The sequence below is a fragment of the Streptomyces sp. UNOB3_S3 genome (assembly GCF_020740895.1).
In the GTDB taxonomy this organism is placed as follows: Bacteria; Actinomycetota; Actinomycetes; order Streptomycetales; family Streptomycetaceae; genus Streptomyces.
This window is the reverse complement of the sequence record NZ_JAILXP010000006.1, coordinates 1-51,744: the sequence shown is the minus strand read 5'-3', so window position 1 is coordinate 51,744 and position 51,744 is coordinate 1. Positions and strand designations below refer to the sequence as shown.

The following is a 51,744-nucleotide window of genomic DNA, read 5'->3' as shown; positions in this document are numbered from 1 at the left end:
CCCTCGTGCACCCCTGTCCCCGTCCTGTGCTGCGGGAAAGCGGCGGCCGGCACCCCTGGGGGCATGTACCCTACGTGTCGCACCGACGGGGTGTGGCGCAGCTTGGTAGCGCGTCCGCTTTGGGAGCGGAAGGTCGTCGGTTCGAATCCGGCCACCCCGACCAGCAAGATCACATTGTGGGGCCCCTCGTGCGTGCGGTTACTATGCAAGCTGCGCGTCTGTGTGTCTCTGTACCGGGCGCGGTCCGCTGATCAGCAACATCCGCCGGTCAGCAGAATCCCAGAAGTCAGCCCCAAGGAGACCGAACCGTGAAGAGCGCCGTGGAGACCCTGAACCCGACTCGGGTTCGGCTCACTGTCGAGGTGCCCTTCGAGGAGCTCAAGGCCAGCCTCGACGCGGCGTACAAGAAGATCAACCAGCAGGTCACGGTGAAGGGCTTCCGCAAGGGCAAGATCCCGGCCCGTGTCATCGACCAGCGTTTCGGCCGTGGCGCCGTGCTGGAGGAGGCCGTCAACGACGCGCTGCCGAAGTTCTACACGGAGGCCGTCAACGAGGCCGAGCTGAACCCGCTGGGCCAGCCCGAGGTCGACATCACCGAGCTGAAGGACGGCGAGCTGCTCTCCTTCACCGCTGAGGTGGACATCCGCCCGGCGCTGGAGATCCCGGACTACTCCGGTATCGAGGTCACCGTCGACGCCGTCGAGGTCACCGACGAGGACATCGAGAAGTCCGTCGAGCAGCTGCGTGAGCGCTTCGCCACCACCTCCCCGGTCGAGCGCGCCGCCGCCGAGGGCGACATCGTCACCGTCGACCTGGAGGCCAAGGTCGACGGCGAGGTGCTGGAGGACGGCGTCGCGTCCGACGTCGACTACACCATCGGCTCCGGCCAGCTCCTCGACGGCATCGACGACGCCGTGAAGGGCCTGGAGGCCGGTGGCTCCGCCACCTTCACCTCCGAGCTGAAGGGCGGCTCCGCCGAGGGCAAGGAGGCCGAGATCTCGGTCACCGTCAAGTCCGTCAAGGCCCGTGAACTGCCCGAGCTGGACGACGAGTTCGCCCAGATGGCGAGCGAGTTCGACACCCTGGACGAGCTCAAGGCCGACAGCCGCAAGCGCCTCGAGCGCATGAAGAAGTTCGACCAGGCCACCCAGGCCCAGGAGAAGGTCCTGGAGGAGCTGCTGAAGCTCGTCGAGGTCCCGATGCCCGAGAAGCTGCTCGCGGACGAGGTCAACACCCGCAAGCACAACCTCGAGCACCACCAGCTCGGCCAGATCGGCATGAACCTCGAGAAGTACCTCGAGATGCAGGGCAAGACGGCCGAGGAGTTCGAGGCCGAGCTCAAGGAGCAGTCCGAGAAGGGCATCAAGACCCAGTTCGTGCTCGACGAGATCGTCAACAAGGAGAAGGTCTCCGTCGGCCAGGACGAGCTCACCGAGCACCTGGTGCGCCGCGCCCAGTCCTCCGGCATGGCCCCCGACCAGTTCGCGCAGGCCGTCGTCGAGCAGGGCCAGGTCCCGATGCTCGTCGGTGAGGTCGCCCGCGGCAAGGCCCTCGCGACGGTCGTCGAGGCCGCCACGGTCAAGGACTCCAAGGGCGAGGTCGTGAACCTCGAGGACGACGAGGACGAGGTCGAGGCCGCCGTCGAGACGGTCGAGGCCGCCGAGGGCACCGAGGCCTGAGCCTCACCCCTTCCCGGCCGGGGTTCCCCGGCCTTCCCTCCGACGGACCCGTACGACCCCCGTATGGAGTCGCCGGGGGGAGCTCGCAGGAGCGCTTGACGACGGGCCCGGACGTGCCGGTCCCCGCCATTCGGCGGGGCCGCGCGACGGGCCCGTCGCGCACCCCCGGGCGGCCCCTGCGCGGCCCGCGCGCGGCCTGTGCGCGCGGGGGAACCTGCGCTCAGAGCGAACAGTTCCTGATGCGGGATGGCGCCTGCCGACCAGCGCGTTAGGGTCCGTAGATACGAGGGCAGGGGAGACATGGCAGCGCGCCGACGCGTACCGGCCACGCCACCCCGGTCCCCAGAGAAGACGCGGAGACGGCCCGTTGCCGTCAGAGACGAGCAGGTGGATACGTGACGAATCTGATGCCTTCCGCCGCCGGTGAGATCGCCATCGGTGGTGGCCTCGGCGACCAGGTCTACAACCGGCTGCTCGGGGAGCGGATCATCTTCCTGGGCCAGCAGGTCGACGACGACATCGCCAACAAGATCACCGCGCAGATGCTCCTCCTGGCCGCGGACCCGAGCAAGGACATCTACCTCTACATCAACAGCCCCGGTGGCTCGGTGACGGCGGGCATGGCGGTCTACGACACCATGCAGTACATCCCGAACGACGTGGTCACCATCGGTATGGGCCTCGCGGCCTCCATGGGCCAGTTCCTGCTGACCGGCGGCACCCCGGGCAAGCGCTTCGCGCTGCCCAACACCGACATCCTGATGCACCAGGGCTCCGCGGGCCTCGGCGGCACCGCCTCGGACATCAAGATCCAGGCCGAGCAGCTGCTGCGCACCAAGAAGCGCATGGCCGAGATCACCGCCCAGCACACGGGCCAGACGGTCGAGACGATCATCCGTGACGGCGACCGCGACCGCTGGTTCACCGCGGCCGAGGCCAAGGAGTACGGGATCATCGACGAGATCATCACGCACGCCTCCGGCGTTCCGGGCGGCGGCGGCACCGGGGCCTGACCGCTCCGGCAGGACCGTCCGCCAGCCGTACCCCAGCCCACAGACCGCCACCAGGAGTGACACCCGCATGAACATCTCGTCCGCCAGCGGCCTCTACACCGGCCCCCAGGCCGAGGCCCGTTACGTCGTTCCGCGCTTCGTCGAGCGCACCTCGCAGGGCGTGCGCGAGTACGACCCGTACGCGAAGCTCTTCGAAGAGCGTGTGATCTTCCTCGGCGTCCAGATCGACGATGCCTCCGCCAACGACGTCATGGCGCAGCTGCTGTGCCTGGAGTCGATGGACCCCGACCGCGACATCTCGATCTACATCAACAGCCCGGGTGGCTCGTTCACGGCCCTCACGGCCATCTACGACACGATGCAGTTCGTGAAGCCGGACATCCAGACGGTCTGCATGGGCCAGGCCGCGTCCGCCGCCGCGATCCTCCTCGCCGCCGGCACCCCCGGCAAGCGCATGGCGCTGCCCAACGCCCGTGTGCTGATCCACCAGCCGTCCAGCCAGACGGGCCGCGAGCAGCTCTCCGACCTGGAGATCGCCGCCAAGGAGATCATGCGCATGCGCACCCAGCTGGAGGAGATGCTGGCCAAGCACTCCACCCAGCCGATCGAGAAGATCCGCGACGACATCGAGCGCGACAAGATCCTCACCGCTGAGGAGGCGCTCGCGTACGGTCTGGTCGACCAGATCGTCTCGACGCGCAAGTCGTCCGTGACCGTCTGACCGCATCACTCGGTCCGACCGGTCCCAGCCACCACCGCGCCGCCGACGACGGGCTCTCCCTTGGCCGAGTAGGGCCAAGGGGGGCCCGCGCGGGGGGCCCGGCAAGGTACCGTCGATAGGCAAGCACTCGGGTTCGCAGAGCAAGGCGGATCCCAGGCGAAGGGGAAGCACCTCGTGGCACGCATCGGTGACGGCGGCGATCTGCTCAAGTGCTCGTTCTGCGGCAAGAGCCAGAAGCAGGTGAAGAAGCTCATCGCGGGTCCTGGTGTGTACATCTGCGACGAGTGCATCGACCTCTGCAACGAGATCATCGAGGAAGAGCTCGCGGAGACGAGCGAGGTGCGCTGGGAGGAGCTTCCCAAGCCCCGCGAGATCTACGAGTTCCTCGAGGGCTACGTCGTCGGCCAGGAAGCCGCCAAGAAGGCCCTCTCCGTCGCCGTCTACAACCACTACAAGCGGGTGCAGGCCGGCGAGACCGGCGCGCACAACCGCGACGACGGCATCGAACTGGCCAAGTCCAACATCCTGCTGCTCGGCCCGACGGGCTCCGGCAAGACGCTGCTCGCCCAGACCCTGGCCCGCATGCTCAACGTCCCCTTCGCCATCGCCGACGCGACGGCCCTGACGGAGGCCGGCTATGTCGGTGAGGACGTCGAGAACATCCTGCTGAAGCTGATCCAGGCCGCCGACTACGACGTCAAGAAGGCCGAGACCGGCATCATCTACATCGACGAGATCGACAAGGTCGCCCGAAAGAGCGAAAATCCGTCGATCACACGGGATGTGTCGGGTGAGGGCGTCCAGCAGGCGCTGCTGAAGATCCTCGAGGGCACGACGGCCTCCGTCCCGCCCCAGGGTGGCCGCAAGCACCCGCACCAGGAATTCATCCAGATCGACACGACGAACGTCCTGTTCATCGTGGGCGGCGCCTTCTCCGGCCTGGAGAAGATCATCGAGTCCCGCGCGGGCGCGAAGGGCATCGGCTTCGGCGCCACGATCCGCTCCAAGCGCGAGATCGAGGCCAGCGACCAGTTCCAGGAGGTCATGCCCGAGGACCTGGTGAAGTTCGGGATGATCCCGGAGTTCATCGGCCGTCTCCCGGTCATCACCTCCGTCCACAACCTCGACCGCGAGGCCCTCCTCAAGATCCTCGTCGAGCCGCGCAACGCGCTGGTGAAGCAGTACCAGCGCCTCTTCGAACTCGATGGCGTCGAGCTCGACTTCGACCGCCCGGCCCTGGAGGCCATCGCGGACCAGGCCATCCTCCGGGGGACCGGCGCGCGGGGTCTGCGCGCCATCATGGAAGAGGTCCTGATGTCGGTGATGTACGAGGTCCCGTCGCGCAAGGACGTCGCCCGGGTCGTCATCACGGCGGACGTGGTCCAGTCGAACGTCAACCCGACGCTGGTGCCGCGCACGCGCGGCAACGAGCCGGGGGAACGGCACGAGAAGAGCGCGTAGGTTTTTACGCACGGAGGGGGCGCCCGGCCGGTTGGCGGGGCGCCCCCTCAGGCGCAGACCGGGGCTCAGTAGCCGTTGGTGAAGATTTCCTCGGCTGTGGAGACGGTGACGGCGCGGTCCAGCCACTGTCCCAGCGTGTCCAGGTAGGTGCACGTCAGGATGCGCTCACGAACCTCGGGGGACACGGGGATCTTCCGGTGCTCCAGTACGCGGACCACCGACTCGGCGCGTTCCTTCAACCGGCCCTGGGCCTCGCCTTCCAGCCACGTCTGCTCGATGAGGGTGCCACGGCCGGGGAAGTAGGTACGCGGCATGAGGTTCCTCCAGATGTCTCGCGCCGGGGAGTTTCCCAGGCCGATTTCTAGCGGTTCCGACTAGTAGGCGATGGACTCCGGGTCGGCGGTGTTCAGAGCACGCGCCAGTGCTTCCAGTATGGCCGGGGCTTCCTGGTCGCTGCCATGTGTGATGGCGGAGAACGTCGCCAGCGCCAAGTTCCGGGCGGCCCGGTCCGGGGCAGTGATCACTGGGACGTTCGCGGGGCTCAGAACGAGTGGGTGCACCGACAGGGCGGTCCAGCCCTCAGGCCCCAGACGGAAGGGGCCGGCCGCCCAATCGGCAGTCGCCTTGTCCTGACAGACCACGATGAGCAGTGCCGGGCACTTGTACTTCGCCTTCAGATACGACAGGTAGTACGCCCAGCTGACCGCCTTGTCCGGATCGCGGCGCCCCTGGGCCTCGATGGCGAGGATGAAGCCCCCGCTGCTGTCCGGTGGCTCGATGCGCAGCACGCTGTCCACGCGCCGTTCCAGCGGCCGGATTTCGGTGACGTCCGCTGTGAGGACTTCGACGGATGACTTCTCCGGCAGCGGAACGCCCAGGATCCGGAACACGGGGTCGAGGAGCTCAGGACGGTCCTGGAATATCCGGTGAGCCGCCTCGTGGTGTGAAGTAACCATGGCCCGAAGCTAGGAGCGGGAACGCCTGTGCTTCCGACTATTGGCGAACGATCACTCGTTCGGGCGGTCTTATGTGGTGATTTCCGCTGGCGCAACGCAACGGCCGCCGCGATGCCGGTGGGCATGCGCGGCCGTCACATGCAAGGAGGCGCCCCGCCGGACGCCCCTTTTCGGCCTCCCGGAAGCTGGGGGATCACCCGATAGCGCGGGAGGCGTATGGCGAATCGATTCGCTTCACGCGGGACCACCCGATCGTGGCTATCGTGGCTGCGGGGGCGGTTGCCGCCCGGGATGCTGGGCCTGGAAGGAGGCGCCGCGATGACCCTGACGGACCACGACGTTGCCGAGGTTGTCTTGCGAGGCAAACCCGATCACGACCTGCTGCGCTTTCTGGACAGGATCCCCGAGCTCGACGTATTCAAGATCGAGCTCATCGACGGAAAGATCGTTATGCAGGCATCGGCAGCACCGCTGCACAACAGCATTGTGATCAAGCTGGCCACCCAGTTCGTCGCGAACGGCTGGGAGGCTCTCGGTGAGCAGGCCCTCATCTCGGAGGTCCAGGGTTTCGAGCCCAAGCCGGATCTCGCCATCACGACTGTTGAGGATGTGGCGGACAACCGCAACCCGTTCCCTACGGATCGGGTTCGTATGACTGTCGAGGTGGTGTCCTCGGACAGGAACAGCGACTATGCCAAGAAGAGTCTCTGGTACGCCATGAGCAAGATTCCGCTGTATCTCCTCGTCGACCCCTACGACGGCATCTGCAAGCTGCACTCGCGACCGCAGGGCCCGGCGTACCGGACCGTCGACACGTACGAGTTCGGCGAGTCGATCAAGCTCGGTGAGCCGTTCTCGTTTGCTCTGGACACGTCTGCGTTCAAGCCGTACCCGCCGAAGTTGCCGTGAGGCATGGGAAGCGGGTGCCGTGTGTCGCGCACGATGGTGAAGCCATGGCCTTGCCCAGGCAACGTGGCGGCTGCCGAACGTTGACCCCAGCCTCATTCGGGCTGGGGCAGCTTTTTAGGCGTGCTCGATGTCAGCGCGTGTTGCAGGAAAATCCGAAGTGCTTTTCCTTGACGCCGAGCTTTTGAAGCTTATCCATGCATACAAGCCGGGCCGGGATCGTGGCGCCAATCCCGCCAGCCCCGCCAACATTTCCGTCGTACGCGTAGCTGCACGCATCCTCCACGCCCGACCCTATTCGGTATCCGTAGGTGCTCAAGTACGTTCTACACTGGGCGGGGCTGGCCTCGGCCGGAGTTGTCGTAGCAAGCTGAAGTGTGCCAGCCGCCATGATGACGCCAGCGGCTGCTGCCGCTCGACGGATCGCCTTGCGCATCAAGCTGCCCATTCCTGTGTTGCCGCCCAGTGGTTACCCATCGGGCGTTCGCTTCTTGATCAACGTCGATACGCTACTAACCATTGGCTAGCGCTTGACAGGTTTGATCAAGGCAAAAATGGCTCGTACTGGCGGTGCGGCGAGCGATGGCGGCTGAATCCATACTGGAGCGAGGTGCCTTTAGGCCGAGGCCCTTAATAAGAGGAAGGCCACCGCGACGCCAGGAGGTGGCGTTCGTGGTGGCCGTTTAGGGGTGAGTCCGCTTGAGTTACTTCTCCTTGCGGACCTGGTTGCGGATCTTCGCGGTCGCGTCGGAGAGTTCCTGGGCGGACATCACGTTGCCGGTGGACGCGGTGGCGCTGCCATAGGGGTTGTTGCTCTTCGAGATCTGGTGCTGGACGATGCCTACGGCGCTTTTGTCGCCCCAGACGCAGGCGGAGGTCTCGGACTCGGAGGAGAAGTTCCCGTAGGAGCTGGTGGTCTTCTGCGTCCGGCACTTGAGCACCGCGCCGTCGAAGCCACTCGGCGAGAAGTCCGTCCAGGGCGCGGTCGTCTCGATCTTGGCGCCGACCTTCGACGCGAGCTGCGACTGCTGTTCGTCCGACTGGGCGATCAGCGCGTCAACGGTCTTCTTGGGATCGGCGATCGTGCCGTAGGTGCCGCCGACCGACAACGCCTGCTTCTCGGCGTTGGTGTAGCCCTTGCTCACCGACTCGCCGTTCTCGATGCCCGCCGCCTTCGCCTTCGCATTGTCGGCGAGGCTCTGCGGCTGGTTCTGCTTCCCCGCGGCGGTCGGTGCCTCGACGAACTTCCCGTCCAGCACCGAGACCGGCAGGTCGATCGTGTACGGCTTCACATCACCGTCACCACCGCCGCCGTTCATGAACAGCACGCCGCCCACGATCGCGCCCACCACGACCAGTACGCCCACCGTGATGCCGATCGCCTTGCCCGCCCCGCCGCCGCTCGGCTGGGCCGGGGGCGGGTAGCCGCCCGGCATGCCCGGCTGCTGGCCATAGGGGTCGGGCTGGCCATAGGGGCCGGGCTGGCCGTAGGGCCCCGGCTGGCTGTACGGGTGAGCCTGCGGGTGCGGGTAGCCGTAGGCGCCGGCGCCGTACGGGCCGGCGGCCGGTGCCTGCGCGGGCTGCTGCGGGTAGCCGTAGCCGGGCTGGCCGTAGGGGCTGGGCTGCGGCGGCTGGCCGTACGGTCCCGGCTGGTGATGGCTCATCGTCGCTCTCTCGCGTACTGGTCGTGCCTGGGTCAGGTGCACGTCATCTTTGTCGATCGCTTATTCGAGCCATGCGGCGGGGCGGAAACGGGTTCGTGAGCTGTCGGCCCCTCCCCGTAGAATTCGGTCCGTGACCGAGAACACTCAGCAGAGCCCCGACCGCGGGCCGAACGACAGCAACCCCGAACTGCCGACCCAGTACGCGCCGGCCGAGGTAGAGGGGCCGCTGTACGAGCGCTGGGTAGAGCGGGGCTACTTCGAGGCCGACGCCAAGAGCGACAAAGAGCCGTACACCATCGTCATCCCCCCGCCGAACGTCACGGGCTCCCTCCACCTGGGCCACGCCTTCGAGCACACGCTGATCGACGCCCTCACCCGCCGCAAGCGCATGCAGGGCTACGAGGTCCTGTGGCAGCCCGGCATGGACCACGCCGGTATCGCCACGCAGAACGTGGTCGAGCGCGAGCTGGCCAAGGAGGGCAAGTCCCGTCACGACCTCGGCCGTGAGGCGTTCGTCGAGCGTGTCTGGCAGTGGAAGGATGAGTCCGGCGGCCAGATCTCCGGGCAGATGCGTCGTCTGGGTGACGGCGTGGCGTGGTCGCGCGAGCGCTTCACCATGGACGAAGGCCTGTCCAAGGCCGTCCAGACGATCTTCAAGAAGCTCTACGACGACGAGCTGATCTACCGCGCCGAGCGCATCATCAACTGGTGCCCGCGCTGCCTGACCGCCATCTCCGACATTGAGGTGGAGTACCAGGACGACGACGGCGAGCTCGTCTCCATCCGCTACGGCGAGGGTGACTCCTCCATCGTCGTCGCCACGACCCGCGCCGAGACGATGCTCGGCGACACCGCCGTGGCCGTTCACCCCGAGGACGAGCGCTACAAGCACCTCGTCGGCACCGAGATCGAGCTGCCGCTGACCGGCCGCCGTATCCCGGTCGTCGCCGACGAGCACGTCGACCCCGAGTTCGGCACGGGTGCCGTCAAGGTCACCCCCGCCCACGACCCGAACGACTTCGAGATCGGGCGACGGCACGACCTGCCGTCGATCACCGTCCTCGACGAGCACGGCGTGATCACCGCCCACGGGCCCTTCCTCGGCCTGGACCGCTTCGAGGCCCGCTCCGCGATCGTCGGCGCCCTGCGCGCCGAGGGCCGGATCGTCGCCGAGAAGCGCCCGTACACCCACTCCGTGGGCCACTGCTCGCGCTGCAAGACAACGCTGGAGCCGCGTCAGTCCATGCAGTGGTGGGTGAAGACCGCCCCGCTGGCCAAGGCCGCCGCCGACGCCGTCCGCGACGGCCAGGTCAAGATCCACCCGCAGGAGATGGAGAAGCGGTACTTCGACTGGGTCGACAACCTCCACGACTGGTGCATCTCGCGTCAGCTGTGGTGGGGCCACCGCATCCCGGTCTGGTACGGCCCGGACGGCGAGATGGTCTGCGTCGGCCCGGACGAGCAGCCGCCCGCCGGCGAGGGCTGGCACCAGGAGACCGACGTCCTCGACACCTGGTTCTCCTCCGGCCTGTGGCCGTTCTCCACGCTCGGCTGGCCCGAGAAGACCGAGAGCGTCGAGAAGTTCTATCCGAACTCCGTCCTCGTCACCGGCTACGACATCCTCTTCTTCTGGGTCGTCCGGATGATGATGTTCGGCCTGTACGCGATGGACGGCACCCCGCCGTTCCACACCATCGCCCTCCACGGCATGGTCCGCGACCAGTTCGGCAAGAAGATGTCGAAGTCCTTCGGCAACGCGGTCAACCCGCTGGACTGGATGGACAAGTACGGCTCCGACGCCGTCCGCTTCACGCTCGCGCGTGGTGCCAACCCCGGCGTCGACGTGCCGATCGGCGAGGACTGGGTCCAGGGCTCGCGCAACTTCGCCAACAAGATCTGGAACGCCACGCGCTTCGCGATGATGAACGGCGCGACGGTCGAGGGCGAGCTGCCGCCGGTCGAGCAGATGTCGGCCACCGACCGCTGGATCATGTCGCGCCTCAACGCGACGGTCGCCGAGGTCGACGCCTTCTACGACGACTACCAGTTCGCGAAGTTGTCCGACTCCCTCTTCCACTTCGCGTGGGACGAGGTCTTCGACTGGTACGTCGAGCTGTCGAAGACGACCTTCATGGCGGGCGGCGAGCAGGCCGAGGTCTCCGCGCGCGTCCTCGGCGAGGTCCTGGACGTCACCCTCAAGCTCCTCCACCCGGTCGTGCCCTTCGTCACCGAGACGCTGTGGACCACGCTCACGGGCAAGGAGTCGGTCGTCGTCGCCGACTGGCCGAAGGACTCGGGCTTCCGTGACGCCGCCGCCGAGGCCGAGATCGAGAACCTCCAGCAGGTGATCACCGAGGTCCGCCGCTTCCGCGCCGACCAGGGCCTCCAGCCCGGCCAGCGCGTCCCGGCGAAGCTCGACCTGTCGGGCACGACGCTCGCCGCCCACGAGGGCGCGATCCGTCAGCTGCTGCGCCTCCAGCCCGCCGAGGACGGCTTCCACGCCACCGCGACCCTCCCGGTCGCCGGTGCCACGGTCGCCCTCGACCTGTCCGGCACGATCGACGTCGAGGCCGAGCGCAAGCGCCTGGCCAAGGCGCTGGCCGCGGCCGAGAAGGAGAAGGCGCAGGCCACGGCCAAGCTGGGCAACGAGGCCTTCCTGGCCAAGGCCGCCGAGGTCGCCGTGGAGAAGATCCGTACGCGGCTGGCGACGGCCGAGGCCGACATCGAGCGGATCAGCGCTCAGCTCGCGTCGCTCCCGGGCGCCTGACGCCCGACGCCCGAGGCCTGAAACAGCGCGGCCGGGTCATCCCCACACCGGTGGGGGTGACCCGGCCGCGGCCGTATGCCATAAGGAACGGGATCAGCGCTCGGTGATCGGCCGTGCCTCCCACGGCCTCGTCCGTCCCGGGTCCCACATGGGCCCCCACGGTCCCTCCAGGGGCTCCTCCTCCACCCGGTCGAGGAGTCTGTGCTGATTGCGGTCCCGCCGGTCCCGTACGGGGGCGAGGAGCACATACGCCGTGGACACCACCACGAAGCCCAGCCGGATCAGGCCCTTGGCCGACTCGTCGGGCACCACGAACACGCTGCCGTAGAGCACCAACAGCGCGATCCAGCTCCACCACGGCACCAGCCGCCGCTGGCCGCAGACGTCCCACAGCAGGGTGCCGAGCAGCACGGAGGCCGTGTAGTAGGTGTAGACGCTGGGGTCGAGGACGATCCGGGCGTTGGCGCCCAGCAGGATGACGGCCGCCCAGCGGCCGCGCCAGACGGCGATCGCCCCCAGGGCGAGACCGAGCGCGGCCTGGGCGGGGCGGGCCCAGTTCGGGGTCTCGGGTGTGTTGCCGCCCAGCCAGCGCAGCGCGGAGGCCGGGCTGTTGGGGATGGTGAACTTCGCGGCGGCGAAGGAGTGCGGGTCGACGAGGAAGAACGGCAGCCAGGCGACGGCCACCAGACCCACGCACCACAGTCCCGCGCGCAGCCACCGCTCCTTGGGCAGCGCCAGCAGCAGCGGCAGGAAGGCCAGCGCGGTCGGCTTGGAGTCCAGGGCCAGGGCCATGCAGATGCCGGTCGCGGCCGCGTTGCAGTGCGTCAGGTAGTACACCGCGAGCGCGGTGAAGAAGAGCGCGAGGACGTCGTCCAGATGCGCGAAACGGACCGAGACCTCGATCCACATGGGGATGAAGGCCAGGCCCGCGATGAGGACCCGCTGCCGCAGCCGCTGGTGGTTGGTGCCGGTGCCCAGGAGGTGCCGGGCGGCGCTGCGGCCCGCCAGGACCAGGATCACCAGGCCCAGCAGGGACATCAGGGCCTCGGCCAGCACCTGGCCGACCATGGCCGGGAAGGGGTTGAAGAGGCCGGCCACCAGGAAGCTGACGGGGCCCATCTGGAGCTCGGGGTGGCGCGCGTAGAGGTTGAGGCCGCCGTCGCCGGACGTGCCCCCGTCGTAGATCAGTTCACCGCCGGTGCGCAGATAGTGCCAGGAAAAGCCGCCGCTGGGCTCCACGACGATGAACCAGAGCACTGCCCACCCCGTGAGCAGCAGCAAATGCGTTCTGTTGCTGAGTTGTGGTGTGCGCACAACGCTCCGTTCCGCCACCCGGAACCGTTCCGGGCATAAATATCACCGGCGGTCAGATGGCGGAACGGAGCGGAAGGTTGCCTCATCGGTCGGTTCTGTGACCGAACTCATGGTTTCGCGCGGAGTGGTGTCGCGCGAGGGCGGCTCAGGCCTCGATGGCCACCGGGCCGGAGGTGGTGCTCTCCGCGTTGCGGCGGGTCTTGGCCCAGCCGTTGCGGCCGCGCAGCATCCGGACGAAGCCACGGGCGGACGCCGGGAAGAGATGGTAGGCGTACAGCCACAGCGCCAGGCCCCACAGCAGGGTGGTCAGCAGCGAGCGGTCGGCGGCGCGGTCGCGGCGGTAGACCGGGCCCCACAGGACGAACGGGGTCACGGAGACCACGGCCAGGGCGATCACCAGCGGCCACAGGGCCAGCATGCCGCCGAACGCCTCGCCCACGCCGTCCTCGGCGGCGGTGATGCCCAGCAGGGTGAACATGACCGCGCACAGCGCGAGGGTGACCAGGTGGGCGACGGGCTGGAGGAAGGTGTAGAGCGTCTCCAGGACGCCCTTGCCGCCGTAGTGGCGGGAGGAGACGATGCGCGGCGCGTAGCGGACGCACTGGAGGTTGCCCTGGGCCCAGCGGGTGCGCTGGGTGAGGAACCGGCGGCCGTGGGGGAGGCCCTCCTGGGAGACCCAGGTGTCGGCTATGTGGGATATCCGGTCACCGTTGAGGATCATGTGCAGGCCCAGCTCGTAGTCCTCCAGCAGCGCGCCGCGCTGCCAGGGGCGGCGCTCGGCGGCGGCGATGCGGTCCAGGGAGGCGAGGCGGGTGAACTGGCCGTTGCCGCCCAGGCCGACGGAGCCGGTGCGGCCGCGCAGCAGCTGCATGCCGGCGTTGGAGACGGAGAACTCCATGTCCTGCATGCGCACCAGCAGACGGGCGAAGGCGTTGGCGATCCGGCCGCGGTCGGGCAGCGGGCGCGGGTCCTCGGTGTTGCGCATCCGGACGCTGACCTGGACGCCGCCGGTCTCGGGGTCGCCGAAGCCCTGGGGGCCGCTGACGCGGGCGAGGGCGTGCGGGTCGAGCTGGCCGTCGGCGTCGATGACGCACACGACGACGCGCTCGCGGTCGGCGTCCTCGGACAGGAACTGGTTCAGCTCGTCGTACGCGGCGTTGAGCGCGGCGCCCTTGCCCTGGCGGGCGTTGGGGCGTCGCCGGCTGACGAGGTGGACGCGGCGGTCCTCGTCGGCGAGGGCGGCGACGATGGCGCCGGTGCGGTCCTCGCTGTCGTCGTCGATGACCCAGACGTGCGCGCCCGGGTGGTCGGCGCGCAGCCGTGCGACGGTGGTGCCGACGACGGCCTCCTCGTCACGGCAGGGGACGAAGAAGTGCCAGTCGAAGGCGTCGGGGCTGCCGTTCTCGACGGCGGGGCGCCGGGTGTACGCGTGGCGGGCGCCGGCCCAGTAGAGCAGGAAGCAGACGAGGAGGAAGAAGGGGAAGGCGAGGAGGAAGGGGCTGGAGAACATGCGGGGGTACGGCTCCGGGCGTGGGTGGGTGCGGGCTTGCTGCGGGGGCGTCGCGTGCCGGGGCGTCGCGTGCGGGGTGCGTCGCGCGCGGCGGTGCCGCTACGCGGCGGCGGCCAGTTCCGCGGGGGCCGCCACGGCGGCCAGCAGTGCCACGATGCGGTCCGACGCCAGCCCGTCCCCGAACGGGCTCGGCAGGGCGGCCAGGCGGGCGAGGCCCTCCGGGCCCTCCGCGAGGCGGCGGCGCGCCGCCTCGCCGATGGCGCGGCCCGGCTCGACCAGGTCCGCGAAGTCCGTCATGGCCTCCGGGCGCTCGGTGGAGCGGCGGACGACGACCAGCGGGCGGCCGAGGACCGTGCACTCCTCCTGGATGCCGCCGGAGTCCGAGACCAGCAGGGCGGAGTGCCGGGCGAGGGCCAGGAACTCGGAGTAGCCGAGCGGTGCCGTCACCGTCAGCGGGGCCAGCAGGTCCAGCAGGCCGGCGGCCTCGATACGGGCGCGGGTGCGCGGGTGGAGCGGCAGGACGACCGGGCGGCCGGGGGCCGCGAGGGCGGCCAGCTCGGTCAGGATCGCCCGCAGGGCCTCGGCCGAGTCGGTGTTCTCCGGCCGGTGGACGGTCGCCAGGACGTAGCCGTCGGCGGTCAGCCCGTGCCGGTCCAGCAGCGCCGCGCGCTCGTTCGCGCCGGGGAGCTGGTTGTGGACGGCCTCGACGACGGTGTTGCCGGTGAGGGCGATCCGGGAGTCGGCGACGCCCTCGGCGAGGAGGTTGGCGCGGTTGTCCTCGGTGGCGGCGCAGAGCACGTCGGCGATGCTGTCGATGAGCACCCGGTTGTGCTCCTCGGGCATGTTGCGGTCGTGGCTGCGCAGACCGGCCTCGACGTGCAGCAGCGGGATGTCGCGGGCGTTGGCGGCCAGCGCGCCGGCGAGGGCGGCGTTGGTGTCGCCCTGGACGACGACGGCCAGCGGCGGCTCGGCGGTGAACAGCTCGTCGAGCTGGGCGAGGGCGGCGGATATCTGCACGGCGCGCGGCTGCCCGCCGACACCGGTGAGGAAGGTCGGCTCGGGCAGGCCCAGCTCGGTCAGGAAGCGGCCGGACAGCTCCTCGTCGTAGTGCTGACCGGTGTGCACCAGGTGAGCGGCAGGTCCCAGGAGGCGCACAAGGTCGGTGAGCTTGACCAGCTCGGGGCGCGTACCGAGAACGATCGCGATGCTGCGGGGCGGCAGGGACATGCGGGGCTCCTGGGGCTGTCGGGGGCGGTGACAGTTCCAGAGAGTGGGTTGTCTTGGTTGCCGGGTTGGATGGGGTTTGGTTGCGGGACGGTAGCGAACGGATTTCGGGACTTTGGTCCCGGAGCGGGCTGGAATCGGCCCTTCACGCCCGGTAGCGGTAGCCCAGCCCCCGGACCGCCTCCAGGGGGTCCGCCGCCTCGTCGCCCGCCGCCTGCCGGAGCTTGCGCCGCAGCCGCAGCACCGCGAACTTCACCCGCTCCCGGCCGGTGCCCTCCGGGTCGTCCCAGACGCGGTCGAGGAGCTGATCGGTGGTGATCACCCGGCCCCGGTTGCGGACGAGGACCTGGAGCAGGCGGTACTCGATGTCGCTGAGCCGGGTCTCGTGGCCCTGCCACACCGCCGAGCGGCGCTCGGGCACCAGGCGCAGCCCGTCGTCGCCGAAGGAGTCGCCGGCCCAGCGGGTGGGCGCGCTGCGGCGCAGCAGCGCCTCGACGCGGGCGAGGAGCTCCTCGTTGCCGAAGGGCTTGGGGAGGTAGTCGTCCGCGCCGGCGCGCAGGCCGCGCACGCGGTCGCTCTCGGCGCCCCGCGCGGTGAGCAGGAGCACGGGCAGGTCGCTCATGTCCCGGGTGCGCTCCAGCACCTCCCAGCCGTCGAGGCCGGGCAGGCCGATGTCGAGGATCATCAGCGCGGGGCGTTCGGCGAACAGCAGCCGCAGCGCCTCCCTGCCGTCGTCGGCGGCCACGACCTCGTAGCCGCTGCGGGTGAGCAGGACGCGCAGGGCGAGGGCGAGGTCGGGGTCGTCCTCGACGACCAGGACGGGGGTGGTCATGGCATGACGCCCGCGTCGTCCGGAGCGTCCGGCGGCGGGCCCGCGATCGGCAGCCGGATGCGGAAGACCGCGCCCTCGCCCTCGCGGCCGCCGACGGCGATCGTGCCGCCGTGCCGTTCGACGACCGTGCGGCCGATGGCGAGGCCGAGGCCGGTGCCGGGGTAGCCGCCGGAGCGGGCGTTGGGGGCGCGGACGAAGCCGGTGAAGATCTCGTGGCGGTACTTCTCGGGGATGCCGATCCCGGTGTCGGCGACCTCGATGTCCCAGTGGACGCCCCGGGGCGCGGCCGTGATGCCGACCCGGCCGCCGGCCGGGGTGAACTTCGCGGCGTTCTCCAGCAGATTGCCGATCACGTGCCGGAGCCGGTGGCGGTCGCCGCGCAGGGCGGGTCCGCCCTCGCAGTCCAGGACGGCGAAGACGCCCGCCGCCTCCAGCTCCCCCATGTGGTCCAGCAGGGCCTCGGCCAGCATGTCGGGCACGTCCACGGGGGCGAACTCCAGCTCGGGCCCGACCGCCCGCATCCGGGTGGTCAGCAGCAGGTCGGAGATCACCCGCTGCATCCGTCCGGCGTTGCGCCGGATGGCGTCGAGGAACGAGGCCTGCTCGTCGGTGAGGGTGCCGAAGGCGGGGTCGGCCAGGAGTTCGCCGAAGCTGCTGATGGAGGTGAGCGGGGTGCGCAGCTCGTGGGAGGCGGCGGCGGTGAAGGCGTTGCGCTGGCGGGCCAGCTCGGTCAGCGCGGCGTTGTCGCGCTTCAGATCGCGTTCGCGCCGTTTGACGTCGCTGATGTCCGTGAACGTCCACAGGGCGCCCAGGTAGGTGCTGTTCCTGCGCAGCGGCTCGATCCGGCGGCGGATGGTCCGTCCGTCGGCCAGCGGGATCTCGGCGACGCGGTGGACGTGGCGGCGGGCCAGGATCTCGTCCGGGGTGTGGGGCAGGGAGACATCGGTGGTGTAGAACGCCCGGACGAGCGGGACGACCGGCCGCATGGGGGCGCCGGGGGAGAGATCGGCCTTTCCGTCGAGGTCGAACATGGCGACGAACCGGCGGTTGACGGCGAGCACCTCGTCGGCCGGGCTCTGGAGGAGCGCGCCGGACGGCAGGGCCTCCAGGACGGCCTGGAGGCGGTCCCGGTCCACCGAGGACATCATGGCTCTCACCTCCATAACCTCGCTTAACGGATCTTCAGGAAGAACCGTATGACAAAGCGGATGCGCCCGCTCCCATCGTGGGCCGGGCGCCGGTGGCGACGCCCCGGCCCTTCGCGCGCCCCCGGTCCGTAGACTGGGCCGCGTGAGCGAGCGCCCCCTGAATGACGAGAACGGCGATCTCGAACCCGGCGAGACCGGTGCATCCGGTGCTGCCGACGAGTTCGAGGAGATCGTCGAAGCCGAGACCGACAGAGACCCCGACCTCGCCGTGATCGAGGCGGGCAGCCGCACCCTGCGCACCCAGTCGGGCCCGCCGCAGGGCGACGACGTGCCCGCGCGCCCCGAGGACCCGGAGGTGGACCGGGCCCTGCGCGAGGTGGAGGCGGAGCTCGCGGGCCGCTGGGGCGAGACCAAGCTGGACCCGTCGCTGGTCCGCGTGGAGGCCCTGATGGACATCCTGGGGCAGCCGCAGCGCGCCTACCCCGCGATCCACATCACCGGCACCAACGGCAAGACCAGCACCGCCCGCATGATCGAGGCCCTGCTGGCCGCCTTCGACCTGCGCACCGGCCGCTACACCAGCCCGCACGTCCAGTCCGTCACCGAGCGGATCAGCCTGGACGGCGCCCCCATCGCCGCCGAGCGCTTCATCGAGACGTACCGGGACATCAAGCCGTACGTCGAGATGGTCGACGAGCGCGAGGAACACCGGATGTCCTTCTTCGAGGTCATCACGGGCATGGCCTTCGCCGCCTTCGCCGACGCCCCGGTCGACGTGGCCGTGGTCGAGGTCGGCATGGGCGGCACCTGGGACGCCACCAACGTCGTCGACGGCACCGTCGCCGTGGTCACCCCGATCGCGCTCGACCACACCGACCGGCTCGGCTCCACGCCCGGCGACATCGCCACCGAGAAGGCCGGGATCATCAAGTCCGGCGCCACCGTCGTCCTGGCCCAGCAGCCGGTGGACGCGGCGCAGGTGCTGCTCAAGCACTCCGTCGAGGTCGACGCCACGGTCGCCCGCGAGGGCATGGAGTTCGGCGTGGTCGGCCGGGAGGTCGCCGTCGGCGGCCAGCTGCTGACCCTGCGCGGCCTGGGCGGCGAGTACGAGGACGTCTTCCTCCCGCTGTACGGCGCCCACCAGGCGCACAACGCCGCCGTCGCCCTGGCCGCCGTCGAGGCGTTCTTCGGGATCGGCTCGCAGCACGCCCGTCCGCTCGACATCGACGTGGTCCGCCGCGCCTTCGCGTCGGTCACCTCGCCGGGCCGGCTGGAGGTCGTGCGCAGCAGCCCCACGGTGGTGCTGGACGCCGCGCACAACCCCGCGGGCGCCCGTGTCACCGCCGACGGCATCACCGAGGCGTTCGGTTTCAGCCGCCTCATCGGTGTCGTCGGCACCAGTGGCGACAAGGACGTCCGCGGGCTGCTGGAGGCCTTCGAGCCGATCTTCGCCGAGATCGTCGTCACCCGGAACTCCACCCCGCGCGCGATGGACGTCGACGAGCTCGCCGGCCTGGCCGTCGAGGTCTTCGGTGCCGAGCGGGTGCAGGTCGAGCCGCGCCTGGACGACGCCCTGGAGGCCGCGATCACCCTCGCCGAGGAGGAGGGCGAGTACTCCGGCGCGGGTGTCCTGGTGACCGGTTCGGTGATCACCGTGGGTGAGGCCCGGCTGCTGCTGGGGAGGCGCTGACATGCGGACGCTGTGCGCCAGCACCCTGATCGGCGAGTTCTTCGTCATCGGTTTCGCCGGCCTGGTCGCCATGCAGACCTCCGACCTGTCCACGGGCACGATCTGGGCCGTCAGCGGCACCGCCATGGTGCTGAGCGTGCTGCTGTGCGGCATGCTCACCCGGCCCGGCGGCGTCCAGCTGGGCTGGGCGCTCCAGCTGGGCCTGATCGCCAGCGGCCTGGTGGTCCCGGTGATGTTCATCCTGGGCGCGGTCTTCGCCGGTCTGTGGTGGGCCTCGGTCCACTACGGCCGCAAGGTCGACGAGGCGAAGGCCCGCTTCGCCCGGCTGACGGCGGAGGCGGAGGCGGCGGAGGGCGCCGCCTGAGCCCCGGGCCGTGCCAGGGCCCGCCCCCGCGGCCCCTCCGGGCCGAGTACCGGCGGGCCCTGGCGGGCCTGTAGCCTTCGCCCCACGCATCCGATCGCCTGCCCGCTAGGAGCCCGCAGTATGAGCCAGCGCACCCTCGTCCTCCTCAAGCCCGACGCGGTCCGCCGCGGTCTGGTCGGTGAGATCATCGGCCGTATCGAGCGCAAGGCCGGCTGGACGATCGGCGCGCTGGAGCTGCGCACCCTGGAGCGCGCCACCCTGGAGCAGCACTACGCCGAGCACGTGGGCCGCGACTTCTACGAGCCGCTGATGGGCTTCATGTCCTCCGGCCCGGTCGTGGCGCTGGTCGTCGAGGGCGAGCGCGTCATCGAGGGCGTCCGCGCGCTGGCCGGCCCGACCGACCCGATCTCGGCCGCTCCCGGCTCCATCCGTGGTGACTTCGGCACCATCACGCGCGAGAACCTCATCCATGCCTCGGACTCGGAGGAGTCCGCGGAGCGGGAAATCAAGATTTTCTTTCCCGGTCTCGCCTGATACCGGACCTGATACCGGATCAACCGGATCAGCCGAACAGGCATTCTGATCAGGGCGGTCGATTAATCCCTTCGGCCGCCCTTGGCATATGCGCGCCGATCGGGGGAACCTCTCACTCCGACACGACGTCACCATTACTGGGGCCAGCTCGTGTTCCGCCGACAATGGCGGAGGAACCCTCGCGCCACGTTCGAGTGGGCGAGACTACGATGAAGCTTCCGCGCCCGCAGTGCGCACCACCTGCCGACCTCGAGTAAGCATTCGCCCAAACTGGGAAGGCCAGACGTATCCTCATGGGGAACAACATGTCGTTCATCGGCCGTGACATGGCTGTCGACCTCGGGACCGCCAACACGCTGGTGTACGTCAGAGGCCGCGGGATCGTCCTCAACGAGCCGTCAGTCGTCGCGATCAATACCAACACCGGTGGCATCCTCGCGGTCGGCGCCGAAGCCAAGAAGATGATCGGCCGAACTCCGGGGAACATCGTCGCGGTGCGTCCTCTCAAGGACGGCGTCATCGCCGACTTCGAGATCACGGAGCGGATGCTCCGCTACTTCATCCTCAAAATCCACAAGCGCCGCTGGATGGCCCGCCCGCGTGTCGTGGTCTGCGTGCCCTCCGGAATCACCGGCGTCGAGCGCCGCGCCGTCATCGAGGCCTCCACCCAGGCCGGCGCCCGTCAGGTGCACATCATCGAGGAGCCCATGGCCGCCGCCATCGGCTCCGGCCTGCCCGTCCACGAGGCCACCGGCAACATGGTCGTCGACATCGGCGGCGGCACCACCGAGGTCGCCGTGATCTCGCTGGGCGGCATCGTCACCGCGCAGTCCATCCGCGTCGCCGGCGACGAGCTGGACAACGCGATCATCCAGCACATCAAGAAGGAGTACAGCCTCCTCCTCGGTGAGCGCACCGCCGAGCAGATCAAGATCACCATCGGTTCGGCCTACGACCTGGAGCAGGACGAGCACACCGAGATCCGCGGCCGCGACCTGGTCAGCGGGCTGCCCAAGACCGTGGTCATCTCGGCCGCCGAGGTCCGCAAGGCCATCGAGGAGCCCGTCAACTCCATCGTCGACGCCGTCAAGACCACCCTCGACAAGTGCCCGCCCGAGCTGTCGGGTGACGTCATGGACCGCGGCATCGTTCTCACCGGCGGAGGGGCGCTGCTGCGGGGCCTGGACGAGCGGCTGCGCCGCGAGACCGGGATGCCCATCCACATCGCCGAGGACCCGCTGGACTCCGTGGCCCTGGGCTCCGGCAAGTGCGTCGAGGAGTTCGAGGCGCTCCAGCAGGTCCTGGACGCCCAGCCCCGCCGGTGAACAGGCCATGACCGTCCGGGCCCGCAGCCGGACGGTCCGACGAGAAGGGCACGCCGCCGCACGTGAGGGACACACGAGAGAGCCGGCTGCTGCTGGTCCTGCTGATCGCGATCGCCTTCGCGCTGATCACGGTCGACATCCGTGGCGGTGAGCAGTCCCCGCTCGACGGAGTGCGCCACGCGGCGGCCTCGGCCTTCGGACCGGTGGAGAAGGGCGTCGCCGCCGCGGTCGACCCGGTCGGCGAGGCCGTCGCCGCCGTGCGCGACTCGGGCGACCGCAGCAGCCGCATCGCCGAGCTGGAGCGCGAGAACACCGCCCTCAAGCAGCGCCTGGGCAGCGACGACCGCAACCGCGGCCGGCTCCGCGAGCTGGACGCCATGCTCAAGACCGCCGGCCGCGGCCAGTACGGCATCAAGGGCGCGCAGGTCATCGCCATAGGAGCCGCGCAGGGCTTCTCCTGGACGGTCACCATCGACATCGGCGCCAACGACGGCGTCCGCCGCGACATGACCGTGCTCAACGGCGACGGGCTCGTCGGCCGCGTCACCACCGTCGGCCCCGGCACCTCCACCGTCCTGCTCGCCAGCGACCCCAAGTTCACCGTCGGTACCCGCATGGAGAAGACCGGCGAGATCGGCTTCGCCAACGGCCAGGGCGACAGCTCCCTGCGCGTCGAACTCCTCAACGGCAAGGCCACCGTCCGCAAGGGCGACCGGCTGGTCACCTTCGGCTCCAGCCGGGACAAGCCCTTCGTGGCCGGCGTCCCCGTCGGCGAGGTCACCCATGTCGAGCCGGCGGGCGGCGGCCTCACCCGCACCCTCCTGGTCCGCCCCTTCGTCGGCTTCAGCAAGCTCGACCTGGTCGGCGTCGTCGTCCAGGCGCCCCACGAGGACCCGCGCGACACCGTGCTGCCGCCCAAGCCCGAGGCCCCCAAGCCCGCCCCCACCGTGACCGTCACCGTCACCCCCAGCCCGAGTGCCAAGCCCCAGGACTGAGACCGATGCGCCTGAACCGGATCCTGCTCTCGACCGCGCTCGTGGTGGTGGCCCTCGTCGTCCAGGTGAGCGTCCTGGCCCGGCTCCACCTCCCCGGTGCCGTGCCCGACCTGATGCTCCTCGTCGTCGTCGGCCTCGCCCTGGTCTACGGCCACACCACCGGCTGCCTCGTCGGCTTCGGCGCGGGCCTCCTCGCGGACCTCGCGCCCCCCGCCGACCACGCCACCGGGCGCTACGCCCTCGTCCTCTGTCTCATCGGCTATCTGGTCGGCCTCGCCCGGCCGGAGAGCGGCCGGGTCCGCTCGGCCACCGTCCCCATGGTCGCCGTCGTCGGCGCGGCCGTCCTCTCCACGCTGCTCTACGCGGGCGTGGGCTCCCTCGTCGGTGACACCGCCGCCCGCCACGTGGGCCTGAGCGGCCTGGTGGCCACCGCCGCCTGCTACGACCTGCTGCTGGCGCCCTTCGTCGTCCCGCTCGTCATGGCCATGGCCCGCCGCACCGTCTCCGACCCGCTCGCCGGCGACGGCACGGCCGTCACGGGCGGCGGCGACGGGGCGTACGGGCGGACGACCAAGGGCAGCTTCCGCATCGGCCGGATGAGCCGCAGGAACCGGCTGGGCGGCCGGGGCCGGGGCGGCCGCCTGGGGGTCCAGCACGGCGGCCTGCTGCCGAGGGCCGGGCGCCGGCAGCCGAAGCTCAAGGGAGTGAAGCGCCTGTGACCACTCTTCCCGAAGGGGGACGGACCTCCCGGGTGACGATCCGGCTGATCGTCATTCAGATCCTGGTCTTCTCGCTGCTGCTCACCCTCGCCGGCCGCCTGTGGTACCTCCAGATCCGCAACGGCGACCAGTACACCGCCGAGGCCGCCAGCAACCACATCCAGCAGGTCGTCGCCCCCGCCACCCGGGGCTCGATCCTCGACGCCCGGGGCGTGCCGCTCGCCGACAACGAGACCCGGCTCGTCGTCTCCGCGAACCGCACCGACCTGATGAAGATGAAGGACAAGGGGAAGACCGTCCTCACCCGCCTCGCGGGCGTCCTCAACCTCAAGCCCGAGGAAGTCTCCGCCAAGGTCCGGCTGTGCGACGCCAAGACCCCCAAGCCCTGCTGGGCCGGCTCGCCCTACCAGCCCATCCCCATCACCGACGAGGCCACCACCCAGCAGGCGCTCCAGATCCGCGAGCGCCAGGAGGACTTCCCCGGCATCACCGCCGAGCCCACGGCCGTGCGCCGCTACGCGGGCCCCGGCGGCTCCAACACCGCCCAGGTCCTCGGCTATCTCTCGCCCGTCACCGACGCCGAGATCACCAAGGCCAAGGACTCCCGCACCCCGCTGCTCCGCTCCGACCAGGTCGGCCGCTCCGGGCTGGAGCGGCAGTACGACTCCGAGCTGCGCGGCAGGGCGGGCGTCACCCGTTACGAGGTCGACAACCTCGGCCGCGTCATCGGCAAGGCCAAGAGCGACAAGGCCGTCCCCGGCGCCAACATCGTCACCAGCATCGACGCCCGTGTGCAGGCCATAGCGGAACGGGAGCTGGACCAGGCGATGAAGGACGCCCGCAAGGAGCTCGACCGCAACACCGGCGTCAACTACAAGGCCGACGCGGGCGCCGTCGTCGTACTGGAGTCGAGGACCGGCCGGGTGGTGGCCATGGCCTCCAACCCCACCTACGACCCCAACGCCTGGGTCGGCGGCATCTCCGGCAAGGACTACAAGGCCCTCACCGGCGAGGACTCCAACTACCCGCTGCTCAACCGGGCCATCCAGGGCCAGGCGGCACCCGGCTCCATCTTCAAGGTCATCAGCACCACCGCCGCCGTCAAGGCCGGCTACGGCTTCACCGACCACTACAACTGCTCCAGCGCCTACAGCATCGGCAACCAGGTCTTCAAGAACTACGAGTCCAAGGGCTACGGCGCCATCGACCTCGGCCAGGCGCTGGAGGTCTCCTGCGACACCGTCTTCTACGACCTGTCCTACCGGCAGTGGCAGAAGGACGGCGGCAACAAGCCCCAGCACCCGGCGGACTGGTTCTACAAGACCGCCCACCAGTTCGGGCTCGGCAAGGAGACCGGCATCGACCTGCCCAACGAGGTCCGCGGCCGGGTCCCCGACCGGGAGTGGAAGAAGCGCTACTGGGACGCCAACAAGGACGTCTGGTGCAAGCAGGGCGACAAGGACGACAGCTACGCCGGGAAGATCGCCAAGGAGAACTGCGAGTCCGGCATGCGGATGCGCGCCGGTGACTCCGTCAACTACTCCATCGGCCAGGGCGACACCCTCGTCACCCCCATCCAGATGGCCACCATCTACGCGGCCATAAGCAATGGCGGCACCCTCTGGAACCCCACCGTCGGCAAGGCGGTCATCAGCCCCGACGGCAAGCGCGTCCAGGAGATCAAGCCGAGCTCCCACGGCCGGCTGCCCGTCGACCGCACCCTGCGCGACCAGATCGACGGCGCCCTCGCCGGCGTCGCCACCAAGGGCACCGCCGCCTGGCGCTTCCAGGGCTGGCCGCAGAACCAGATCCCCATGCACGCCAAGACCGGCACCGCCGAGGTCTACGGCAAGCAGACCACATCCTGGTTCGCCACTTACACCTCCGACTACACGGTCGTCATGACGATCGCCCAGGGCGGCACCGGCTCCGGCGCCTCCGGCCCGGCCGTGCGCAACATCTACAACGCGCTCTACGGCGTCGACGAGAAGGGCAAGGTCGACGACTCGAAGGCGCTGCTACCGCACCCGGAGAGCGGACTTCCCAGGATCGAGAAGGACGGCACCATCGAGGCGCAGCCCATCCCCACGGCCCCGCCGTCGCCCTCGTCGTCCAGCTCCGACGGCGCCTCGCCCCTGCCCTCGGCGTCCCCCGCGGACACCGGGCTCCCGTCCCCTCCGCCGGAGACCCCGACCGAGCCCGCGACCCGGCGGGAGGAGCAGAACCGATGAGCACCGCCCAGGGCTACCGGGTCCGCCGCTTCACCCCCGAACGCGGCGCCTGGTCCCGCCTCACCGCCCGTGACTCCGTGCTGCGCCGCCTCGACTGGGTGATGCTGCTCGCGGCCCTCGCGCTGTCCGGCATCGGCACGCTGCTCGTCTACTCGGCGACCCGCAACCGCACCGAGCTCAACCAGGGCGACCCGTACTACTTCCTGCTGCGCAACCTGCTCAACACCGGCATCGGCCTCGCCTTCGCCATCGGCGCGGTCTGGGTCGGCAGCCGGGCGCTGCGCGGCGCCGTCCCGATCCTCTACGGCATCTCCTGCCTCTTCACCCTGGCCGTGCTCACCCCGCTGGGCGCGACCATCAACGGCGCGCGCTCCTGGATCCAGCTCGGCGGCGGCTTCTCCATCCAGCCCTCCGAGTTCACGAAGATCACCATCACGCTGGGGATGGCGATGCTGCTGGCCGGCAAGGTCGACGCGGGCGACCGCCGCCATCCCGACCACCGCACCGTGATGCAGGCCCTGGGCCTGGCCGCGCTGCCGATCGTGATCATCCTGCTGATGCCCGACCTCGGCTCGGTCATGGTGCTCGTGGTGATCGTGCTCGCGGTGCTCCTCTCCTCCGGGGCGTCCAACCGCTGGATCGCGGGGCTGGTGGGCACCGGCGTCCTCGGCTGCGTCCTCATCTGGCAGCTCGGGGTCCTCGACGAGTACCAGATCAACCGCTTCGCGGCCTTCGCCAACCCCGCCCTCGACCCCTCCGGCGTCGGCTACAACACCAACCAGGCCCGGATCGCCATCGGCTCGGGCGGGCTGTCCGGTTCCGGCCTCTTCCACGGCTCGCAGACCACCGGCCAGTTCGTCCCCGAACAGCAGACCGACTTCATCTTCACCGTGGCCGGCGAGGAGCTCGGCTTCATGGGCGCCGGGACGATCATCTTCCTGCTCGGTGTGGTGCTCTGGCGGGCCTGCCGGATCGCCCGCGAGTCCACCGAGCTCTACGGCACCATCGTGGCCGCCGGGATCATCGCCTGGTTCGCGTTCCAGAGCTTCGAGAACATCGGCATGACCCTGGGGATCATGCCCGTCACCGGACTGCCGCTGCCGTTCGTCTCCTACGGGGGGTCGTCGATGTTCGCCGCCTGGATAGCGGTGGGACTCCTCCAGTCGATCAGGGCGCAGCGGCCGGTTTCCGCATAAACGGTTTTCGCACAAGCGGTTTCCGCGCAAGCGGGCCGGTTTCCGGACGGCCGGGCGGCGGGGGACTGCCGCCCGCGCCGTTCGCGCACTAGATTCGGCGTCATGGCGGACACCGTGAGAGAGATCGAGCGGAAGTACGAAGCCGGGAAGGATACGGGCGCGGCCCGCCTCCCCGACCTGAGCGGGGCCGCGGCCGTCGCGACCGTCACCGACGAGGGCGTGCGCGAGCTCGACGCCGTCTACTACGACACCGCCGATCTGCGCCTCGCCGCGGCCGGCATCACCCTGCGCCGGCGCACGGGCGGCCCGGACGAGGGCTGGCACCTCAAACTCCCGGTCGCCGCACCGGCCGTCCCCGGGGCGCGCGACGAGATCCGCGCGCCCCTGACCGTCTCCGCGATACCGCGCTCGCTCATGGCGCTGGTCCGCTCCCGGACCCGGGACGTCCCGCTGGTCCCCCTGATGCGGATCGCCTCGCGCCGGGAGGTCCGCCAACTGCTCGCCGCGGACGGCACCCCGCTGGCCGAGGCGAGCACCGACACGGTCACCGCCACCCGCCTCACGGGCGACGAGCCGGACGGGAAGGCCACCGCCCACTGGACCGAGATCGAGATCGAGCTCGCCGAGGGCGCCGACCCCGCCCTGCTGGACGCCCTCGACCCCCTGCTGCGCGCGGCCGGCCTGAGACCGTCGAAGGCGCCCAGCAAGCTGGCCCGGGCGCTGCGCGAGACCGGCCTGGGCAAGCCCCCGCGCCGCCCCGCCGCCGGCCTGCCCGCCAAGGCCCGCGCGGGCGACCACGTCCTGGCCTTCCTGCGCGGGCAGGTCGAGGCCGTCGTCGCCCTCGACCCCGGCGCCCGGCTCGGCACCGAGGACGCCGTCCACCAGATGCGAGTCGCCACCCGCCGGCTGCGCGGCTCCTTCCGCAGCCACGCCAAGGTCCTCGACCGCCGGGTGACCGACCCCCTCGCCGAGGAGCTGAAGTGGCTCGCCGCCGAACTGGGCGTCGACCGCGACCGCGAGGTCCTCGCCGAACGGCTGCGCGAACGCCTCGACGAGCTCCCGCGCGCCCTCGTCCGCGGCCCCGTCCGCGCCCGGCTGCGCGGCTGGTCCGCCGCCGGCCGCCGGGGCTCCCGGAAACGGCTGTCCGGCGTGCTCGACAGCGCCCGCTATCTGACCCTCCTCGACCGCCTCGACGCCCTCCTCGCCGACCCGCCCCTGCGCGACGCCGCCGCCGGGCCACCGCGAGCGGTGCTGGCCAAGGCGATGCTCCGCGACTACGGCCGGCTGGCCGGCCGTGTCGAGCACGCCCTCGCCACCGCCCCCGGCCACGACCGCGACACCGCCCTCCACGACGCCCGCAAGGCCGCCAAGCGCGCCCGCTACGCCGCCGAGGCCGCCACCCCGGCGCTGGGCAAGGGGGCGAAGCGCTTCGCCCTGCAGATGAAGTCCGTCCAGAGCCTGCTCGGCGACCACCAGGACAGCGTCATGGCCCGGGGCGCCCTGCGCGCGATCGCCGCCGAGGCGGAGGGCGCGGGGGAGCCCACCTTCACCTTCGGGGTGCTCTACGGGCGCGAGGAGCGCCGCGCCGAGCAGGACGAACGGGAGCTGCCGGGCCTGTGGGAGCGGGTGACGGACCGGGTTTCGGCCCTCCCACCGCGCTGACCTGCGAAGATCATGGCGGACGGGGCTCCTCGCGCGGCACGTTACGCTAGAGAGTCGCACTGTGCCCGCTCACGAAGGTTCGCCCAGATGACTGCCGAATCGGTCTTCCCACAGCTCGAGGCCCTGCTCCCGCATGTGCAGAAGCCCATCCAGTACGTGGGTGGCGAGCTGAACTCCACCGTCAAGCCGTGGGAGGAGTGCGACGTCCGCTGGTGCCTGATGTACCCGGACGCCTACGAGGTCGGGCTCCCCAACCAGGGCGTCATGATCCTCTACGAGGTCCTCAACGAGCGTGAGGGCGTCCTCGCCGAGCGCACCTACAGCGTGTGGCCGGACCTCGAGGCCCTGATGCGCGAGCACAAGGTGCCGCAGTTCACCGTGGACAGCCACCGGCCGGTCAAGGCGTTCGACGTCCTCGGCCTCAGCTTCTCCACCGAGCTCGGCTACACCAACATGCTCACCGCCCTGGACCTCGCCGGGATCCCGCTGGAGTCCAAGGACCGCACGATCGACGACCCGATCGTCCTCGCCGGCGGCCACGCGGCCTTCAACCCCGAGCCCATCGCGGACTTCATCGACTGCGCCGTGATCGGCGACGGCGAGCAGGCCGTGCTGGAGATGACCGAGATCATCCGCGCCTGGAAGGCCGAGGGCCGTCCCGGCGGCCGCGACGAGGTGCTGCTGCGCCTCGCGAAGACCGGCGGCGTGTACGTCCCGCGCTTCTACGACGTCGAGTACCTGCCCGACGGCCGTATCGCCCGTGTCGTGCCCAACCAGTCGGGCGTGCCGTGGCGGGTGTCCAAGCACACCGTCATGGACCTCGATGAGTGGCCCTACCCCAAGCAGCCGCTGGTGCCGCTGGCCGAGACCGTGCACGAGCGGATGTCCGTGGAGATCTTCCGCGGCTGCACCCGCGGCTGCCGCTTCTGCCAGGCCGGCATGATCACGCGCCCCGTGCGCGAGCGCAGCATCACCGGCATCGGCGAGATGGTCGAGAAGGGCCTCAAGGCGACCGGCTTCGAGGAGGTCGGCCTGCTGTCGCTGTCCTCCGCCGACCACACCGAGATCGGTGAGGTCGCCAAGGGCCTGGCGGACCGGTACGAAGAGGACAAGATCGGTCTGTCCCTGCCCTCGACCCGCGTCGACGCGTTCAACGTCGACCTGGCGAACGAGCTGACCCGCAACGGCCGCCGTTCCGGTCTGACGTTCGCCCCCGAGGGCGGCTCCGAGCGCATGCGCAAGGTCATCAACAAGATGGTCTCGGAGGAGGACCTCATCCGGACCGTCGCCACCGCCTACGGCAACGGCTGGCGCCAGGTGAAGCTGTACTTCATGTGCGGCCTCCCCACCGAGACCGACGAGGACGTGCTCCAGATCGCCGACATGGCGACGAGCGTGATCGCCAAGGGCCGCGAGGTGTCGAAGTCCAACGACATCCGCTGCACCGTCTCCATCGGCGGTTTCGTGCCCAAGCCGCACACCCCCTTCCAGTGGGCGCCGCAGCTCTCCGCCGAGGAGACCGACGCCCGCCTGCAGAAGCTGCGCGACAAGATCCGCGGCGACAAGAAGTACGGCCGTTCCATCGGCTTCCGCTACCACGACGGCAAGCCCGGCATCGTCGAGGGCCTGCTCTCCCGCGGTGACCGCCGTCTCGGCGCCGTCATCCGCGCCGTCTACGAGGACGGCGGCCGCTTCGACGGCTGGCGCGAGCACTTCAGCTACGACCGCTGGATGAAGTGCGCCGAGGCGACGCTGCCGGAGCGCGGCGTCGACGTCGACTGGTACACCACGCGCGAGCGCACCTACGAGGAGGTCCTGCCCTGGGACCACCTGGACTCCGGTCTCGACAAGGACTGGCTCTGGGAGGACTGGCAGGACGCGCTCGACGAGACCGAGGTCGAGGACTGCCGCTGGACCCCGTGCTTCGACTGCGGCGTCTGCCCGCAGATGGACACCCACATCCAGATCGGCCCGACGGGCAAGAAGCTGCTGCCGCTGTCCGTGGTCAAGTGAGCCCCACCCGGTGAGGGGGCGCGGGGCGAGGGCCCCGCACGCCCCCTTACGGCCGGGCCGGCGCGCGTACGCTGGGCAGCAGCACGACCGCACTCAATGAAGGACTGAAGAACACTGGGCAAGCGACAGCCCGAAGGACCGCCGCCCGCACCCGCAGTGCAGCGCATCCGACTGCGCTACACCAAGCGCGGCCGCCTTCGGTTCACCAGCCACCGCGATTTCCAGCGCGCCTTCGAGCGGGCGCTGCGGCGCGCCGAGGTGCCCATGGCGTACTCGGCGGGCTTCACCCCGCACCCCAAGGTCTCCTACGCCAACGCCGCCCCCACCGGCACGGGCAGCGAGGCCGAGTACCTGGAGATCCAGCTCGCCGAGGTCCGCGAGCCCGCGCACCTGCGGGCGCTCCTCGACGAGTCGCTGCCGGCCGGGCTCGACATCGTCGACGCGGTGGAGGCCCACACGTCCTCGTTCGCCGACCGCCTTCAGGCTTCCGTGTGGGAGCTGAGGCTCGACGGCGTCGAGGCCGCGGACGCCCGGCGCGCGGTGGAGGCGTTCCTGGCCGCGGAGACCGTCGAGGTCCAGCGCCTCACCAAAAACGGGTTGCGCACCTTCGACGCACGTGGCGCGGTGTCCCGACTCGAGGCCCTCGACGCCCCGGCCGATAGGCCGGGCGACGGTGCCTGTGCGATACTGCGGCTGGTTGTTCGGCACGTGACACCTGCCGTACGACCCGACGACGTCCTGTCCGGTCTCCGCGCTGTGGCCGACCTGGCGCCGCCGGTCCCCGTAGCGGTGACCAGGCTGGCGCAGGGGCTGCTCGATGAGGAGTCCGGCAGGGTGACCGACCCGCTCGCGCCCGACCGCGACGCCGCCCCGGCCGCCCCACCAACGGCCGCCGGGCCCAGCGCCGCGCAGCAGGTGCCGGAAGGTCCCCGTTAGGGACGGCCGTCGCCGCGCCGCCGCGCCACCAGGGAGCCACCCGGTCCGGCAGGTGCACTGACCAGGAGACTTTCGCCGGGGCCGTGACACTCGGAACCGGCGAGCGAGACGACAGCTCCCGTGCGGCGATCGCGCCCCGGGCCGCGGTACCGCGCTCATCACGCGGTGCCGTGGCCGGAAACCGGCGCGACGCCCGGGAGCGTGACGGGAGAACCGCCCGCATGCTCGAATCCATTGAGCCCACGGAGCCGGGGGCCGCGCAGAGCGTTCCCGGCAACAACACTGACAATTCGCCCAGCGACACGCTGCCGCCGCGCCGCCGTCGCCGAGTGGCGTCCCGCCCCGCGGGTTCGCCCGTGGCCTCCGGCGCGTCCGGGGCCACGGACGGGACCGCCGCCCCGGCCGCCGAGGCCGCCGCCCCGGAGACGCCGGCGCGCCCGCGCCGCCGCGTCACCCGCAAGACCGCCGCGTCGGCCGCCACCGAGCCCACGACGGCCGAGGCCGTCCCGGCCGAGGAGGCACCCACCCGCCGCCGCGCCACGCGCAAGGCGACGGCTCCGGCCGGCGCGCCGCAGGCCGCCGAGGCCGCTGCCGCCGAGCCGGTCGCCGAGGAGGCGCCCGCCGCCGAGGCCGCCGCCGAGGCGCGTCCGGCCCGTACGCGTCGTCGTGCCACCCGTAAGGTGTCCGCCCCGGCGGGTGCCCCGCAGGCCGCCGAGGTCGAGGCCGAGGCCGTCGTGCCCGCCGCCGAGGCCGAGGTCGAGGCTGAGGTCGAGGAGGCTCCGGCCGCCGCTCCCGCCCGTACGCGTCGTCGTGCCACGCGCCGCGCGTCCGCCCCGGCCGGTGCGCCGAAGGCTGCCGAGGTCGTCGAGGCCGAGACCGTCGTGCCCGCCGTCGAGGCCGTGACCGAGGTCGAGGTCGAGGAGGCCCCGGCCGCCGCCCCCGCCCGTACCCGTCGTCGCGCCACGCGCCGCGCGTCCGCCCCGGCCGGTGCGCCGCAGGTCGCCGAGGTCGTCGAGGCCGAGACCGTCGTGCCCGCCGTCGAGGCCGTGACCGAGGCCGAGGAGCCCGAGGCCGCCGCCGAGGCGCGTCCGGCCCGTACGCGTCGTCGTGCCACCCGTAAGGTGTCCGCCCCGGCGGGTGCGCCGCAGGCCGCCGAGGTCGCCGCCCCGGCCGAGGAGGAGCCGGAGGAGGCCCTGGAGGCCGCCGCCGAGCCCGTCGTCGAGGAGGCCCCGGCCCGTCCCGCCCGTACGCGTCGCCGCGCCGTGCGCGCGGCCGGCAGCGCCGGTGCCGCGGAGCGGGCCGCCGAGGAGGCCCCCGCCGCCGAGCAGGCCCCCGCCGAGGGCGGCCGTCCGCGCCGTCGTGTCGCCCCCGCCGAGGAGGCCCCGGTCGAGGAGCGCGGCCGTCGCCGCCGTGCCGTCCGTCCGCCGACGGCCGTCTTCCAAGCGCCGGTCTTCGCCGAGCCGATGTTCCAGACGCCGGAGACCGCTGCCGCCGCCGCTGCGGCCGAGGCCGCCGTCGAGCGCACGGAGGAGGTCGTCGAGGAGGCCCCCGCCGAGGAGCGCGGCCGTCGTCGCCGTCGCCGTCGTGGCGAGCCCGCCGAGGCCGTCGCCCCGGTCGCCCCGGCGGTCGAGGAGGAGCCCGAGGCCCTGGAGGAGGAGGCCGAGGAGGCCGTCGCCGAGGACGAGGAGCAGGGCGAGCGCCCGTCGCGCCGCCGTCGTCGCGGTGGCCGCCGTCGCCGCCGTGGCGAGGCCGCCGAGGCCGAGGGCGCCCTGGAGGAGGCTCCGGCCGAGGAGGCCGCCGAGCCCGTCGAGGAGGAGCCCGAGGACGAGGAGGAGGCCGAGGAGGCGTTCTCGTCCGCCGGCAGCCGTCGCCGCCGCCGTCGCCGTCGTCGCAGCGGTGAGACCCTGGAGGCCGAGCCGGGCGCCGACGAGCCGGAGCGCACGGTCGTCAAGGTCCGCGAGCCGCGCGAGCGCGCCTCCCGTACCGAGGGCGGCACGGGCTTCGACGAGGTCCAGTCCATCAAGGGCTCGACCCGTATGGAGGCGAAGAAGCAGCGCCGCCGCGAGGGCCGCGAGCAGGGCCGCCGCCGGGTGCCGATCATCACCGAGGCCGAGTTCCTGGCCCGCCGCGAGGCCGTCGAGCGGGTGATGGTCGTGCGTCAGCACGGCGACCGCACGCAGATCGGTGTGCTCGAGGACAACATCCTCGTCGAGCACTTCGTCAACAAGGAGCAGGCCACCAGCTACGTCGGCAACGTCTACCTGGGCAAGGTCCAGAACGTGCTGCCGTCGATGGAGGCCGCCTTCGTCGACATCGGCAAGGGCCGCAACGCCGTCCTGTACGCGGGCGAGGTCAACTTCGAGGCGCTCGGCATGGGCAACGGCCCGCGCCGCATCGAGACCGCGCTGAAGTCCGGCCAGTCCGTGCTCGTCCAGGTCACCAAGGACCCGATCGGCCACAAGGGCGCCCGGCTGACCAGCCAGGTCTCCCTGCCCGGCCGCTACCTGGTCTATGTGCCCGAGGGCTCGATGACCGGCATCAGCCGCAAGCTGCCCGACACCGAGCGCGCGCGTCTGAAGCAGATCCTCAAGAAGATCGTCCCCGAGGACGCGGGCGTCATCGTGCGCACCGCCGCCGAGGGCGCGAGCGAGGACGAGCTGCGCCGTGACGTGGAGCGTCTCCAGGCGCAGTGGGAGGACATCAAGAAGAAGTCCAAGCAGATCTCGACGAGCGCGCCGAGCCTGCTGTACGGCGAGCCGGACATGACCGTCCGTGTCGTCCGCGACATCTTCAACGAGGACTTCTCCAAGGTCATCGTGAGCGGTGACGAGGCGTGGGGGACCATCCACGGCTATGTCTCGCACGTCGCCCCCGACCTCGCGGACCGGCTCCAGAAGTGGACGTCCGACGTCGACGTCTTCGCCACGTACCGGATCGACGAGCAGCTCGCGAAGGCGCTGGACCGCAAGGTCTGGCTGCCCAGCGGTGGCTCGCTGGTGATCGACCGGACCGAGGCGATGGTCGTCATCGACGTCAACACCGGCAAGTTCACCGGTCAGGGCGGCAACCTCGAGGAGACGGTCACCAGGAACAACCTGGAGGCGGCCGAGGAGATCGTGCGCCAGCTGCGGCTGCGCGACCTCGGCGGCATCATCGTGATCGACTTCATCGACATGGTGCTGGAGTCCAACCGGGACCTGGTGCTGCGGCGCCTGCTGGAGTGCCTGGGCCGGGACCGTACGAAGCACCAGGTCGCCGAGGTGACGTCGCTGGGCCTGGTCCAGATGACCCGCAAGCGGGTGGGCCAGGGCCTGCTGGAGTCCTTCTCCGAGTCCTGCGTCCACTGCAACGGTCGCGGTGTGATCGTCCACATGGAGCAGCCCACCTCCGTGGGCGGTGGCGGCGGTGCCGTCGGCGGCAAGCGCGGCAAGAAGAAGGGCAAGGCCGCGGCCGAGCCGGTCGTCGAGGCCGCTCCGGTGGAGGCCGCCCCGGCCGCCGCCGAGGCGCCCGAGCTGGAGCCGGTGCCGGTGGCCGAGGCGGAGCTGGTGCCCTCGGTCGGCGGTGACGAGGAGTGGTTCGGCAGCCCGGCCGAGGCCGAGGCGGCCGCCCGCCGCGGTGGCCGTACGCGCCGCCGGGCGACCCGCAAGGCGTCCGCGCCGAAGCCGGAGGCCCCGGCCGAGGCGGAGGTCGTGGTGGTGAAGGCCGCCCCGGCCGAGCCCGCCCCGGAGCCCGAGGCGGCGCCCGCGCCGGTCGTCGAGCCCGAGCCCGAGGCCGTCGTCGTGCCCGAGGCCGCCGCGCCGGTGGCCGAGGAGGCCGCCCCGGCCCGTCCGCGCCGCCGTGCCACCCGTAAGGCGTCCGCTCCGGCGGGTTCGCCCGCCGGGGCCGAGGACACCGCGGTGGTCGTCGTCGCGCCCGCCGAGCCCGTCGCACCGGAGCCCGAGGCGCTGCCCGCCGAGGAGCCCGTGGTGATGGCCGAGGCCGACGTCGAGGTCATGGCCGACGCGGAGCCCGAGGCCGCCCCCGCCAAGAAGACGGCCCGTAAGACGGCCGCCAAGAAGGCGCCGGCGAAGAAGGCGGCCACGGCCAAGAAGGCGGCGGCGAAGAAGACCACCACCGCCAAGAAGGCGACGGCGAAGAAGACGGCCACCAAGACGGCCGCCAAGAAGGCGCCCGCCAAGCGGACGACGAAGAAGGCCGTGGCGGCCGAGCCCGCCGCGGAGGACTGAGTCACCCCCGCCGGGGCGGGCCCTTGACGGCCCGCCCCGGCGAGGGGGTCGGTTTGACCCCCTGGTCAAGGCCCCGTAACCTTGACCGTCGGTGTCTGTGCAAACCTGTGCGATGCCGAAACCCCTGAGCAAACACCCCCTGGCCACGCCGGGGGAGGCCGCTCGTCCTTTCAGGACCGTCATGGGCCCCGCCCGTGCGAGCGGCTGGCATCAGAGGTCCGTTCCTAGCGAGAGAGAGTTCCGCGTGTACGCGATCGTGCGCACCGGCGGTCGTCAGCAGAAGGTTGCTGTTGGCGACGTCATCGAGGTTGACCGTATTTCCACCAGCAAGGTCGGCGACACCGTCGAGCTCTCCACGCTGCTGGTCGTCGACGGTGACGCTGTCACCAGCGACCCGTGGGTCCTGGCCGGCGTGAAGGTCCAGGCCGAGGTCGTCGACCACCACAAGGGCGACAAGATCCGGATCCAGAAGTACAAGAACAAGACCGGTTACAAGAAGCGCATTGGTCACCGCCAGCTGCACACCGCGCTGAAGATCACCGGCATCGACGCCCCGGCGAAGTAAGGGACTGAGAACACATGGCACACAAGAAGGGCGCATCGTCCACCCGGAACGGTCGCGACTCCAACGCTCAGCGGCTCGGCGTGAAGCGCTTCGGCGGTCAGGTCGTGAGCGCCGGTGAGATCCTGGTCCGCCAGCGTGGCACCCACTTCCACCCGGGCGCCGGTGTCGGTCGCGGTGGCGACGACACCCTGTTCGCGCTGAACGCCGGTGCGGTGCAGTTCGGCACCCACCGCGGCCGCAAGGTCGTCAACATCGTCCCGGTCGCCTGATCATCTGATCAGTACGCCGTAGAGCGATGAGCGAGGGCGGACCTCGCTTCCCTGCGGGGAAGCGGGTCCGCCCTTGTCGCGTTACAACAGAGACATTCCCGCACTTATCTGCGTATCTGGAGGCACCCCGCTATGACCACCTTCGTGGACCGCGTCGAGCTGCACGTCGCCGCGGGTAACGGAGGCCACGGCTGCGCCTCCGTGCATCGCGAGAAGTTCAAGCCCCTCGGTGGCCCCGACGGCGGCAACGGCGGCCGTGGCGGTGATGTGACGCTGGTCGTCGACCAGTCCGTCACGACGCTTCTGGACTACCACCACAGCCCGCACCGCAAGGCCACCAACGGCAAGCCCGGCGAGGGCGGCAACCGCTCCGGCAAGGACGGCACGGACCTGGTCCTGCCGGTGCCGGACGGCACGGTCGTCCTCGACAAGCGCGGCAACGTCCTCGCGGACCTCGTCGGCCAGGGCACCACCTACATCGCCGCCCAGGGCGGCCGCGGCGGCCTCGGCAACGCCGCGCTGGCCTCGGCCCGCCGCAAGGCCCCGGGCTTCGCGCTGCTGGGCGAGCCGGGCGACGACCAGGACATCGTCCTGGAGCTCAAGACCGTCGCCGACGTCGCCCTGGTGGGCTACCCGAGCGCGGGCAAGTCCTCGCTGATCTCGGTGCTCTCCGCGGCCAAGCCGAAGATCGCGGACTACCCCTTCACCACCCTCGTGCCCAACCTGGGCGTGGTCACCGCCGGCGCGACGGTCTACACCATCGCCGACGTCCCCGGCCTGATCCCCGGCGCCAGCCAGGGCAAGGGCCTGGGCCTGGAGTTCCTGCGCCACGTCGAGCGCTGCTCGGTGCTGGTGCACGTCCTCGACACCGCGACGCTGGAGTCCGAGCGCGACCCGCTGAGCGACCTCGACGTCATCGAGGCCGAGCTCAAGGAGTACGGCGGTCTCGAGAACCGGCCGCGTCTCGTCGTCCTCAACAAGGTCGACATCCCCGACGGCCTGGACCTGGCCGAGATGGTCCGCCCCGACCTGGAGGCCCGCGGCTACCGCGTCTTCGAGGTCTCGGCCGTCTCCCGCCTGGGCCTGAAGGAGCTCTCCTACGCGCTGGCCGACATCGTCGGGCAGGCGCGCGCGGCGAAGCCGAAGGAGGAGGCGACCCGCGTCGTCATCCGCCCGAAGGCCGTCGACGACGCGGGCTTCACGGTCGTCCTGGAGGAGGACGGTCTGTACCGGGTGCGCGGCGAGAAGCCGGAGCGCTGGGTGCGCCAGACCGACTTCAACAACGACGAGGCCGTGGGCTACCTGGCCGACCGCCTCAACCGCCTCGGTGTCGAGGAGGAGCTGATGAAGGCCGGTGCCCGGGCGGGCGACGGCGTGGCCATCGGCCCCGAGGAGAACGCGGTCGTCTTCGACTGGGAGCCGACGATGGCCGCCGGCGCCGAGATGCTGGGCCGCCGCGGTGAGGACCACCGCTTCGAGGCCCCGCGCCCGGCCGCGCAGCGCCGCCGCGACAAGCAGGCGGAGCGCGACGAGTCGGACCAGGAGTACGAGGGCTTCGACCCGTTTGCTTAAACCTTGCTTTCAAACTCCCCCAGCTACCGCTGGGAGGTGCCCCCAGGGGGCTGGATCTATCCAGCCCCTCCGGCGTTTGAGGAGCGGGGTCCGGGGCGGAGCCCCGGGAAGGAACCTCAGCCGCCCCGGCGGGCGTCCGCCTCCTCCGCGGCGGCGATGCGCGGGGCCGGGATCTCCGAGGCGCGGGCCTCCATCCGGGCCCGGCGCTCGTCCGACTTCGTGGCCAGCGCCAGCGCCGCCTCGTTGAAGCGGACGAGCGAGGGCGGGTCGGCCGGGCCGAGCAGCCGGACCTTCAGCTCCGCGCGTGCCGCCGTCAGCCGGTCGAGGGCGGGGTCGCGGACGGCCGCGAGGAGCGCGGGGACGCCCTCGGCGCCGGGGGTGAGGATCGTGGCCGCCCCGACGGTGGGGAAGACCGTCCGGAACTCCTCCTCCGTCAGCCCGCTCGTATTCGCGACCGCATAGGGCTTCTCGCTGATCAGATAGTCGGACACGACGCTGGAGACATCGCTGATCAGCAGATCGGAGCGGTTGAAGCAGCTGAAGAGCGAGGGACGGGTGTCGGTGACGACCTGGTGCTCCCACTCCGGCAGCGACGCCCAGTACGCCGCCTCCCAGGCGGCCGTGGCGGCCTCGACGGCCTCGGCGCGGCCCTTCTCCGGCGTGGCCTGGAGCAGCATCCGCTCGACCTCGTCCGCGCTGTCGTGGAAGTCGCAGGTGGTGAGCCGGTCCAGCTCGGCCGTGCGGCGGGCGAGCCGGGCGGCCGCCTCCGGGCCCGGGCGGGCGCCGGACCGTTCGGCGGCGGCCCGGTGGATCAGCGCCTGGATCCGCTGGTCGGCGCGGCCCGCGCGCGGGTCGACGGAGCCGGTCATGGGGTGCGGTTTGTACAGCAGGCGCACACCGGGGTCGGCGAGCAGGGCGCGCACGATGTCCTCCCCGGCGAGCACGACCGACGTATTGCCGGGGTTGCCGTCCCAGCCCTCCCACGTGGGGGCGTAGAGCACGGTCAGGTACGGCCCGGCGGGCGCGCGGCCGGCGGCCGGCGCGATCGGCGCCAGCTGCGGGCGGCCCACCTCGACGACGTCCTTGTCCTCCACGCCGATGTCGGCGAGCTGGTAGCGCTCCCGGGCGGCGGGGCCCGCGACCCAGACCTCGTCGTAGGCCTTCGCGTAGGGGTTGCAGCTGGAGAGCTTGTCGCTCTCGCCGTGGTTGACGAAGGCGTGCTTGATGGACGGCATGCGCAGGACCTGTGAGGTCTTACCGGAGTTGGCCGGGTGGAACATCATCTTCAGCGAGGACTTCTCCAGGGCCATCAGATGGACGACCTTGGGGATGCAGAGCACGGGCACGTCGGTGGCCTCGATCTTCTGCATCATGAACCGCTCGCGCAGCACGATCAGCGGATTGCCGTCCAGCGCGCCCAGCGTGGAGAGCCACATGTTCGCCTGGTACGCCGAGGTCGTCCCGCCGGAGAAGTACATCCCGACGGTGGGGCGGTAGTCGGCCAGCCACCGGTCCAGCCACTCCAGCGCCCGTGCCTCGTCGACCGGCCGGTTCCCCGGGCGCAGCCAGCCCGCCAGGTACGCCGTGCCGCCGAGCGCGCAGGCGAGCGAGGCGCTGACGCCGGCGGCGGCCCAGAACTCCTCCCCGGTGGCGGCGGCCGTCAGCATCCCGGCCGTGGCGGGGACGGCGAAGCGCAGCAGCCGGCGGCCGTGCTGACGGGCCAGCAGCCGCGGCGGCGCGGAGGTCAGCCGCAGCCCGGTGGTGTCGATGTTCCGGGTGAGGAAGGGCAGGGTGCGGTGGCGGCGGACGAGGATCGCGGTGACCTGGCAGGCGAGGTGGGCGCCGTAGAAGAGGACCAGCCCCGCGACGACGGGGGCGTAGTCGCGGGGCGCGTCGTCGCCGCCCAGGCGCAGCAGGCCGAGGAGGATCAGCATGTCGCGTTGCAGCTGCCGGACCATGACATCGAAGCGGATCTTGCCGAGCACGGCGACCAGCCCCGGGTCGCGGTGCTGGAGGAGGAGATCGAGCCCGAGGGCGGCCGCCGAGGAGGAGATCAGCAGCGGGACGTCCGGCAGGAGGGCGCCGACGAGCTGGGCGACGAAGAGGGCCAGCATCGAGAGCAGCGCCGCGAGCTGCGCCGCCCGGCGGGAGGCTGTTCCGGCAGAGGGCACGGGAAGGCTCCTGGCACGAGTGCGTGGGGGGGAGGGACCGTTGTGGATCTCTGGTGAGCACTGTGGGGTGAACGGTCGGTGACAGACCGTATGACGGTGGCAGGCCGGTGGGCAATCTTCCATCCGGCCGATCAGCCCAAAACGGCGGCGAACGGACGCAATCGTCAGACGGTAGATTTGCGGGTCCGGAACAGTCCGCCGACCGGCGGAGCATCGGTGATCACAGGGGTGTACGTACGTTGACTGGGGCAGAGCAGCCGGAGGAGGTCCGGCGGGAGGTCGTCGCGGCCCGCAGGATCGTGGTCAAGGTGGGGTCCTCCTCACTCACCACCGCGGGCGGGGGACTGGACGCGGACCGGGTTGACGCGCTCGTCGATGCTCTGGCCAAGACCCTGGCCGCGCGGGGCGCGGGCGAGAAGGAGATAGTCCTCGTCTCCTCCGGTGCCATCGCCGCCGGCCTGGCCCCGCTGGGCCTCGACCGGCGCCCCCGCGACCTGGCCCGCCAGCAGGCCGCGGCCAGCGTCGGCCAGGGGCTGCTGGTCGCCCGCTACACGGCCTCCTTCGCCCGCTACGGGCGCCGGGTCGGCCAGGTGCTGCTGACCACGGACGACACCAGCCGCCGGGCGCACTACCGCAACGCCCGCCGGACGCTGGACCAGCTGCTGGCCATGGGCGCGGTGCCCGTCGTCAACGAGAACGACACCGTCGCCACGGACGAGATCCGCTTCGGCGACAACGACCGGCTGGCGGCGCTCGTCGCGCATCTGGTCCGGGCCGATCTGCTCGTCCTGCTCTCGGACGTCGACGGTCTGTACGACGGCGACCCCAGCATCCCGGGCACCTCCCGGATCGCCGAGGTCGCGGGCGAGAAGGACCTGGAGGGGATCTCCATCGGCAGCGCGGGCAAGGCCGGCGTGGGCACCGGTGGCATGGTCACCAAGGTCGAGGCCGCCCGGATCGCCGCCGCGGCCGGCATCCCCGTGGTCCTCACCTCCGCCAGCCAGGCCGCCGACGCCCTGCGCGGGCGCTCCACCGGCACGTACTTCCACCGCACCGGCCGCCGCTCCGCCGACCGGCTGCTGTGGCTCGCGCACGCCTCCACGCCGCGGGGCGCGCTGACCCTGGACGAGGGGGCCGTGCGGGCCGTCGTCGAGGGCACCGGCTCGCTGCTGCCGGCGGGCATCGCGGCGGTCGAGGGCGAGTTCAGCGCGGGCGACCCGGTCGAGCTGCGGGACCCCGAGGGCCGGGCCGTGGCGCGCGGGCTGGTGACCTACGACGCCGGGGAGATCCCCCAGTTGCTGGGCCGCTCCACCCGCGACCTGGCGCGCGAACTGGGCCCGGGCTACGAGCGCGAGGTCGTGCACCGCGACGACCTGGTCGTGCTGCGCGCCTGAGCGCCGCGCTCCCGGTCGCGAATGCCGTGTCACTGACGGGCGTTAACCACGGAAGAGAGGGGTCCGGTAAGTCCAGCCTTTCCATGGACCCTTTCCGTAAAACCGTCACGCGGCCGCCCGCCGACTGGTCAACTTTGATACACGGGGCCGTCGTCGACGGGCGGCCCCACGGCACCACACGGCTCCGCCGCACGCGCGCGGAGCGGCGAGCAACAGGAGGCCGCCGGTGAGACGAGGGCGCCCGGGGGCGCTGCCCCGAGGGACGGCTGGGCGGACACTGACCAGCGTCGGGACGGCCGGGATGGCCGGGCCGGCCGGGACGGACGACAGGACTGGGGAGAGGGCGGGGGAGAGGGCCGAGGGTGCCGGCGGCGGCGCGCCCTCGCGGCTGTGGCACATCACCCTCAGCGTCTCGGGCACCGAGGCGCCGCTCGGGGAGGTCCGGCGGGCGCTGGAGCAGCTCGCCCACGACCACCCGTTCCTGCTGACCAGCCGCTACGCCAACGACCACGCCGAGATCCGCTACTGGGAGGAGGCGCGCGACCTGCACGACGCGGCGGCCGTGGCACTGCGGCTGTGGGGCGAGCACCGTTCCACGGCCCGGCTGCCGCCGTGGGAGATCGTCGGCCTGGAGGTCATCGACCGTGAGACGTATCACCAGCGGGTCGCCGAGGGCTACGGCCCGCTGCCTGCCACCCCGGTCGGGGTGCACCCCTTCTGACCGCCGCCCCTGACGGCCGTCGGCGGGGCGATCGCCGCTGATCCTCCAGGGGTCCGCGTGGTCGCGGCCGTCCCGGAGTGTGGAATTCCGGGTGGTCGCGGCCCGCCCGCGGTTAGGCTGCGGCCATGAGCAGCGTTTTCCCCTCCCCCCTCGCCGACCCCATGCCGCAGTCCCCGGTGCTGCGAGCCGCCTACCGTGCCCGTGCCGCGGCCGCCGAGCTCGCGCCACTGCCGCGCTCGGTGAAGGACGAGGCGCTGCTGGCGATCGCCGACGCGCTGGAGGTCCGCACCCGCGAGATCGTCGAGGCCAACGCCGAGGACGTCGAGAAGGCCCGGGCCGCCGGCACGAGCGAGAGCGTGGTCGACCGGCTCACCCTCACCCCCGATCGGGTGCGGGCCATCGCCAAGGACGTCCGGGACGTCGTGGCGCTGCCCGACCCGGTGGGCGAGGTCGTACGCGGCTCCACGCTGCCCAACGGCATCGACCTGCGCCAGGTGCGGGTGCCGCTCGGCGTCGTCGGCATCATCTACGAGGCCCGGCCGAACGTGACGGTCGACGCCGCGGCCCTGTGCCTGAAGTCCGGCAACGCCGTGCTGCTGCGCGGCTCGTCCTCCGCGTACGCCTCCAACACCGCCCTGGTGCGGGTGATCCGCGACGCCGTGGGCGGCGCCGGGCTGCCGGCCGACGCGGTGCAGCTGGTGCCGGGCGAGAGCCGGGACTCCGTACGGGAGTTGATGCGCGCCCGGGGCATGGTCGACGTGCTCATCCCGCGCGGCGGCGCCTCCCTGATCCGGACGGTCGTCGAGGAGTCGACCGTCCCGGTGATCGAGACGGGCACGGGCAACTGCCATGTGTACGTCGACGCCGAGGCCGACCTGGACATGGCCGTGGACATCCTCGTCAACTCCAAGGCCAGCCGCGTCAGCGTCTGCAACGCCGCCGAGACCCTGCTGGTGCACCGGGACATCGCCGAGCGCTTCCTGCCGCGCGCCCTGGAGGCGCTGGCGGAGGCGGGTGTGACCGTCCACGGCGACGAGCGGGTGCTGGAGCTGGCGAAGGGCTCCCCGGCCACGGTCGTGCCCGCGACGGCCGAGGACTGGGAGACCGAGTACCTCTCGTACGACATCGCCGCCGCCGTGGTGGACGACCTGGACGCGGCCGTGCGCCACATCCGGCTGTGGACCTCCGGGCACACCGAGGCGATCGTGACCACCTCCCAGGCCGCGGCCCGCCGCTTCACCCAGCTGGTGGACTCCACCACGGTCGCGGTCAACGCCTCGACCCGGTTCACCGACGGAGGCCAGTTCGGTTTCGGCGCCGAGATCGGCATCTCCACGCAGAAGCTCCACGCGCGCGGCCCGATGGGGCTGCCCGAGCTGACGTCGACGAAGTACATCGTCACGGGCGACGGCCACGTGCGCTAGCCGCTCCCGGCGGCCGGTCCGGGCGGCCCGTCACGGTGGTCTCGCCGCGGGCCCCGGCGGGCCGAATTCCCGTACCGGCCGCGCGGATTGACCGGTTCGGGTCTACGCTGGACGGGTGCCGGACGACGTGGGGGGCAAGCCGTTCCCGGACGGCGAGGAGCCCGACAGCCACCGCCGTGGGGGTGCGGACGACCCGTTCGCCTCCACGGTCTTCGACGAGGAGTTCGTGCGGTCCGCGACGATCCACGAACCCTCCGCGGTCGAGCGGCTGCTCGCCGCCGACCGGGCCCGTGCCGACGCCGACGCCGCGCGCTCCCGGCCCGGGGGCGGCTCCGCCGACGACGATCCGTACGACGACGCGCGCGGCGGCCCGGTCGGCCACCACGGCCGCCCGGCCGGGCCGCAGGGCCTCGCCCGGGACCTCGACCCGGACGACGCCTACGGCCCCTACGGGCGCTACGGCACCGTGCGCGGGCCCTACCGGGGCCACGCCCGCTGGCACCGCCCGGTGGCCTGGGTGCTCGCCGTCGTCATGGGCATAGGCGTGATCGCCCTCGCCTTCACCGCCGTCTACCGGAGCGCCTCCTCGGGCAGCCGGCAGAGCCCGGCGCCGCCGCCCGCCACCACGGGTGTGGACGTCCCGGTGGGGGAGCAGCGGGCGCCGCTGCCGTCGGTCTCGGCCGACTCCGAGCCGCCCGTGGCGTCGGCCGTGCCGCCCTCCCGCTGACGCCCGGTTCCAGGGGCGGCTCCCGGGCCGACTCCCCGTCCGGCTCCCGGGCCGAACCGGTCACCGAAAGTGATTTTCCGCCGCCTGGAAGTCGCTTTCTGTCATCCCGTGACCGATCGCAGGATTCCTGGCCAAGGCTCGGGTCCCCCGCCCGGCCCCTTGAAATTTCCTCGGAACTTGTCGTGTACCAGGGCGTTTACCGAAGCCGCCACGGACCTACTCTTGAGATATGAACGGGCCCGGAGACCCCCCTGAGGGCACGCCCGAAGGCCCCCAGGGAGGCGGCGACGAGGAGTACCGATCCGTCGTGTTCGACGAATCGTTCGTCCGGGCTGCCCGCCTCCAGGAGTTCTCCGCCCGCGAGCGGATGGACGACCACGCCCCCGCCGTCCGCACCCGCCACGCCTGGGCCCGCGTCAGCGCCTCCCGGCAGGTGCTGCTGCTGGTGATACTGATCGCCCTCGCCTTCGGCACCGCCGTCTACATGGGGCTGCGCCACCCGTACAAGGAGCCGAAGCCGCCCGCGGCCGAGGCGCTGCGGATCGCCCTCGTCCCCCTCGCCCCGCGCGATCCCGTGCCCGGCGCCCCCGCCGCGAAGGACCTCTTCGACAACGGCCCGGCCGCACGGCTGCGCGACGGAGCCGAGGGCGTCACCCTTCCGGCCGCACGGCGCACCCAGAATTTCTCCGAGAGCCTGGTGATGGCCGCGCTCGCCACGGCCAAGGAGTACACGGTCAAGTCCGCGCTCGACCCGGGCGTCCTCGTCGGCGGCAACCAGCGGTCCGTACGGCTGCTGCTCGCCCCCTCCCAGCTGGAGCAGTTCGACCGCAGCTTCAGCCGCCCCGCGGACGACGGGCAGCACGCGGCCACCGGCTGGCTGGTCCGCTTCGACCCGGGCCAGGTGACCCTCGCCGACCGGACCATCCGCAGCCAGGGCACGTTCACGGTCGTGGAGGCGTCCCCGGCCGCGCTGGAGGTCTCCACCGACCACACGTTCGTCTACGCCCTCCGCCCGGCCGCCAAGGCGGGCACGGAGGACGTCTCGCTGTTCGTCGTACGGCGCATGCTGCGCTTCCGCTTCGACCGCGACGACCTCCAGGAGCACCACGTCCAGGTGCTGCAGAGCCAGACGCAGGCCGGGCCGGAGTCCTGCTCGGCCGACGACGCGTCCTTCCTGCGCCCGCTCTTCGCGGGGCAGAAGGCCACGACGGAGGGCCCGGCGGGCACCGACCCCTACGCCACGGGCGCCACGACGGCCGAACTCTGCGGCACCCTGGCGCCCTCGGCCCAGCCGACGCCGCCGAGGCGCTGAGGCGCTGAGGGGCTGAAGCGCTGAGGCGCTACGGCCGGGACGTACCCTCCGGGCCCTCCCCGGAGTCCTTGGGACCGCCGTCCTTGGGGCCGCCGCCCTTGGGCGCGCCGCGTCCGAACAGCCGGCCGCCCAGGTCGCCCGCCCCGCCCGCGATGTCCCGCACCAGCCCCATCAGCGGGTCCTTGCTGGCCCGCACCGACTCGGCGTAGTGGTTCGCCGACTCCCGGAAGGAGTCGGTCACCGAGGTGTCCTTGTCGTCCTCGCGCCGGGCGTAGTGACCGTCCATGATCCGCTGGTAGTCGCGGCTCCCGGACCACTTCTTCAGCTCCGCCGCGCGCACGGTGGTGAACGGGTGGCTGCGCGGCAGCACGTTCATGATCTTCAGGACGGAGTCGCGGAGGTCGCCGCCGCGCTCGTACTCCTCGGCCTGGGCGAGGAACGCGTCCACGTTCATCTCGTGGAGGTGGTTGCCGCCGGCGACCTTCATCAGGCCGCGCATCGAGGCCTGGGGATCCTGCCCCGCCAGCAGGCCCGCCCGGTCCGCCGACAGCTCCGACTTCCGGAACCACTCGCGCAGCGCCGTCACGATCGCCGTCACCGCCATCCCGCCCAGCGGGATCCAGGCGACCTTGACCGCGAGCTCGGTCAGGAACAGCAGGATCGTGCGGTACACCGCGTGCCCGGACAGGGCGTGGCCCACCTCGTGGCCCACGGCAGCCCGCATCTCCTCCTCGTCCAGCAGCTCCACCAGGCCCGTGGTCACCACGATGACCGGCTCGTCCAGGCCGACGCACATGGCGTTGGGCCGGGGGTCCTGCGTGACGTACATGGGCGGGACCTTCGGCAGGTCCAGGACGGCACAGGCGTCCAGCAGCATCGCGTGCAGATGGGGGAACTGGAGCTCGCTCACCCGCACCGAGTCCGACAGGAACAGCAGCCGCAGGCTGCGCTCCGGCAGCAGCCCGCTCAGCGCCTTGAACACCGTGTCGAAACCGCTGAGCTTGCGCAGCGCCACCAGGGCGGAACGGTCCGCCGGATGCTCGTAGGCCCGCGAGGAGATGCCGGGGAACCGCCTGCGGTCACGACCGGGCAGCCGCTCCGGGTCCCCGTGCCCCCGCCCCTCGTACTGGCTGTCGCTCATCGAGACCCCCTGACGTCGGCCGGCCGCGGTCCGCACCGGGCTTTCCGGACCCCAGCCTAGGCCGTGCCACCGACATGGCTACCGTGGAGGCATGCCCGACATCACCGCTCTCGCCGCCCACCCCGGATTCACCGAGGTCCTCGCCGTCTCCAAGGGCGACCAGGGCCCCGGCGCCCTGCTGCGCACCGTCCTGCTCGTCGGGATCGTGGGCATCGTCCTCGTCGCCTGGTTCCTGCTGCGCGGCTATCGCAAGTAGCCACCGGGGCGCCCGCCGGCCTGCCCCGGCGACGCGCCCGGCACGGGCCGGCGACCCGCACACGACCCACACACGACCCGTACACGTGGAGTCGGCGTGAGCTCCGCATAAGGGCCCGCATACGATGTGGCAGAAGTCTCCAACCGTTAACCCGATCCCTCCCGGATAGGTTCTGCCGACGTGAACATCGCCACCGCCCACAGCGCCCTGGTCTCTCTCGCCGCCGAGGGGCACCACGTGGACAGCCACGAGAGCATCAGCCCCTTCATGACCGGCGGCGCCGCCCTGGTCATCCTGCTGCTCCTGCTGTGGATCACCACCCGTTTCAACCGCGACCGCTGATCCCACCGGTCCCTGGCGAATCGGCGTGACAACGCGCCCAGTAGGGTCTGCACGCATGGGAGAGCAGACAGGGCCCGGGAAGCGGCGGCTCGGAGTGATGGGCGGGACGTTCGATCCCATCCACCACGGTCACCTGGTCGCCGCGAGCGAAGTGGCCTCGCAGTTCCACCTGGACGAGGTGGTCTTCGTGCCGACCGGGCAGCCGTGGCAGAAGAGTCACCGCGCGGTGTCCCCCGCCGAGGACCGGTATCTGATGACGGTGATCGCCACCGCGTCCAACCCGCAGTTCTCGGTCAGCCGGATCGACATCGACCGCGGTGGCCCCACCTACACCACGGACACCCTCCGTGAGCTGCGGGAGCTCAACGAGAACGCCGACCTGTTCTTCATCACCGGGGCCGACGCGCTGGCGCAGATCCTGACCTGGCGGGACACCGAGGAGCTCTTCTCGCTGGCCCACTTCATCGGCGTCACCCGGCCGGGCCACATACTGGCCAACCCGGGGCTGCCCGAGGACCGGGTCTCCTTCGTGGAGGTCCCCGCCCTCGCCATCTCCTCCTCCGACTGCCGCGCCCGCGTGGCGCAGGGCGATCCCGTCTGGTACCTCGTGCCCGACGGTGTGGTGCGCTACATCGACAAGCGCAAGCTGTACCGTCACGACGGCTGAACCGCACGACGGCCGGCTCCGGCCCGCCGGCCACCGAGGGGCACTGGTGAACGACCGACAGGACCCGTACGCGCACGACCCGTACGCGCAGGCGCAGGTGCATGGCTACGACGTCTACGGACAGCCGGTCTACCGGCCGGACGCCCCTGAGCGCGTGTACGACGCCTACGGCCAGCCGCTCCAGCAGCAGGTGTACGGCTACGACCCGTACACCGCACAGCCCCAGCAGCCGCAGCAGCCGCAAACGGCGTACGACTCCTACGCGACGCAGATCCAGCAGGCCCAGCAGGAGTGGATCCCCCGGCAGACGGGCCCCGTCGGCGACGGGGACCCGGAGGGGGCGGTGGCGGACGGCCGCATCCCGGAGCCCCGGCCCGCGGTCGACTCCGCACCCGGTTCCGCGCCGGAGGCGGACGCGTACCGCACCGAGCAGTTCTCCTTCATCGAGGAGCCGGACGAGGGCTCCGAGGACGTCATCGACTGGCTCAAGTTCAGCGAGAGCCGCACCGAGCGCCGCGACGAGCGCAAGCGCAAGGGCCGCAACCGCGTCGTCGCCCTCGCCGTGGTCCTCGTGCTCGCGCTGGGCGGTGGCATCGGCTGGTTCCTCCTCTCCGGAGGAGAGGAGAAGAAGAGCACGGCCGCGGCGACGGGCGCGCAGAAGCGGGACGTGATCGTCGTGCATCTGCGGCAGACCCAGGGCGGCGACAGCTCCACCGCCCTGCTGGTCGACAACGAGACCACCAAGAAGGCCACCACCCTCCTGCTGCCGAACTCCCTGGGGCTCACCACCAAGGGGGGCGGCACCGCCACGACGCTGGGCAAGGCCGTCCAGGACGCCGGCACCGGGGCGACCAGGGACGCGCTGAACACCCTGCTCGGCGCCGACATCAAGGGCAGCTGGCGGCTGGACACCCCCTACCTGGAGAACCTGGTCGAGCTCGTCGGCGGCATCACGGTCGACACGGACGCGGCCGTGCCCGGCGCGAAGCAGGGGGAAGGCCCGCTGGTCGAGCAGGGCAAGGGGAAGACCCTCGGCGGCCGGGCGGCCGTCGGCTACGCCACCTACCGGGCCGCCGGCGAGGACCAGGGCCGGCAGCTGTCCCGCTTCGGCCAGGTCATGCAGGCGGTGCTGCGGAAGATGTCCACCGACCCGCAGGCGGCCACCACGACCGTGGACTCCCTGGCCCAGATCCCCGACCCCTCGCTCTCCGTCCAGCAGCTGGGCGCCTCCCTGGCGAACCTCGCCGGGAAGGCCAAGGAGGGCTCGTACGCCACCTCCGTCCTGCCCGTGAAGGCGGACGGGGCGCTCGGCGGGCAGGCGGCCGACACCATGGTCAAGGACGTCCTCGGCGGCACGGTGCGCGCCACCGCCAAGGGCGCGCCGCCCCGGGTGAGCGTGAAGAACGCCACAGGGTCCGCCGCCGCGTCCGGAACGGCGCAGGTCGCGCTGGTCAACGGCGGCTACACCTACGTCGAGGGCGGCGCCTCGGGCACGGCGGAGGCGGCCTCCTCGGTGACCTACGCGGACGACGCCAGGGCGGCCGAGGCCAAGGAGGTCGCCAGGACGCTGGGACTGCCGGAGAAGGCCGTGCGCAAGGGCACGGGGGCGGGCAACGCGGACGTCGCCGTGGTCCTGGGCAAGGACTACAAGGGCTGAGGGCCGGAGGACCGGAAGACCTGGGGCTGAGGGACGGGGCCCGGGACCCGGGGAAAAACGCCGGGAGTGCCGTCGGCGGGTCGTGAGACCCTTGAGGCGTACTGACCCTCTTTACGAAAGCATGGCTTGTGACCGCCACGGACCGCTCCATCGAGCTCATCCAGGCCGCCGCCCAGGCTGCCGCCGACAAGCTCGCGCACGACGTCATCGCCTACGACGTCAGCGACGTACTGTCGATCACCGACGCCTTCCTGCTGGCCTCGGCCCCCAACGACCGCCAGGTCAAGTCGATCGTCGACGAGATCGAGGAGCGCCTGCTCAAGGAGCTCGGCGCCAAGCCGGTGCGCCGCGAGGGCGACCGTGACGCCCGCTGGGTGCTCCTGGACTACGTCGACATCGTCGTGCACGTGCAGCACAGCGAGGAGCGCGTCTTCTACGCCCTGGAGCGGCTGTGGAAGGACTGCCCGGAGATCGAGCTGCCCGCCGACGCCGTCGCCACCCGTGGCAAGGCCGACGAGCACGCCCGCGCGCAGGCCGCCGAAGGCGACCTGGACGGAGAGCTGAGCTGAACGGCCGCCCGGGCGGCCGTGGCCGCCGACTGGTGCTGTGGCGCCACGGCCAGACCGCGTGGAACGTGGAGCGCCGTTTCCAGGGCACCACGGACATCGAGCTGACCGGCACCGGTGTCGCCCAGGCGCGCCGGTCCGCCCGGCTGCTGGCCGCGCTGCGGCCCGACGCGATCGTCGCCTCGGACCTGAGCCGCGCCAGGGCCACGGCGGCCGAGCTGGCGGCCGTCACGGGCCTGAATGTGGCCCACCACGCCGAGCTGCGGGAGACCTACGCGGGTGCCTGGCAGGGGCTGACCCACGAGGAGATCGCCGAGCGCCACGGCGAGCAGTACGCGGCGTGGAAGCGCGGCGAGCCCGTGCGGCGCGGCGGCGGCGAGCTGGAGACCGAGGTCGCCGACCGGGCGGCGCCGGTCGTGCTGGCGCACGCCGGCAAGCTCCCCGACGGCGGCACGCTCGTCGTGGTCAGCCACGGCGGCACGATCCGCACCACCATCGGCCGGCTGCTGGGCCTGGAGGCCCGCTCGTGGGAGGCGCTGGGCGGCCTCTCCAACTGCTGCTGGTCCGTGCTGGGCGAGGGCGCGCGCGGCTGGCGGCTGCTGGAGCACAACGCCGGGACGCTGCCCGAGCCGGTGCTCGGCGACGACGACTGAGCGGCTGCCGGGTGCCCGCCGTGGGGCCGATGAGGCCCGATTTCACATCTGGGCAGGTCACAGGCTAAAGTTCTTCTTGTTCGCGGGGAACGCGGGGGAAAACCTCCGGGGAAACCGAGAACAGCGGGGCTATAGCTCAGTTGGTAGAGCGCCTGCATGGCATGCAGGAGGTCAGGAGTTCAATTCTCCTTAGCTCCACAGTTCACGACGATCCCGTCTCCCCTCCCGGGGAGGCGGGATTGTTGCTGTTCCGGCGCGGTCCCGTGGCAGAATCGGACACCCGGGAGCGAGCGGGGCCGAGGGGGAGGGGAGGAGCGCGGTCATGGGTGCTCACAGCCGGAAGTGCGACTGGTGCGGCAGCGGGACGCCGATCGTCCGCGACATGGAGCCGCTCAACTCCGCATACCAGTACTGGTGCGTGGAGTGCGCTCGGGCGCTGATCATAAAAGGCGACCCCATCGAGACCTACCGGGAGCTCGAGGGCGAGCCGATCTACGGACGACTGCTCGACGAGCACTGCGCCCTGAAGCGGTTCTACTCCTTCGTCACCGCGTGAAAATCGGTCATACCGGGGCGTTGCGGGACGCCCGGTGAACCGATTTGGCAGATGGGGGGGAGGTCCGTGTAATGTAATCCGTGTCGCCAGGGAGACCGCGAGGAAAACCCCGGCGGAAAACAAAACAAGGGGCTATAGCTCAGTTGGTAGAGCGCCTGCATGGCATGCAGGAGGTCAGGAGTTCAATTCTCCTTAGCTCCACAGTGGTTGAGAGGGTCGTCCGGAAGGACGGCCCTCTCGGCGTTTGTGCGGCGCGTTCGCACGGCATGTTCGTACGACGCGTTCGTACGACGCGTTCGTACAGCGCTCCGGGTCAGTGGTCGTCGAGTCGTAGCGCCAGCGCGGGGCAGCGGCGTACGGCCCGCTGCGCGCGCCCCCGCAGATGTCCGGGCACCCCGGCGTCCGCGAGCGCCGGGAAGCCGTCCGCGCCCATCCGTACGAGCTCGGGCAGCAGCCCCGCGCACAGGCCGTGCCCCTCGCACAGCGTCCAGTCCACCGCGAGCCGCTCCCCGGGCCCGTCGCCGGGCCCCGTGCCCCCGGTGGCGGGCAGCGGCAGCAGCCCGGCCGTGGGGCGGCCACAGCCGCCGCCCAGGACGTGCGCGGCCAGATCGTCCGTGAAGGCCGCCAGCGCGCTCAGCGCGAAGCGCGCCGCCCCGTCCGGGTGC

Annotated in this window: 45 protein-coding genes and 3 tRNA genes; 36 read left to right on the top strand and 12 right to left on the bottom strand. The window is 71.4% G+C overall.

Annotation, left to right across the window (positions count from 1 at the left end):
- Positions 1 to 86: 86 nt before the first annotated feature.
- The 5 genes from K6I33_RS01700 to clpX all read left to right on the top strand — a co-directional run bounded on the left by K6I33_RS01700 (position 87) and on the right by clpX (position 4,874).
- A tRNA-Pro gene (locus K6I33_RS01700) sits at positions 87 to 163 on the top strand.
- 145 nt (positions 164 to 308) lie between these two features.
- The gene (tig, locus tag K6I33_RS01695) at positions 309 to 1,679 is read left to right on the top strand and encodes a trigger factor (protein ID WP_229347834.1); all 1,371 of its coding nucleotides are present in this window, start codon (positions 309 to 311) and stop codon (positions 1,677 to 1,679) included.
- Between the two features lie 407 nt (positions 1,680 to 2,086).
- Positions 2,087 to 2,692 (top strand): ATP-dependent Clp protease proteolytic subunit, encoded by a 606-nt coding sequence (locus K6I33_RS01690; RefSeq protein ID WP_229347842.1) that lies wholly within the window; start codon positions 2,087 to 2,089, stop codon positions 2,690 to 2,692.
- 67 nt (positions 2,693 to 2,759) lie between these two features.
- Positions 2,760 to 3,413, top strand: coding sequence for an ATP-dependent Clp protease proteolytic subunit (locus K6I33_RS01685; RefSeq protein ID WP_229347831.1), 654 nt, complete (start codon positions 2,760 to 2,762; stop codon positions 3,411 to 3,413).
- Between the two features lie 174 nt (positions 3,414 to 3,587).
- Positions 3,588 to 4,874, top strand: a complete 1,287-nt coding sequence (gene clpX, locus K6I33_RS01680) for an ATP-dependent Clp protease ATP-binding subunit ClpX (RefSeq protein ID WP_229347829.1) — start codon at positions 3,588 to 3,590, stop codon at positions 4,872 to 4,874.
- A gap of 65 nt (positions 4,875 to 4,939) precedes the next feature.
- On the opposite strand, the gene K6I33_RS36225 is transcribed toward clpX, so the two are convergent.
- Positions 4,940 to 5,188: a hypothetical protein gene (locus tag K6I33_RS36225; protein ID WP_308297014.1), complete on the bottom strand. Its 249-nt coding sequence runs from the start codon at positions 5,186 to 5,188 to the stop codon at positions 4,940 to 4,942.
- Between the two features lie 60 nt (positions 5,189 to 5,248).
- The gene (locus K6I33_RS36220) at positions 5,249 to 5,764 is read right to left on the bottom strand and encodes a hypothetical protein (RefSeq protein ID WP_308297013.1); all 516 of its coding nucleotides are present in this window, start codon (positions 5,762 to 5,764) and stop codon (positions 5,249 to 5,251) included.
- A gap of 384 nt (positions 5,765 to 6,148) precedes the next feature.
- Here K6I33_RS36220 and K6I33_RS01670 point away from each other — a divergent pair, with 384 nt between their 5' ends.
- Positions 6,149 to 6,739 (top strand): Uma2 family endonuclease, encoded by a 591-nt coding sequence (locus K6I33_RS01670; RefSeq protein WP_229347827.1) that lies wholly within the window; start codon positions 6,149 to 6,151, stop codon positions 6,737 to 6,739.
- Positions 6,740 to 6,869: 130 nt separating this feature from the next.
- Here the strand turns inward: K6I33_RS01670 and K6I33_RS01665 are convergent, their stop codons facing one another.
- Both K6I33_RS01665 and K6I33_RS01660 read right to left on the bottom strand, forming a co-directional pair.
- Positions 6,870 to 7,172, bottom strand: a complete 303-nt coding sequence (locus K6I33_RS01665; protein ID WP_229347826.1) for a hypothetical protein — start codon at positions 7,170 to 7,172, stop codon at positions 6,870 to 6,872.
- 268 nt (positions 7,173 to 7,440) lie between these two features.
- On the bottom strand, positions 7,441 to 8,400 hold the full coding sequence (locus tag K6I33_RS01660) for a hypothetical protein (RefSeq protein ID WP_229347825.1): 960 nt from the start codon (positions 8,398 to 8,400) through the stop codon (positions 7,441 to 7,443).
- 130 nt (positions 8,401 to 8,530) lie between these two features.
- On the opposite strand from K6I33_RS01660, the gene K6I33_RS01655 reads away from it, so the two are divergent.
- Positions 8,531 to 11,167 (top strand): valine--tRNA ligase, encoded by a 2,637-nt coding sequence (locus K6I33_RS01655; protein ID WP_229347824.1) that lies wholly within the window; start codon positions 8,531 to 8,533, stop codon positions 11,165 to 11,167.
- A 93-nt stretch (positions 11,168 to 11,260) separates the two neighbouring features.
- Here the strand turns inward: K6I33_RS01655 and K6I33_RS01650 are convergent, their stop codons facing one another.
- The 5 genes from K6I33_RS01650 to K6I33_RS01630 all read right to left on the bottom strand — a co-directional run bounded on the left by K6I33_RS01650 (position 11,261) and on the right by K6I33_RS01630 (position 17,195).
- Complete coding sequence (locus K6I33_RS01650; RefSeq protein ID WP_229347816.1) at positions 11,261 to 12,481, bottom strand: hypothetical protein; 1,221 nt, start codon at positions 12,479 to 12,481, stop codon at positions 11,261 to 11,263.
- Positions 12,482 to 12,626: 145 nt separating this feature from the next.
- Positions 12,627 to 13,991, bottom strand: a complete 1,365-nt coding sequence (locus tag K6I33_RS01645) for a glycosyltransferase (protein WP_229347814.1) — start codon at positions 13,989 to 13,991, stop codon at positions 12,627 to 12,629.
- Positions 13,992 to 14,090: 99 nt separating this feature from the next.
- Positions 14,091 to 15,218 (bottom strand): non-hydrolyzing UDP-N-acetylglucosamine 2-epimerase, encoded by a 1,128-nt coding sequence (gene wecB / locus K6I33_RS01640; RefSeq protein WP_229347807.1) that lies wholly within the window; start codon positions 15,216 to 15,218, stop codon positions 14,091 to 14,093.
- Between the two features lie 142 nt (positions 15,219 to 15,360).
- The gene (locus K6I33_RS01635; protein WP_229347806.1) at positions 15,361 to 16,047 is read right to left on the bottom strand and encodes a response regulator transcription factor; all 687 of its coding nucleotides are present in this window, start codon (positions 16,045 to 16,047) and stop codon (positions 15,361 to 15,363) included.
- Complete coding sequence (locus tag K6I33_RS01630; RefSeq protein WP_229347840.1) at positions 16,044 to 17,195, bottom strand: HAMP domain-containing sensor histidine kinase; 1,152 nt, start codon at positions 17,193 to 17,195, stop codon at positions 16,044 to 16,046. Before K6I33_RS01630 ends, K6I33_RS01635 begins: the two co-directional genes overlap by 4 nt.
- A gap of 142 nt (positions 17,196 to 17,337) precedes the next feature.
- Between K6I33_RS01630 and K6I33_RS01625 the strand changes: the two genes are divergently transcribed.
- From K6I33_RS01625 to obgE, 15 genes are all read left to right on the top strand, one after another.
- A complete protein-coding gene (locus tag K6I33_RS01625; RefSeq protein WP_374282929.1) occupies positions 17,338 to 18,885 on the top strand; it encodes a folylpolyglutamate synthase/dihydrofolate synthase family protein in 1,548 nt (515 codons plus the stop codon).
- Between the two features lies 1 nt (position 18,886).
- Positions 18,887 to 19,249, top strand: coding sequence for a DUF4233 domain-containing protein (locus K6I33_RS01620; protein ID WP_229347798.1), 363 nt, complete (start codon positions 18,887 to 18,889; stop codon positions 19,247 to 19,249).
- A gap of 120 nt (positions 19,250 to 19,369) precedes the next feature.
- Entirely contained in the window at positions 19,370 to 19,783 is a 414-nt protein-coding gene (gene ndk / locus K6I33_RS01615; protein ID WP_229347797.1) for a nucleoside-diphosphate kinase, read from the top strand.
- A gap of 305 nt (positions 19,784 to 20,088) precedes the next feature.
- Entirely contained in the window at positions 20,089 to 21,108 is a 1,020-nt protein-coding gene (locus tag K6I33_RS01610) for a rod shape-determining protein (RefSeq protein WP_004950903.1), read from the top strand.
- A 62-nt stretch (positions 21,109 to 21,170) separates the two neighbouring features.
- A complete protein-coding gene (mreC, locus tag K6I33_RS01605; protein ID WP_229347796.1) occupies positions 21,171 to 22,103 on the top strand; it encodes a rod shape-determining protein MreC in 933 nt (310 codons plus the stop codon).
- A 5-nt stretch (positions 22,104 to 22,108) separates the two neighbouring features.
- A complete protein-coding gene (gene mreD, locus K6I33_RS01600; RefSeq protein ID WP_229347795.1) occupies positions 22,109 to 22,822 on the top strand; it encodes a rod shape-determining protein MreD in 714 nt (237 codons plus the stop codon).
- The gene (gene mrdA / locus K6I33_RS01595) at positions 22,819 to 25,053 is read left to right on the top strand and encodes a penicillin-binding protein 2 (protein WP_229347793.1); all 2,235 of its coding nucleotides are present in this window, start codon (positions 22,819 to 22,821) and stop codon (positions 25,051 to 25,053) included. Before mreD ends, mrdA begins: the two co-directional genes overlap by 4 nt.
- Complete coding sequence (gene rodA / locus K6I33_RS01590) at positions 25,050 to 26,249, top strand: rod shape-determining protein RodA (RefSeq protein WP_229347786.1); 1,200 nt, start codon at positions 25,050 to 25,052, stop codon at positions 26,247 to 26,249. Before mrdA ends, rodA begins: the two co-directional genes overlap by 4 nt.
- A gap of 102 nt (positions 26,250 to 26,351) precedes the next feature.
- Positions 26,352 to 27,911, top strand: coding sequence for a CYTH and CHAD domain-containing protein (locus tag K6I33_RS01585; protein ID WP_229347784.1), 1,560 nt, complete (start codon positions 26,352 to 26,354; stop codon positions 27,909 to 27,911).
- A gap of 87 nt (positions 27,912 to 27,998) precedes the next feature.
- Complete coding sequence (locus K6I33_RS01580; RefSeq protein WP_229347779.1) at positions 27,999 to 29,924, top strand: TIGR03960 family B12-binding radical SAM protein; 1,926 nt, start codon at positions 27,999 to 28,001, stop codon at positions 29,922 to 29,924.
- Between the two features lie 156 nt (positions 29,925 to 30,080).
- The gene (locus tag K6I33_RS01575) at positions 30,081 to 30,860 is read left to right on the top strand and encodes a TIGR03936 family radical SAM-associated protein (RefSeq protein WP_229347778.1); all 780 of its coding nucleotides are present in this window, start codon (positions 30,081 to 30,083) and stop codon (positions 30,858 to 30,860) included.
- Between the two features lie 221 nt (positions 30,861 to 31,081).
- Complete coding sequence (locus tag K6I33_RS01570) at positions 31,082 to 35,086, top strand: Rne/Rng family ribonuclease (protein ID WP_229347777.1); 4,005 nt, start codon at positions 31,082 to 31,084, stop codon at positions 35,084 to 35,086.
- A gap of 244 nt (positions 35,087 to 35,330) precedes the next feature.
- Positions 35,331 to 35,651, top strand: coding sequence for a 50S ribosomal protein L21 (gene rplU, locus K6I33_RS01565; RefSeq protein WP_018538042.1), 321 nt, complete (start codon positions 35,331 to 35,333; stop codon positions 35,649 to 35,651).
- Between the two features lie 14 nt (positions 35,652 to 35,665).
- Complete coding sequence (gene rpmA, locus K6I33_RS01560; protein WP_004950923.1) at positions 35,666 to 35,920, top strand: 50S ribosomal protein L27; 255 nt, start codon at positions 35,666 to 35,668, stop codon at positions 35,918 to 35,920.
- Positions 35,921 to 36,052: 132 nt separating this feature from the next.
- Complete coding sequence (gene obgE, locus K6I33_RS01555) at positions 36,053 to 37,492, top strand: GTPase ObgE (protein ID WP_229347776.1); 1,440 nt, start codon at positions 36,053 to 36,055, stop codon at positions 37,490 to 37,492.
- Positions 37,493 to 37,608: 116 nt separating this feature from the next.
- On the opposite strand, the gene K6I33_RS01550 is transcribed toward obgE, so the two are convergent.
- Positions 37,609 to 39,663: a hypothetical protein gene (locus tag K6I33_RS01550; RefSeq protein WP_229347775.1), complete on the bottom strand. Its 2,055-nt coding sequence runs from the start codon at positions 39,661 to 39,663 to the stop codon at positions 37,609 to 37,611.
- A 239-nt stretch (positions 39,664 to 39,902) separates the two neighbouring features.
- Here K6I33_RS01550 and proB point away from each other — a divergent pair, with 239 nt between their 5' ends.
- The 5 genes from proB (at position 39,903) to K6I33_RS01525 (ending at position 45,241) form a co-directional block, all read left to right on the top strand.
- Positions 39,903 to 41,057 (top strand): glutamate 5-kinase, encoded by a 1,155-nt coding sequence (gene proB / locus K6I33_RS01545; RefSeq protein WP_229347773.1) that lies wholly within the window; start codon positions 39,903 to 39,905, stop codon positions 41,055 to 41,057.
- 226 nt (positions 41,058 to 41,283) lie between these two features.
- Positions 41,284 to 41,778: a hypothetical protein gene (locus K6I33_RS01540; RefSeq protein WP_229347769.1), complete on the top strand. Its 495-nt coding sequence runs from the start codon at positions 41,284 to 41,286 to the stop codon at positions 41,776 to 41,778.
- Between the two features lie 125 nt (positions 41,779 to 41,903).
- Positions 41,904 to 43,202, top strand: coding sequence for a glutamate-5-semialdehyde dehydrogenase (locus tag K6I33_RS01535; RefSeq protein WP_229347768.1), 1,299 nt, complete (start codon positions 41,904 to 41,906; stop codon positions 43,200 to 43,202).
- 115 nt (positions 43,203 to 43,317) lie between these two features.
- Complete coding sequence (locus K6I33_RS01530; protein ID WP_229347766.1) at positions 43,318 to 43,929, top strand: hypothetical protein; 612 nt, start codon at positions 43,318 to 43,320, stop codon at positions 43,927 to 43,929.
- Between the two features lie 229 nt (positions 43,930 to 44,158).
- On the top strand, positions 44,159 to 45,241 hold the full coding sequence (locus K6I33_RS01525) for a hypothetical protein (protein WP_229347765.1): 1,083 nt from the start codon (positions 44,159 to 44,161) through the stop codon (positions 45,239 to 45,241).
- 28 nt (positions 45,242 to 45,269) lie between these two features.
- On the opposite strand, the gene K6I33_RS01520 is transcribed toward K6I33_RS01525, so the two are convergent.
- Positions 45,270 to 46,382: a M48 family metallopeptidase gene (locus tag K6I33_RS01520; RefSeq protein WP_229347761.1), complete on the bottom strand. Its 1,113-nt coding sequence runs from the start codon at positions 46,380 to 46,382 to the stop codon at positions 45,270 to 45,272.
- A 91-nt stretch (positions 46,383 to 46,473) separates the two neighbouring features.
- Here K6I33_RS01520 and K6I33_RS01515 point away from each other — a divergent pair, with 91 nt between their 5' ends.
- The 9 genes from K6I33_RS01515 to K6I33_RS01475 all read left to right on the top strand — a co-directional run bounded on the left by K6I33_RS01515 (position 46,474) and on the right by K6I33_RS01475 (position 51,280).
- Positions 46,474 to 46,638, top strand: a complete 165-nt coding sequence (locus K6I33_RS01515) for a hypothetical protein (protein WP_229347759.1) — start codon at positions 46,474 to 46,476, stop codon at positions 46,636 to 46,638.
- A 180-nt stretch (positions 46,639 to 46,818) separates the two neighbouring features.
- A complete protein-coding gene (locus K6I33_RS01510; protein ID WP_229347757.1) occupies positions 46,819 to 46,980 on the top strand; it encodes a hypothetical protein in 162 nt (53 codons plus the stop codon).
- Positions 46,981 to 47,035: 55 nt separating this feature from the next.
- Positions 47,036 to 47,647 (top strand): nicotinate-nucleotide adenylyltransferase, encoded by a 612-nt coding sequence (gene nadD / locus K6I33_RS01505; protein WP_229347755.1) that lies wholly within the window; start codon positions 47,036 to 47,038, stop codon positions 47,645 to 47,647.
- Positions 47,648 to 47,693: 46 nt separating this feature from the next.
- Positions 47,694 to 49,304, top strand: coding sequence for an LCP family protein (locus K6I33_RS01500; RefSeq protein ID WP_229347753.1), 1,611 nt, complete (start codon positions 47,694 to 47,696; stop codon positions 49,302 to 49,304).
- A 128-nt stretch (positions 49,305 to 49,432) separates the two neighbouring features.
- Positions 49,433 to 49,873: a ribosome silencing factor gene (rsfS, locus tag K6I33_RS01495; protein WP_229347751.1), complete on the top strand. Its 441-nt coding sequence runs from the start codon at positions 49,433 to 49,435 to the stop codon at positions 49,871 to 49,873.
- On the top strand, positions 49,870 to 50,523 hold the full coding sequence (locus K6I33_RS01490) for a histidine phosphatase family protein (protein WP_229347836.1): 654 nt from the start codon (positions 49,870 to 49,872) through the stop codon (positions 50,521 to 50,523). The genes rsfS and K6I33_RS01490 overlap by 4 nt, the downstream gene beginning before the upstream one ends.
- A gap of 125 nt (positions 50,524 to 50,648) precedes the next feature.
- Positions 50,649 to 50,721, top strand: a tRNA-Ala gene (locus K6I33_RS01485).
- Between the two features lie 124 nt (positions 50,722 to 50,845).
- Positions 50,846 to 51,079, top strand: a complete 234-nt coding sequence (locus tag K6I33_RS01480; protein ID WP_126914103.1) for a hypothetical protein — start codon at positions 50,846 to 50,848, stop codon at positions 51,077 to 51,079.
- A gap of 128 nt (positions 51,080 to 51,207) precedes the next feature.
- A tRNA-Ala gene (locus K6I33_RS01475) sits at positions 51,208 to 51,280 on the top strand.
- Between the two features lie 112 nt (positions 51,281 to 51,392).
- Here the strand turns inward: K6I33_RS01475 and K6I33_RS01470 are convergent.
- A partial coding sequence (locus tag K6I33_RS01470; RefSeq protein WP_229347745.1) for a ferredoxin occupies positions 51,393 to 51,744 on the bottom strand: 352 nt, incomplete at its 5' end.

What these genes read in the sequence shown, in the direction of transcription:
- wecB (WP_229347807.1), bottom strand. Translation starts at nt 15,218, where the DNA reads ATGTCCCTGCCGCCCCGCAGCATCGCGATCGTTCTCGGTACGCGCCCC.
- K6I33_RS01660 (WP_229347825.1), bottom strand. Translation starts at nt 8,400, where the DNA reads ATGAGCCATCACCAGCCGGGACCGTACGGCCAGCCGCCGCAGCCCAGC.
- nadD (WP_229347755.1), top strand. Translation starts at nt 47,036, where the DNA reads ATGGGAGAGCAGACAGGGCCCGGGAAGCGGCGGCTCGGAGTGATGGGC.
- K6I33_RS01580 (WP_229347779.1), top strand. Translation starts at nt 27,999, where the DNA reads ATGACTGCCGAATCGGTCTTCCCACAGCTCGAGGCCCTGCTCCCGCAT.
- K6I33_RS01515 (WP_229347759.1), top strand. Translation starts at nt 46,474, where the DNA reads ATGCCCGACATCACCGCTCTCGCCGCCCACCCCGGATTCACCGAGGTC.
- K6I33_RS01685 (WP_229347831.1), top strand. Translation starts at nt 2,760, where the DNA reads ATGAACATCTCGTCCGCCAGCGGCCTCTACACCGGCCCCCAGGCCGAG.
- K6I33_RS01570 (WP_229347777.1), top strand. Translation starts at nt 31,082, where the DNA reads ATGCTCGAATCCATTGAGCCCACGGAGCCGGGGGCCGCGCAGAGCGTT.
- K6I33_RS01690 (WP_229347842.1), top strand. Translation starts at nt 2,087, where the DNA reads ATGCCTTCCGCCGCCGGTGAGATCGCCATCGGTGGTGGCCTCGGCGAC.
- mreD (WP_229347795.1), top strand. Translation starts at nt 22,109, where the DNA reads ATGCGCCTGAACCGGATCCTGCTCTCGACCGCGCTCGTGGTGGTGGCC.
- K6I33_RS01620 (WP_229347798.1), top strand. Translation starts at nt 18,887, where the DNA reads ATGCGGACGCTGTGCGCCAGCACCCTGATCGGCGAGTTCTTCGTCATC.
- K6I33_RS01535 (WP_229347768.1), top strand. Translation starts at nt 41,904, where the DNA reads ATGAGCAGCGTTTTCCCCTCCCCCCTCGCCGACCCCATGCCGCAGTCC.
- obgE (WP_229347776.1), top strand. Translation starts at nt 36,053, where the DNA reads ATGACCACCTTCGTGGACCGCGTCGAGCTGCACGTCGCCGCGGGTAAC.
- rpmA (WP_004950923.1), top strand. Translation starts at nt 35,666, where the DNA reads ATGGCACACAAGAAGGGCGCATCGTCCACCCGGAACGGTCGCGACTCC.
- K6I33_RS01585 (WP_229347784.1), top strand. Translation starts at nt 26,352, where the DNA reads ATGGCGGACACCGTGAGAGAGATCGAGCGGAAGTACGAAGCCGGGAAG.
- K6I33_RS01480 (WP_126914103.1), top strand. Translation starts at nt 50,846, where the DNA reads ATGGGTGCTCACAGCCGGAAGTGCGACTGGTGCGGCAGCGGGACGCCG.
- K6I33_RS01630 (WP_229347840.1), bottom strand. Translation starts at nt 17,195, where the DNA reads ATGATGTCCTCGGTGGACCGGGACCGCCTCCAGGCCGTCCTGGAGGCC.
- K6I33_RS01665 (WP_229347826.1), bottom strand. Translation starts at nt 7,172, where the DNA reads ATGCGCAAGGCGATCCGTCGAGCGGCAGCAGCCGCTGGCGTCATCATG.
- rodA (WP_229347786.1), top strand. Translation starts at nt 25,050, where the DNA reads ATGAGCACCGCCCAGGGCTACCGGGTCCGCCGCTTCACCCCCGAACGC.
- K6I33_RS01520 (WP_229347761.1), bottom strand. Translation starts at nt 46,382, where the DNA reads ATGAGCGACAGCCAGTACGAGGGGCGGGGGCACGGGGACCCGGAGCGG.
- K6I33_RS01610 (WP_004950903.1), top strand. Translation starts at nt 20,089, where the DNA reads ATGTCGTTCATCGGCCGTGACATGGCTGTCGACCTCGGGACCGCCAAC.
- ndk (WP_229347797.1), top strand. Translation starts at nt 19,370, where the DNA reads ATGAGCCAGCGCACCCTCGTCCTCCTCAAGCCCGACGCGGTCCGCCGC.
- K6I33_RS01670 (WP_229347827.1), top strand. Translation starts at nt 6,149, where the DNA reads ATGACCCTGACGGACCACGACGTTGCCGAGGTTGTCTTGCGAGGCAAA.
- K6I33_RS36225 (WP_308297014.1), bottom strand. Translation starts at nt 5,188, where the DNA reads ATGCCGCGTACCTACTTCCCCGGCCGTGGCACCCTCATCGAGCAGACG.
- K6I33_RS01645 (WP_229347814.1), bottom strand. Translation starts at nt 13,991, where the DNA reads ATGTTCTCCAGCCCCTTCCTCCTCGCCTTCCCCTTCTTCCTCCTCGTC.
- K6I33_RS01525 (WP_229347765.1), top strand. Translation starts at nt 44,159, where the DNA reads ATGAACGGGCCCGGAGACCCCCCTGAGGGCACGCCCGAAGGCCCCCAG.
- K6I33_RS01635 (WP_229347806.1), bottom strand. Translation starts at nt 16,047, where the DNA reads ATGACCACCCCCGTCCTGGTCGTCGAGGACGACCCCGACCTCGCCCTC.